Annotated in this window: 50 protein-coding genes (2 of these 50 only partly in view); 34 read left to right on the forward strand and 16 right to left on the reverse strand. The window is 75.1% G+C overall.

Going from position 1 to position 56,928, the window contains the following annotated elements; all coding sequences use genetic code 11:
- From GA0070622_RS11265 to GA0070622_RS11295, 7 genes are all read right to left on the reverse strand, one after another.
- Nucleotides 1–577: the 5' portion of a monooxygenase gene (locus tag GA0070622_RS11265; protein WP_091573253.1), read on the reverse strand. It extends 155 nt beyond the left edge of the window; the window shows 577 of its 732 coding nt (coding positions 1–577); its start codon is at nucleotides 575–577; its stop codon lies off the left edge, out of view.
- Nucleotides 574–1,062, reverse strand: a complete 489-nt coding sequence (locus GA0070622_RS11270; RefSeq protein WP_091577184.1) for a YbaK/EbsC family protein — start codon at nucleotides 1,060–1,062, stop codon at nucleotides 574–576. Before GA0070622_RS11270 ends, GA0070622_RS11265 begins: the two co-directional genes overlap by 4 nt.
- Nucleotides 1,063–1,128: 66 nt before the next feature.
- Entirely contained in the window at nucleotides 1,129–1,719 is a 591-nt protein-coding gene (locus GA0070622_RS11275; protein ID WP_091573254.1) for a DinB family protein, read from the reverse strand.
- A gap of 37 nt (nucleotides 1,720–1,756) precedes the next feature.
- Nucleotides 1,757–2,470, reverse strand: coding sequence for a TetR/AcrR family transcriptional regulator (locus GA0070622_RS11280; protein ID WP_245666185.1), 714 nt, complete (start codon nucleotides 2,468–2,470; stop codon nucleotides 1,757–1,759).
- 41 nt (nucleotides 2,471–2,511) lie between these two features.
- Nucleotides 2,512–3,366, reverse strand: coding sequence for an FAD:protein FMN transferase (locus GA0070622_RS11285; protein ID WP_091573255.1), 855 nt, complete (start codon nucleotides 3,364–3,366; stop codon nucleotides 2,512–2,514).
- Nucleotides 3,363–3,851 (reverse strand): FMN-binding protein, encoded by a 489-nt coding sequence (locus tag GA0070622_RS11290; RefSeq protein WP_091573256.1) that lies wholly within the window; start codon nucleotides 3,849–3,851, stop codon nucleotides 3,363–3,365. The genes GA0070622_RS11285 and GA0070622_RS11290 overlap by 4 nt, the downstream gene beginning before the upstream one ends.
- A gap of 20 nt (nucleotides 3,852–3,871) precedes the next feature.
- Nucleotides 3,872–5,269 (reverse strand): ferredoxin reductase family protein, encoded by a 1,398-nt coding sequence (locus tag GA0070622_RS11295; protein WP_245666186.1) that lies wholly within the window; start codon nucleotides 5,267–5,269, stop codon nucleotides 3,872–3,874.
- Between the two features lie 524 nt (nucleotides 5,270–5,793).
- Between GA0070622_RS11295 and GA0070622_RS11300 the strand changes: the two genes are divergently transcribed.
- The 9 genes from GA0070622_RS11300 (at nucleotide 5,794) to GA0070622_RS11340 (ending at nucleotide 17,001) form a co-directional block, all read left to right on the forward strand.
- Complete coding sequence (locus GA0070622_RS11300) at nucleotides 5,794–6,297, forward strand: SAV_6107 family HEPN domain-containing protein (protein WP_091573257.1); 504 nt, start codon at nucleotides 5,794–5,796, stop codon at nucleotides 6,295–6,297.
- Nucleotides 6,298–6,435: 138 nt separating this feature from the next.
- The gene (locus GA0070622_RS11305; protein WP_091573258.1) at nucleotides 6,436–7,179 is read left to right on the forward strand and encodes a hypothetical protein; all 744 of its coding nucleotides are present in this window, start codon (nucleotides 6,436–6,438) and stop codon (nucleotides 7,177–7,179) included.
- Complete coding sequence (locus tag GA0070622_RS11310) at nucleotides 7,176–9,293, forward strand: Y-family DNA polymerase (RefSeq protein WP_091573259.1); 2,118 nt, start codon at nucleotides 7,176–7,178, stop codon at nucleotides 9,291–9,293. Before GA0070622_RS11305 ends, GA0070622_RS11310 begins: the two co-directional genes overlap by 4 nt.
- Before the next feature lie 261 nt (nucleotides 9,294–9,554).
- Nucleotides 9,555–12,920, forward strand: coding sequence for an error-prone DNA polymerase (locus GA0070622_RS11315; protein ID WP_091573260.1), 3,366 nt, complete (start codon nucleotides 9,555–9,557; stop codon nucleotides 12,918–12,920).
- Between the two features lie 99 nt (nucleotides 12,921–13,019).
- Entirely contained in the window at nucleotides 13,020–13,199 is a 180-nt protein-coding gene (locus GA0070622_RS11320) for a hypothetical protein (RefSeq protein WP_091573261.1), read from the forward strand.
- Between the two features lie 91 nt (nucleotides 13,200–13,290).
- The gene (locus GA0070622_RS11325; RefSeq protein WP_091573262.1) at nucleotides 13,291–14,040 is read left to right on the forward strand and encodes a methyltransferase domain-containing protein; all 750 of its coding nucleotides are present in this window, start codon (nucleotides 13,291–13,293) and stop codon (nucleotides 14,038–14,040) included.
- Nucleotides 14,037–15,188, forward strand: a complete 1,152-nt coding sequence (locus GA0070622_RS11330; RefSeq protein ID WP_091573263.1) for an alkaline phosphatase family protein — start codon at nucleotides 14,037–14,039, stop codon at nucleotides 15,186–15,188. Before GA0070622_RS11325 ends, GA0070622_RS11330 begins: the two co-directional genes overlap by 4 nt.
- A 39-nt stretch (nucleotides 15,189–15,227) precedes the next feature.
- Entirely contained in the window at nucleotides 15,228–16,487 is a 1,260-nt protein-coding gene (locus GA0070622_RS11335; protein WP_091573264.1) for a DNA polymerase IV, read from the forward strand.
- Nucleotides 16,488–16,602: 115 nt separating this feature from the next.
- Nucleotides 16,603–17,001, forward strand: a complete 399-nt coding sequence (locus GA0070622_RS11340; protein WP_091573265.1) for a DUF3040 domain-containing protein — start codon at nucleotides 16,603–16,605, stop codon at nucleotides 16,999–17,001.
- 917 nt (nucleotides 17,002–17,918) lie between these two features.
- Here the strand turns inward: GA0070622_RS11340 and GA0070622_RS11350 are convergent.
- Genes GA0070622_RS11350 through GA0070622_RS11360 form a run of 3 tightly spaced genes read right to left on the reverse strand, consistent with a single transcriptional unit; the run spans nucleotide 17,919 to nucleotide 22,753 of the window.
- Entirely contained in the window at nucleotides 17,919–20,381 is a 2,463-nt protein-coding gene (locus GA0070622_RS11350; protein WP_091573266.1) for a transglutaminase TgpA family protein, read from the reverse strand.
- 16 nt (nucleotides 20,382–20,397) lie between these two features.
- Complete coding sequence (locus GA0070622_RS11355) at nucleotides 20,398–21,696, reverse strand: DUF58 domain-containing protein (protein WP_091573267.1); 1,299 nt, start codon at nucleotides 21,694–21,696, stop codon at nucleotides 20,398–20,400.
- A 1-nt stretch (nucleotide 21,697) separates the two neighbouring features.
- Nucleotides 21,698–22,753, reverse strand: coding sequence for an AAA family ATPase (locus tag GA0070622_RS11360; RefSeq protein WP_091573268.1), 1,056 nt, complete (start codon nucleotides 22,751–22,753; stop codon nucleotides 21,698–21,700).
- A 349-nt stretch (nucleotides 22,754–23,102) separates the two neighbouring features.
- Between GA0070622_RS11360 and leuS the strand changes: the two genes are divergently transcribed.
- Nucleotides 23,103–25,943, forward strand: a complete 2,841-nt coding sequence (gene leuS, locus GA0070622_RS11365) for a leucine--tRNA ligase (protein WP_091573269.1) — start codon at nucleotides 23,103–23,105, stop codon at nucleotides 25,941–25,943.
- A 42-nt stretch (nucleotides 25,944–25,985) separates the two neighbouring features.
- Here leuS and GA0070622_RS11370 read toward each other — a convergent pair whose 3' ends face one another.
- Nucleotides 25,986–26,777 (reverse strand): ABC transporter permease, encoded by a 792-nt coding sequence (locus GA0070622_RS11370; protein WP_218012429.1) that lies wholly within the window; start codon nucleotides 26,775–26,777, stop codon nucleotides 25,986–25,988.
- Nucleotides 26,777–27,682 carry an ABC transporter ATP-binding protein gene (locus GA0070622_RS11375; RefSeq protein ID WP_091573271.1) on the reverse strand — a complete coding sequence of 302 codons (906 nt, stop codon included), beginning with the start codon at nucleotides 27,680–27,682 and terminating at the stop codon, nucleotides 26,777–26,779. The genes GA0070622_RS11370 and GA0070622_RS11375 overlap by 1 nt, the downstream gene beginning before the upstream one ends.
- 132 nt (nucleotides 27,683–27,814) lie before the next feature.
- Here GA0070622_RS11375 and GA0070622_RS11380 point away from each other — a divergent pair, with 132 nt between their 5' ends.
- On the forward strand, nucleotides 27,815–29,008 hold the full coding sequence (locus GA0070622_RS11380) for a sensor histidine kinase (RefSeq protein WP_091573272.1): 1,194 nt from the start codon (nucleotides 27,815–27,817) through the stop codon (nucleotides 29,006–29,008).
- Nucleotides 29,005–29,661 carry a response regulator gene (locus GA0070622_RS11385; RefSeq protein WP_091573273.1) on the forward strand — a complete coding sequence of 219 codons (657 nt, stop codon included), beginning with the start codon at nucleotides 29,005–29,007 and terminating at the stop codon, nucleotides 29,659–29,661. The genes GA0070622_RS11380 and GA0070622_RS11385 overlap by 4 nt, the downstream gene beginning before the upstream one ends.
- 779 nt (nucleotides 29,662–30,440) lie before the next feature.
- Here the strand turns inward: GA0070622_RS11385 and GA0070622_RS11395 are convergent.
- Genes GA0070622_RS11395 through GA0070622_RS11410 form a run of 4 tightly spaced genes read right to left on the reverse strand, consistent with a single transcriptional unit; the run spans nucleotide 30,441 to nucleotide 33,876 of the window.
- Entirely contained in the window at nucleotides 30,441–31,202 is a 762-nt protein-coding gene (locus tag GA0070622_RS11395; RefSeq protein ID WP_091573274.1) for a phosphotransferase, read from the reverse strand.
- A 1-nt stretch (nucleotide 31,203) separates the two neighbouring features.
- The gene (locus GA0070622_RS11400) at nucleotides 31,204–31,920 is read right to left on the reverse strand and encodes a TVP38/TMEM64 family protein (protein ID WP_091573275.1); all 717 of its coding nucleotides are present in this window, start codon (nucleotides 31,918–31,920) and stop codon (nucleotides 31,204–31,206) included.
- On the reverse strand, nucleotides 31,917–32,639 hold the full coding sequence (locus GA0070622_RS11405) for a type 1 glutamine amidotransferase (protein WP_091573276.1): 723 nt from the start codon (nucleotides 32,637–32,639) through the stop codon (nucleotides 31,917–31,919). The genes GA0070622_RS11400 and GA0070622_RS11405 overlap by 4 nt, the downstream gene beginning before the upstream one ends.
- Nucleotides 32,629–33,876 carry a MurT ligase domain-containing protein gene (locus GA0070622_RS11410; RefSeq protein WP_091577191.1) on the reverse strand — a complete coding sequence of 416 codons (1,248 nt, stop codon included), beginning with the start codon at nucleotides 33,874–33,876 and terminating at the stop codon, nucleotides 32,629–32,631. The genes GA0070622_RS11405 and GA0070622_RS11410 overlap by 11 nt, the downstream gene beginning before the upstream one ends.
- Before the next feature lie 356 nt (nucleotides 33,877–34,232).
- On the opposite strand from GA0070622_RS11410, the gene mraZ reads away from it, so the two are divergent.
- The 22 genes from mraZ to GA0070622_RS11520 form a co-directional block, all read left to right on the forward strand.
- Nucleotides 34,233–34,664, forward strand: coding sequence for a division/cell wall cluster transcriptional repressor MraZ (gene mraZ / locus GA0070622_RS11415; RefSeq protein ID WP_073831045.1), 432 nt, complete (start codon nucleotides 34,233–34,235; stop codon nucleotides 34,662–34,664).
- A gap of 204 nt (nucleotides 34,665–34,868) precedes the next feature.
- Nucleotides 34,869–35,978: a 16S rRNA (cytosine(1402)-N(4))-methyltransferase RsmH gene (gene rsmH, locus GA0070622_RS11420; RefSeq protein ID WP_091577194.1), complete on the forward strand. Its 1,110-nt coding sequence runs from the start codon at nucleotides 34,869–34,871 to the stop codon at nucleotides 35,976–35,978.
- Complete coding sequence (gene ftsL / locus GA0070622_RS11425; protein WP_091573277.1) at nucleotides 35,975–36,559, forward strand: cell division protein FtsL; 585 nt, start codon at nucleotides 35,975–35,977, stop codon at nucleotides 36,557–36,559. The genes rsmH and ftsL overlap by 4 nt, the downstream gene beginning before the upstream one ends.
- A 3-nt stretch (nucleotides 36,560–36,562) precedes the next feature.
- A complete protein-coding gene (locus GA0070622_RS11430; RefSeq protein ID WP_091573278.1) occupies nucleotides 36,563–38,773 on the forward strand; it encodes a peptidoglycan D,D-transpeptidase FtsI family protein in 2,211 nt (736 codons plus the stop codon).
- Between the two features lie 52 nt (nucleotides 38,774–38,825).
- A complete protein-coding gene (locus tag GA0070622_RS11435) occupies nucleotides 38,826–40,388 on the forward strand; it encodes a UDP-N-acetylmuramoyl-L-alanyl-D-glutamate--2,6-diaminopimelate ligase (RefSeq protein WP_176710447.1) in 1,563 nt (520 codons plus the stop codon).
- Nucleotides 40,385–41,794, forward strand: a complete 1,410-nt coding sequence (locus tag GA0070622_RS11440) for a UDP-N-acetylmuramoyl-tripeptide--D-alanyl-D-alanine ligase (RefSeq protein WP_091573280.1) — start codon at nucleotides 40,385–40,387, stop codon at nucleotides 41,792–41,794. Before GA0070622_RS11435 ends, GA0070622_RS11440 begins: the two co-directional genes overlap by 4 nt.
- Nucleotides 41,791–42,921: a phospho-N-acetylmuramoyl-pentapeptide-transferase gene (mraY, locus tag GA0070622_RS11445; RefSeq protein WP_091573281.1), complete on the forward strand. Its 1,131-nt coding sequence runs from the start codon at nucleotides 41,791–41,793 to the stop codon at nucleotides 42,919–42,921. Before GA0070622_RS11440 ends, mraY begins: the two co-directional genes overlap by 4 nt.
- A gap of 237 nt (nucleotides 42,922–43,158) precedes the next feature.
- Nucleotides 43,159–44,574 carry an FtsW/RodA/SpoVE family cell cycle protein gene (locus GA0070622_RS11450; RefSeq protein WP_172968085.1) on the forward strand — a complete coding sequence of 472 codons (1,416 nt, stop codon included), beginning with the start codon at nucleotides 43,159–43,161 and terminating at the stop codon, nucleotides 44,572–44,574.
- Nucleotides 44,574–45,680: an undecaprenyldiphospho-muramoylpentapeptide beta-N-acetylglucosaminyltransferase gene (murG, locus tag GA0070622_RS11455; protein ID WP_091573282.1), complete on the forward strand. Its 1,107-nt coding sequence runs from the start codon at nucleotides 44,574–44,576 to the stop codon at nucleotides 45,678–45,680. Before GA0070622_RS11450 ends, murG begins: the two co-directional genes overlap by 1 nt.
- Nucleotides 45,681–45,711: 31 nt before the next feature.
- Complete coding sequence (gene murC / locus GA0070622_RS11460) at nucleotides 45,712–47,193, forward strand: UDP-N-acetylmuramate--L-alanine ligase (RefSeq protein ID WP_091573283.1); 1,482 nt, start codon at nucleotides 45,712–45,714, stop codon at nucleotides 47,191–47,193.
- Nucleotides 47,190–48,008, forward strand: a complete 819-nt coding sequence (locus GA0070622_RS11465) for a cell division protein FtsQ/DivIB (protein WP_091573284.1) — start codon at nucleotides 47,190–47,192, stop codon at nucleotides 48,006–48,008. Before murC ends, GA0070622_RS11465 begins: the two co-directional genes overlap by 4 nt.
- 245 nt (nucleotides 48,009–48,253) lie before the next feature.
- A complete protein-coding gene (gene ftsZ, locus GA0070622_RS11470; protein ID WP_091573285.1) occupies nucleotides 48,254–49,369 on the forward strand; it encodes a cell division protein FtsZ in 1,116 nt (371 codons plus the stop codon).
- Between the two features lie 9 nt (nucleotides 49,370–49,378).
- Nucleotides 49,379–50,125: a YggS family pyridoxal phosphate-dependent enzyme gene (locus GA0070622_RS11475; RefSeq protein WP_091573286.1), complete on the forward strand. Its 747-nt coding sequence runs from the start codon at nucleotides 49,379–49,381 to the stop codon at nucleotides 50,123–50,125.
- A 193-nt stretch (nucleotides 50,126–50,318) separates the two neighbouring features.
- Nucleotides 50,319–51,017: a cell division protein SepF gene (locus tag GA0070622_RS11480; RefSeq protein WP_091573287.1), complete on the forward strand. Its 699-nt coding sequence runs from the start codon at nucleotides 50,319–50,321 to the stop codon at nucleotides 51,015–51,017.
- A gap of 28 nt (nucleotides 51,018–51,045) precedes the next feature.
- Nucleotides 51,046–51,351, forward strand: a complete 306-nt coding sequence (locus GA0070622_RS11485; RefSeq protein WP_091059628.1) for a YggT family protein — start codon at nucleotides 51,046–51,048, stop codon at nucleotides 51,349–51,351.
- A gap of 41 nt (nucleotides 51,352–51,392) precedes the next feature.
- Nucleotides 51,393–52,199: a DivIVA domain-containing protein gene (locus GA0070622_RS11490; RefSeq protein WP_091573288.1), complete on the forward strand. Its 807-nt coding sequence runs from the start codon at nucleotides 51,393–51,395 to the stop codon at nucleotides 52,197–52,199.
- A gap of 72 nt (nucleotides 52,200–52,271) precedes the next feature.
- Entirely contained in the window at nucleotides 52,272–52,919 is a 648-nt protein-coding gene (locus GA0070622_RS11495) for a hypothetical protein (protein WP_091573289.1), read from the forward strand.
- Nucleotides 52,920–52,921: 2 nt separating this feature from the next.
- The gene (locus GA0070622_RS11500) at nucleotides 52,922–53,230 is read left to right on the forward strand and encodes a DUF167 domain-containing protein (RefSeq protein WP_091573290.1); all 309 of its coding nucleotides are present in this window, start codon (nucleotides 52,922–52,924) and stop codon (nucleotides 53,228–53,230) included.
- A 22-nt stretch (nucleotides 53,231–53,252) separates the two neighbouring features.
- Entirely contained in the window at nucleotides 53,253–54,758 is a 1,506-nt protein-coding gene (locus GA0070622_RS11505; RefSeq protein ID WP_091573291.1) for a potassium/proton antiporter, read from the forward strand.
- Between the two features lie 223 nt (nucleotides 54,759–54,981).
- Nucleotides 54,982–55,401 carry a TraR/DksA family transcriptional regulator gene (locus tag GA0070622_RS11510; protein ID WP_091573292.1) on the forward strand — a complete coding sequence of 140 codons (420 nt, stop codon included), beginning with the start codon at nucleotides 54,982–54,984 and terminating at the stop codon, nucleotides 55,399–55,401.
- 67 nt (nucleotides 55,402–55,468) lie between these two features.
- Nucleotides 55,469–56,074 (forward strand): signal peptidase II, encoded by a 606-nt coding sequence (lspA, locus tag GA0070622_RS11515; protein ID WP_091577199.1) that lies wholly within the window; start codon nucleotides 55,469–55,471, stop codon nucleotides 56,072–56,074.
- Nucleotides 56,071–56,928 carry the 5' portion of an RluA family pseudouridine synthase gene (locus tag GA0070622_RS11520; RefSeq protein ID WP_091573293.1) on the forward strand. The gene runs 87 nt beyond the window's last position, so the window shows 858 of its 945 coding nt (coding positions 1–858); the start codon lies at nucleotides 56,071–56,073; its stop codon lies beyond the right edge, outside the window. The genes lspA and GA0070622_RS11520 overlap by 4 nt, the downstream gene beginning before the upstream one ends.

The raw sequence follows: 56,928 nt of genomic DNA on the forward strand, positions 1-56,928 counted from the left end.
CGGGGGAACGGTACGCGAACGCGACCAGGTCCGCCGGGTCGCGCCACACGCTCACCGTGCCCTGCCAGCCCAGCGGCGCCTCGCCCACGCCGAACCGGGCGAGCAGCCCCGGCGCGGCGTGCAGCGCGCCGGCGACCGGCGGGATCGCCCGCCAGAACGTGGCCGCCCGCCGGGCCCGCAGCCGGGCCCGGGTCAGCGCCAGCACCGGCCCGGTGACCCGGCCGCCGGCCGGCGCGCCGAACGGCTCCCGGCCGGACCACTGGCCCCGGCTGGTCAGCGGGCGCAGCTCCACCCGCACCGCGGCGCCCGCGATCCGGGCCCAGGACCGGGCGACCGGGGAGGAGTCGAAGCCTGCCGCGTCGGCGGGGGAGTCCCACACCACCAGCGCGGCCCAGCGGGTCAGGTCGGCGTCGCCCGGCCCGAAGCCGGTGCCGGTCCCGGTGCCGAGCAGCTTGGCGAAGCGGACGCCGGGCAGCCGGCGCAACCGGGCCGGGTGGGTGGCCATCCGGGCCAGCGCCCCGGGCACGGACCGGCGGGGGACGCGCCACACGTGCAGCGTGACGAGGTCGGGGTTCACGCCACCTCGGCCGGGGTGCCGGCGGTGATCCGCAGCAGTTCCGCGTACGTGGTGGGGAACACCGCCTGGGGCACGCCGCCGGCCGCCCAGACCTCGTCGTATCCGGCCAGGGCCGTGTCGACCAGGGTGCGCAACGGTCCGGGGTGGCCGACCGGGGCGACCCCGCCGATCACCTGGCCGGTGTGCCGCCGGACGAAGTCGGGGCTGGCCCGGCGCAGGTGGGTCACGCCCAGCGTGGCGGCCAGCCCGGCGGTGTCGACCCGGTGCGCGCCGGAGGTGAGCACCAGCAGCGGCGCGTCGTCCGCGTCGAAGATCAGCGAGTTGGCGATGGCGCCGACGGCGACGCCGAGCGCGTCGGCCGCCGCGGCGGCGGTGTGCACCGCCTCCGGCAGCAGGCGGACGCGGCTCGGACCGCCGGAGCCGTCCCGCGCTCCCGCGTCGTCGAGCGCCCGCTGCACCGCCTGCACGTTCGGGTGTGGCTGCATGCCGGCCATTCTCCCCGCCGCGCCCGCCCGGCGCGCAGCCACCCACGCCGCGTCCCGCCGGCCCGGCTACCGGAACCGGTCGGCGAGCCCGGTCAGCTTGGCGACGTACGCGGGCCAGTCGTGGTCCCGGGGGAGGCTGGTGTTCCCCTGCTGCCATCCGATCGCCCCGTCGTGCTGTTCGCGCAGGATGTCGGCCTGCCCCGCGTGGCGGGCGAGGTCGTAGACCACGCGCACGACGATCTCGTGCAGGGTCACGTCCGGGGCGTCCGGCCCCCACCACGGCACCCGTCCCGGGGCGTCGAGCGGCAGCTCGGCGATCGTCTCGTCGGCGAAGGCCCCGACGCGCCGGTAGAGGTCGATCAGCCCGTCCTTCGTCTCGTCCTCCCGGGCGTACCAGTCCGCCTGGGGGTCCTTCTCCTGCGCGGCCAGGGAGACCAGTTCCTCGGGCGTCGGGAACTCGCGGCCGAAGGTGGGCCCGAAGTAGCCGGCCTCGACGTTGAGGCAGTGCTTGATGATGCCCAGCAGGCTGGTGCCGGTCGGGGTACGGGGCAGCCGGGCGTCGCGTTCGCCCAACCCGTCGAGCTTCCAGATCAGGTCGTCGCGGCACGCCTGGAGGTAGTGGCGCAGCGCCGTCTTCGGGTCGTTCCTGTCAGCCATGCGCGTCAGTCTGCCGCCGCCGGACGAACCGGTGGGGTCACGGCGGGTCGCCGCCGGTGGCGCGGGTGGCGATGAACGCGGCGATGCCGTCGAGGATGCGGGCCAGGCCGAAGTCGAGGGTGTCGTGGTCGGCCGGGCCGTCCGGGCCGGGGCGCAGTGCGGCGTCCAGCGCCGGGTAGCGGTCCCCGCGGCCCCGCACCAGCGCGCCGAACGCCGCCTCCCGGCCGGACCCTGGCGGCAGGCCGGCCAGGTTGCGGGCGTGCCCGACCAGCAGCGTCGCCACGTCCAGCCGCTCGGTCGCGGTGAGCCCCGTCCCGGCGAGCGCGGCGACGACCCGCTCCACCCAGGACAGTTCGTGCGGTCCGGGCAGCCGGGCGCCCACGGCCGCCGCCTGCGCCCACGGGTGCCGGCGGAACCGCTCGACCAGCCGCCGGGTCCAGTCGTCGAGCTGACCGCGCCAGTCGGCCCCGGCCGGTGCCGGCGGGGGTTCGCCCAGCGCCGCGTCCAGCATCAGCGCGACCAGCTCGGCCCGTCCGGGCACGTAGCGGTAGAGCGCCATCTTGGTGACGTCGAGCGACTCGGCGACCCGCTGCATGGTGAGCCCGTCCAGCCCGTCCGCGTCGGCGACGGCGATGCCGGCGCGGGCCACGGCGGCCGGCGAGAGGGTGGGGCGGGGGCCCCGCCGAGGGCCGGCGGGCGCGCCCCAGAGCAGCTCGAACAGCCGTTTCTTGTCGACCTCGCCGGCCCGCACGGATGGCCCTCCCACCTCGCCGGGCGGCGTCGGTCCGCCCGCTACGCCGACGATACGGCCACCTGCGCTCCGGACCCGGCCCGGCCCGCGCCGGACCGGGCCGGGAAACGGGAACCGGGCCAGCCCGGCGTGGTCCGGACCCGCCCGGCGACGTCCACCACCAGCGCGGCGTACCCGTCCAGGGTGGCCAGCCAGTCCGGGGCGTCCGGGCCGCGGGCGACCGCCGCGGTCGCGTACACGTCGGCCCAGAGCAGGTCGGGGCCGACCACGGTGACCGACCGGACGGCCCCGGCCGGTCGCCCGGCGCGGGGGTCGGTGATGTGCGTGCCGCGCCGGGCGGTGCCCGAGGTGGCCACCGCGCCGTCGGCCCGCTCGACCACGTCGAGCATCCGGTCCGGCCGGTCGGGGTCCTCGACGCCGACCCGCCAGGGCGGCCAGCCCGGCGTGGCCCGCAGCAGCACGTCACCGCCCGCGTTGAGGCACAGGTCGTGCCCCGCCAGGTCGGTCAGGTGCCGCGCGGCGCGCGCCACCGCCCAGCCCTTGACCAGCCCGGACGGGTCGAAGCCCACGCCGCCGAGGGGCAGCGGCAGGCGACGGGCGTCGAACCACCCGCCGGTACGCGCGCGGGCGGTCTCGCAGAGCGCGGCCACCTCGCGCAGCAGCGGGTGCGTGGTGGTGGCCGGGTCGGGCGGCGCGCCGCCGAGGCGACCCAGCTCGCTGTCCGGCCGGTACGTGCTGAACACCGCGTCGGCCCGGCGCAGCTCGGCGAAGACCCGGGCCACCCGCTCCGCCACCGCCTCGGTGCGCACCGCCGGACCGCGCAGGTGGACGCTGACCGGCAGCCCCATCACCTGCTCCACCCAGGCGCGCCGGTCCGGCCCGGCCGGCGTGGTCACCGCAGGTGCGCCGCGTCGATGGCGGACTGGAGCGACTCCCGGTAGCCGTCGCTGGTGACGGTGGCCCCGGAGACGGTGTCGATCCGCGCGCTCTGCGCCGCCAGGGCCTCCTGCCGCAGGATCGGCACCGCGTAGTCGTTGATCTCCTGGTCCCGGTGGTTGCCGTCGGGCACCTGGACGGCGGCCACGTCGGTGATCTTCCCGCCGGAGACGGTGATCCGCACCTGCACCGGCCCCCACCGGGTCTGCGCCACCGATCCGGTGGCGGTGCCGCTGCCGGTCGTGCCGCTGCCGTCGGTCGCGGCGCCGTCGGACGGGGCCGGGCCGGTGGCGCCGCCGTCCGTGCCGCTGAACGCGCCGCCGGCCGGGTCGCCGCCGGCGACCGCGCTCGTCTCCCCGCCCGCCCCCATGGTGCTGGTCCGGTAGCTGAACAACAGCACCAGCGCGGCCACGGTGGACAGCAACCAGATGGTGATCCGTCGCACGGATCCTCCCTTCGCGCCCGTCACCAGGCGAAGCGTTCGTGATGGACGTGCGCGTCGGGCACCCCGGCCGCGCGGGTCGCGACCCGGACGGCGTCGACCCAGCTGTCCGGCCCGCAGAGGAAGACGTCGTGTCCGGCCACGTCGGGGGAGAGCCGGCGCAGCGCCTCGGCGTCGGAGAGCCCCTCGGCGTACGCCGGCAGCCAGGACGGCCGCGCCGCCCGGGGTCCGACCAGGTGGTGCACCACCAGCCCGCGTTCGGTGACGAGCCGGTCCAGCTCGGCGGAGAAGACCAGGTCCTCCGGGGTACGCGCGCGGTGGACGAGCACCGCCTCGCCGGGCGTGTACGGCAGCTCCCAGAGCAGCGCCAGCAGCGGGGTGAGCCCGACACCGCAGGCCAGCAGCGTGATCCCGCCGCCCCGCCAGTGCTGTCCGGTGAGCCGCCCGTACGGCCCCTCGACCAGCACCCGGGTGCCGGGGCGCAGGGCGGCCACCCGGGCGCTGCCGTCGCCCAGGTCCTTGACCGTGATCCGGAGCAGGTCCCCCCGCGGCGGCGCGGACAGCGAGTACGGGTGGGCGCGGGACCAGCCGGGGCCGTCCAGGAACCGCCAGAGCAGGAACTGGCCGGCCCGTACCGGCAGCCGGTGCAGGTCCCGCCCGCGCAGCCAGACCGAGGTGACCCCGGGTGCCTCGGCGACCACCGCGGCCACCTCGATCCGGTGGCGCAGCGAGCGCCACGCGGGCAGGCCGAGCCGCCAGATCAGCACGCTGGCCAGCGCCAGCAGGTAGACCGTCCACCAGTAGGCGCGGGCGAGCGGCGAGGCGAGGAAGTCGGCGCCGGTCCAGAGCTGGTGCGGCAGCGCCAGCGCGACGCCCAGGTAGGCGTAGAGGTGCAGCAGGTGCCAGGACTCGTAACGCAGCCGCCGCCGGGCCGCGCGGACCGAGGTCACCACCACCAGCGCCAGCAGCGACAGCGCCGCGGTGGCCAGCAGCATCCCGGGGTACGTGACGACGAGGTCCCAGGTCTCGGCGAGCACCCCCCGGCGGGCGGTGCCGGCGTATCCGAGCACGGTCAGCAGCACGTGCGTCAGCAGCAGGTGGAACGAGGCGAATCCGGCGAGCCGGTGCCAGCGGGCGATCCGGTCCTGGCCGAAGCGGCGTTCCAGCAGCGGCACCCGGGCCATCAGCACCACCTGGACCAGCATCAGGTCGGCGCTGACCAGGCCGGCGAGCCGGCCGAGCGAGGTGAGCCCGGTGGCGGCGCCGGCCAGCAGCTCCTGCACGCCACGGTCGGCGGTCCAGAGGGCGGTGACGACGAGCAGGCTGAGCGCCGCGAGGGCGCCGGCGACGTCGGCCCACCAGGCGGGGGCGGTCGGCGGCGGGCGGCGCGGGGCCCGCCGGCCGGCCACGGCGGCGGTCACCGGAGGGTCTTCTCGGTACGGCTGACGCTCATGGGGTAAACCCTGGGCCGGCGAGTTCCGGTTCTCCTTTGCCGCTGCTGTGCCCCGGCTGGGAATCCGACGGGGTGCCGGCGTGTCCCTGGCGCGTCACACGTTGCGTTTTCGTCGGTGGGGAGGTGTACTGTCAGGGTAGTTAGAACGAGTGTTCGATTCCGACCCCCGGGTCGGACACCTCGTTCCACGGCTCCGGAGACGGTGTTTCGCGGCACCGGCCTCCGGAAGGTGCGGCTCCGCGGGCCGCACCGGGCCTCGGACAGTCGCGAGTCCGAGCCCGACAGGCAGGTCGTCGCCCGCCGCCCACGACCCCCGGGCGGCGGGCGACGGACCCGCCGGTACGCCGGCCGGGTGTGGGTGTGGGGAAGCGTCCACACCCGGCCGGCCGCCACCTGAGGTGCGTCTTCCTCCGCACCGACCGCTCCGGGCGACCGGGCGACGGCTCCTCGTCGCGCGACCGCCCGCCCCGGCCACACGCGGAGGAGAGACCCATGCCGACCAGTCCGGCCCAGGCGCCCACGGTGCCCGCGCACGTGTTGCCGCACCGCACCCCCGCCCAGTTGCTCGTGGTGGCGCGCGAAGGGCTGGCCGAGGCCGCCCGCACCCGCCCCGACGGCCTCCGCTACGCCGCCGCCCACCTCGCGGCGCTGCGCGCCGCCGCCGCCGTGCTCGCCGCCCGGGCCCGCCCCGCGCCCACCCGGCGCAACCGGATCACCAGCGTCTGGGTGCTGCTCGCCACCGTCGCCCCCGAACTGGACGAGTGGGCCGCCTACTTCGCCGCCGGCGCGAGCAAGCGGGCCGCCGCCGAGGCGGGCATCCCCCGCGTGGTCACCGCCCGGGAGGCCGACGACCTGCTCCGTTCCGCCGAGCAGTTCGTGACCGTGGTGGAGACCGCACTCGGGCTGGCCCACCAACCGACGCTCGACGGCCTGCACCGGCCCCTGCGGCTCGGCGGTCCCGACGCCCCGGCGCGATCCGGCGCGGCCGCCGCCTGACGTGGCGCCCGGCCGCCGTCGGCGGGACCCCGGGCGGCCGGGCGCCGCTCCCACGGCACACGCGTGCCGCGCAGCACACGATCCACAGCACCATCCACGGGCGGGGCCCGTGGCGAAACACGACGGGGGGTTGGTCCGATGGCGGGCCGCATGGTGGTCGGTTCCGCCGCCCTGGCCGAGCTGGTCCGGCCGGCGAGCGCGCCCGACCCGGCCGGCGGCCACCGGGTGCTCCCCGTCCGGGCCGAGTTGACCGGGCTGCTGCCCAACCGGGGCCTGCGTCGTGGCAGCACCGTCGCGATCGGCGCCGGCCAGCCCCGGCACAGCGGCGCCACCTCGCTGATCCTCGCCCTGCTCGCCGAGGCGTCCCGGGCCGGCTCGTGGTGCGCCGTGGTCGGCGTACCCACCTTCGGGGCCGGTGCGGCGGCGGAGGCCGGGATCGCCCTGGACCGGCTCGCGCTGGTGCCGCACCCCGGCCCGGAGTGGCCCACCGTCGTCGCCGCGCTCATCGACGGGGTCGACGTGGTGGTCACCGCCGTGCCGACCACGGTCGCCGCCTCGGTCGCCACCCGGTTGGCCGCCCGGGCCCGGCAGCGCGGCAGCGTCCTGGTGCCGTACGGGCGGTGGGACGGCGCGGACGTGACGCTCCAGGTGGTCCGTGGGGTCTGGCAGGGGCTCGGGCCCGGCCGGGGGCGGCTGCGCCGCCGCGAGGTGACCGTCTCGGCCCGCGGCCGGGGAGCGGCCGCCCGGCCCAAGGAGATCAAGGTGTGGCTGCCCGGCGACGAGCTGACCCGGGTGATCCCCCGCGCGTCCGGGGCCGGCGTCCCGTCCGTCACCGCCCCGACCCGTCGGCTGCGCGTGGTGGCCCCCGCGGTGGGCCGGTGAGCACCGCCCCGCCGCGGGCCCTGCTGCTCTGGTGCCCGGACTGGCCCGTCCTCGCCGCCGAGATCGTCGACGGCGTGCCGGCCACCGACCCGGTCGTGGTGCTGCACGCCAACCGGGTGGTCGCCTGCTCCGAGCGGGCCCGGGCCGAGGGGATCCGGCGCGGGCTGCGCCGGCGGGAGGCCCAGGGGCGCTGCCCGCAGCTCACCGTGGTCGACCACGACCCCGGCCGGGACGCGCGGGCGTTCGAACCGGTGGTGGCCGCCGTCGAGGAGGTGGTCGCCGGGGTCGAGGTGATCCGCCCCGGCGCGTGTGTCACGGCCGCCCGAGGGCCGAGCCGCTACCTCGGCGGCGAGGAGGCGGCGGCCGAGCGGATCGTCGAGCACGTCGCCCAGAGCTGTGCGGTGGAGAGCCAGGTCGGCATCGCCGACGGGGTCTTCGCGGCCGGGCTGGCCGCCCGGGAGGGGCGCATCCTGCCCCCCGGCGGCACCCCGGAGTTCCTGGCCGGCCGGCCGGTCGAGGCGCTGGGCCGGCCCGCCCTGGCCGACCTGCTGCGCCGGCTCGGCGTCCGTACCCTCGGCGACTTCGCGGCGCTGCCCGCGGGGGACGTGCTGGCCCGGTTCGGCTTCGACGGGGCGCTGGCGCACCGGCTCGCCGCCGGCCGGGACGACCGGCCGCTCGCGGTCCGGCAGCCGCCCGTCGACCTGACCGTCACCGCCGACCACGACGAGCCGATCGAGCGGGTCGACGCCGCCGCGTTCGCCGCCCGCACGCTGGCCGAGCGGCTGCACGAGCGGCTCGCCGCGTACGGCCTGGCCTGCACCCGGCTCGGCATCGAGGCGGTCACCGCGCACGGCCAGGAACTGCACCGGGTCTGGCGACACGACGGCCTGCTGACCGCCGCGGCCATCGCCGACCGGGTCCGGTGGCAGCTCGACGGCTGGCTCTCCGGCAGCAACGGCCGGGGCGGGGCCCGGCCGGCCCGCCCGACCGCCGGCATCATCCGGTTGCGGCTGGTGCCGGACGGCGTGCTCGCCCAGGCCGGCCTGCAACCCGGGCTGTGGGGGGAGACCGGCGCGGAGCGGGAGCGGGCGCACCGCGCACTGAGCCGGGTGCAGGGCATCCTCGGCCCCGAGGCGGTGGTCACCGCCGTCCTCGGCGGCGGGCGCTCCCCGGCCGAGCAGGTGCGTCTGGTGCCGTGGGGCGACGAACGGGCGCCCGCCCGCCCCGGCCCCCCGCCCCTGCCGACCCTTCCGTCGTCGGGCGTCGCGTCGTCGGCCCTTCCGTCGTCGGGCGTCGCGTCGTCGGCTCTTCCGTCGTCGGGCGTCGCGTCGTCGGCTCTTCCGTCGTCGGGCGTCGCGTCGTCGGCTCTTCCGTCGTCGGGCGTCGCGTCGTCGGCTCTTCCGTCGTCGGGCGTCGCGTCGTCGGCTCTTCCGTCGTCGGGCGTCGCGTCGTCGGCTCTTCCGTCGTCGGGCGTCGCGTCGTCGGCTCTTCCGTCGTCGGGCGTCGCGTCGTCGGCTCTTCCGTCGTCGGGCGTCGCGTCGTCGGCTCTTCCGTCGTCGGGCGTCGCGTCGTCGGCTCTTCCGTCGTCGGGCGTCGCGTCGTCGGCTCTTCCGTCGTCGGGCGCCGCGTCGTCGGGGGTCGCGTCGTCGGGCGTCGGGGCGTCGGGTCCGGCCGCTGTTCCGGCCGTGCGGTCCGGTGCGGCTGCCGCGCCGGTCCCGTCCGGTGGCCCGGGCGCGGCGGCGAGGCGGGCCGGTGGCCGGGCCGGCCGGGGTCGGGCGGTGCCCGAGCCACCGTGGCCGGGGCGGATCCCGCCACCGTCACCGGCCGTGGTGCTGCCCACCCCGGTGTCGGCCGAGGTGCACGACGCGTCCGGCCAGCCGGTCGTGGTGAGCGCCCGGCTGGCGGTCAGCGCGCCGCCGGCCCGGTTGACCGTGGGCACCGGCCGGCCGTCCGACATCTCCGGATGGGTCGGCCCGTGGCCGGTGGACGAGCGCTGGTGGGCGCCGGCCGAGGCGCGTCGTCGCGCCCGGTTCCAGGTCTGCCTGGCCGACGGCACCGCCCTGCTGCTCGCGGTCGAGGGCGGGCAGTGGCTGGTGGAGGCGATCTATGACTGAGCGGTGGGTCTCCGTCCCGAGCCGGGCTCCTGTCGGCGTGCGGTGCCCGGCCGGCCGAGCCGCCACACGATCTGATCGCGGGGCGGTCCCGGGCATCCCGCAGCACTCCCACCGGCTGTTTCCTTCCGCTTTCCGGGATACGCGTTCCAGCTGTCAGGAAGAAGGGAGATCTTGGAAGGAAAACGCCCCTCCAGGGGCCGTTTTCTACCAAGATCTCGGCCGGTTGGTGATCTCGGTGCTCGCCGAGCCAGGGGGCGCGGGATGAGCTTCCACAACCCGAAGATGCCCTGGTCGAAGTTGGAGCAGGTGCTCTCCGGGCGGGGCGGGGACGAGCCGGGCCGGGGCGAGCGGCACCTGCACGTGGTGGACCCGCTCGCGGTCGACGCCGACGGCGGCGACTCCCCGGCCTGGAGCCGCAAGCGCCAGGAATACCAACCGCCGGAGCTGGACCGCCCGGACGGCGTCGTCCCCTACGCGGAGCTGCACGCGCACTCCAACTTCAGCTTCCTCGACGGGGCCAGCCACCCGGAGGAACTGGCCGAGGAGGCGGCCCGGCTGGGGCTCACCGCGCTCGCCGTCACCGACCACGACGGCTTCTACGGCGTGGTGCGCTTCGCCGAGGCGGCCCGCGCGCTGCGGCTGCCGACGATCTTCGGGGCGGAGCTGTCCCTCGGGCTGCCCGGCCCGCAGAACGGCGAACCCGACCCGCTCGGCCGGCACCTGCTGGTGCTCGCGCACGGCCACGAGGGGTACGCCCGCCTGGCCGCCACCATCTCCCGGGCCCAGCTGCGCGGCGGGGAGAAGGGCCGCCCGGTCTACGGCGAGCTGGAGGAGATCGCCGCCGAGCTGCGCGACCACGTGCTCGTGCTCACCGGCTGCCGCAAGGGGCACGTGCCGGCCGCGCTGCTCACCGAGGGCGTCGACGCGGCTGCCCGGGAACTGGACCGGCTCACCGCGCTGTTCGGCGCGGAGACGGTGGCGGTGGAGCTGACCGACCACGGCCACCCGGTCGACGCCGACCGCAACGACGCGCTCGCCGAGCTGGCCGCCGCGGCCGGGCTGCCCACCGTCGCCACCAACAACGTGCACTACGCCACCCCGGGCCGGCGGCGGCTGGCCACCACCGTGGCGGCGGTCCGGGCCCGGCGCAGCCTCGACGAGATCGACGGCTGGCTGCCCGCCGCGGCCACCGCCCACCTGCGCAGCGGCGCGGAGATGGCGGCGCGGTTCGCCGCGTACCCCGGGGCGGTGGCGCGGGCCGCGGAGTTCGGCGCGGAACTCGCCTTCGACCTGCACCTGGTCGCGCCGCAGCTGCCGGCGTACCCGGTGCCGGCCGGGCACACCGAGATGAGCTGGCTGCGCCGGCTGACCATGGACGGCGCCCGCGAGCGGTACGGCCCGTCCGAGGCGCACCCGGAGGCGTACGCGCAGCTGGAGCACGAGCTGCGGATGATCTCCGACCTCGGCTTCCCCGGCTACTTCCTGGTGGTCTACGACATCGTCGCGTTCTGCCGCGCGCAGGACATCTACTGCCAGGGCCGGGGGTCGGCGGCCAACTCGGCGGTCTGCTACGCGCTGCGCATCACCAACGTCGACGCGGTCCGGCACCGGCTGCTGTTCGAACGCTTCCTCGCCCCGGAGCGCGACGGCCCGCCCGACATCGACGTGGACATCGAGTCCGACCGGCGGGAGGAGGTGATCCAGCACGTCTACGCCCGCTACGGCCGGGAGCACACCGCCCAGGTCGCCAACGTCATCTCCTACCGGCCCCGGTCGGCGGTGCGGGACGTGGCCAAGGCGTTCGGCTTCTCGCCCGGGCAGCAGGACGCCTGGAGCAAGCAGATCGACAGGTGGGGTTCGGTCGCCGCGGTCGACGTGGCGGACATCCCGGAGCAGGTGGTCGCGTACGCCAACGAGTTGCAGACCTTCCCCCGGCACCTGGGCATCCACTCCGGCGGCATGGTGATCTGCGACCGGCCGGTGATCGAGGTCTGCCCGGTGGAGTGGGGCCGGATGCCCGGGCGCAGCGTGCTCCAGTGGGACAAGGACGACTGCGCGGCCGTCGGCCTGGTCAAGTTCGACCTGCTCGGCCTCGGCATGCTCTCCGCGCTGCACTACGGCTACGACATGATCGGGATGAGCCTCGACCTCGGCGACATGACGCTGGACGACCCCGAGGTCTACGACATGCTCTGCCGGGCCGACTCGGTCGGGGTGTTCCAGGTGGAGAGCCGGGCCCAGATGGCCACGCTGCCCCGGCTCAAGCCGCGCGAGTTCTACGACCTCGTGGTGGAGGTGGCGCTGATCCGTCCCGGCCCGATCCAGGGCGGCTCGGTGCACCCGTACATCCGGCGCAAGAACGGCCAGGAGCCGGTCACGTACGCGCACCCGCTGATGCGCAACGCGCTGGAGAAGACGCTCGGCGTGCCGCTGTTCCAGGAGCAGCTCATGCAGCTCGCCATCGACCTGGCCGGGTTCGACGCGGCCGGCGCCGACCAGCTGCGCCGGGCCATGGGGGCGAAACGCTCGGTGGAGCGGATGGCACAGATCGCCGACCGGCTCTACGCCGGGATGGCCGAGCGGGGCATCACCGGCGAGCTGGCCGACGACGTCTACCGCAAGCTCACCGCGTTCGCCAGCTACGGCTTCCCGGAGAGCCACGCGATGAGCTTCGCCTACCTGGTCTACGCCAGCTCGTGGCTCAAGCGCTACCACCCGGGCCCGTTCCTGGCCGCGCTGCTCAACGCCCAGCCGATGGGCTTCTACTCGCCGCAGACGCTCACCGACGACGCCCGCCGGCACGGCGTGGAGGTGCGCCGGCCGGACATCAACGCCAGCGGCGCCAAGGCGGTGCTGGAGTCCACGCCGGAGACCCGGTGGGGCAGCGTGCCGGGCGAGCCGCCGCACGCCTGGGGGCTGGGCGGTCCGGCGGTCCGGCTCGGGCTGGGCAGCGTCCGTACCCTCGGCGACGACGTGGCCGAGCGGATCGAGGCGGAGCGGGCGGCGCACGGGCCGTACCGGGACATGCCGGACCTGGCCCGCCGCGTCGGTCTCACCGCCGCGCAGCTGGAGGCGCTGGCCACCGCGGACGCCTTCGCCTGTTTCGGGCTGACCCGGCGGCAGGCCCTCTGGGCCGCCGGCGCGGCGGCCCAGGACCGGCCCGGTCGGCTGCCCGGCACGGTGACCGGCGCGGACCCGCCCACGCTGCCCGGCATGGCGGACGTGGACCGGCTGGTCGCCGACGTGTGGGCCACCGGCCTGTCCCCGGAGAGCCACCCGGCCCGGTTCATCCGGGACCGGCTCGACGCGCTGGGCGCGGTGCCGATCGCCCGGCTCGGTCAGGTGCCGCCCGGGCAGCGGATCCGGGTCGGCGGGATCGTCACCCACCGGCAGCGGCCGGCGACCGCCGGCGGGGTCACGTTCCTCAACCTGGAGGACGAGACCGGCATGCTCAACGTCACGTGTTCGCCGGGGCTCTGGCAGCGCTACCGTCGAATCGCCCGCACCAGCGGCGCGCTGGTGGTGCGGGGCCGGTTGCAGCGGCACGAGGGCGTCACGAACCTCACCGCGGACCGGCTGGACGCGATCGAGCCGCCCGTCACGCCGGCGTCCCGGGATTTCCGCTGAGTGGAGTGATCCACATTACGGTTTCCCGGAGCCCGAGGCGGGAGACTCCCGGACACGGGTTGGGCAGAGTGGCCCACCCGGGTATGGGGGATGAACCAGATGACCTTTCACAGCACGTACCCCGGTGGCGTGGCCAACGCCCGACGGACCCGCCTCGGCACCGGATGGGCGCCCACCCACGAGGTCGAGCCGCGGGAATACCAGGTGACCGAGGGTCCGGTGGCCAACGCCCAGCGCTCCCGCGCCGAGGAGGATCCGGCCGGCGGCGGCGAGTCCTGACCCGCGGGCGGGGGGTGACCGGCCGCGACGGCCGTGGCTGGCCTTGATGGCCATGGCCGCACGGCCCTCACTGCGTTCGGTGCGTTTGGCCATGGCTAGGCTCGGCGACGTGGAGCAGACCCGAACCCTCACCCCCCGCACCGCCGTGATCTGGGCCGTGCTCCGGGCCGAGCTGGACCGGCGGGCCGGCGAGCGGCTCTCGGTGCTCGACGTCGGCGGCGGGACCGGCGGCTTCGCCGTCCCCCTGGCCGAGGCCGGCCACCGGGTCACCGTGGTCGACGCCAGTCCCGACGCGCTCGCCGCGCTGACCCGCCGGGCCGCCGAGGCCGGGGTCGCCGACCGGGTACGCGCGCGGCAGGGCGACGCGGACGCGCTCGCCGGGGTGGTCGAGCCCGCCTCCGTGGACCTGGTGCTCTGCCACTCCGTCCTCGAGGTGGTCGACGATCCGGAACCGGTGACGACGGCGCTGGTCGCCGCGCTCCGACCGGGCGGAGCGGCCAGCGTACTGGTCGCCGGGCGGGCCGCCGCCGTGCTCGGCCGGGCGATGAACGGGCAGCTGGACAGCGCCGCCGCGCTCGCCGCCGACCCGCAGGGCACCGCCGGCGGTCGGGACAGCCTGCGCCGCCGCTACGACGCCGACGGCGCGGCCGCGCTGCTCACCGCCGCCGGGCTCGTCGTCGAGGAGATCCACGGCGTACGCGTCCTCGCCGACCTGCTGCCGGCCGCCGTGGCGGACGGTCAGCCGGCCGCCCTGGTGGAGTTGGAACGGTCCCTGGCCGGTCGGTCGCCGTACCGGGACCTGGCCGCCCAACTGCACGTCTTCGCCCGCCGCCCGGCATGACCGGCCCTCTCGACCGGGTCGCGCCCCGCTACGGTGGCGGCAGCCTGGCCGACGTGCTGCCCAGTGCGCTCACGCTGCTCGGCGTGCCCGGCGCGGTCGACCTGCTCGACCTGACACCCCGGCTCGCAGGGGTACGCCGGATCGCCGTGCTGCTGGTCGACGGGCTGGGCTGGCACCAGATCCCCACCGCCGCCCCGTACGCGCCCACGCTGGCCGGACTGGCCGCCACCACCGGCGTGCCGCTCACCTCCGGTTTCCCCTCCACCACTCCGACCAGCCTGGTCAGCCTCGGCACCGGCACCCCGTCCGGCGCGCACGGGGTGCTCGGCTTCACCGTCCGGGTGCCTGGCACGGACCGGGTGCTCACCCACGTCGACTGGTCCGCCGACCCCGATCCGGCCCGCTGGCAGCCGGTCCTCACCTGGTACGAGCGGGCCCGGGCCGCCGGGGTGGCGGTCACCGTGGTCAGCCGACCCGAGTTCGCCGGCAGCGGCCTCACCCTGGCCGCGAACCGGGGCGGCGACTACCGGGGCGCGACCGGGGTCGACGCGCTCGCCGCGCGGATGCTGACCGCGCTGGCCGCCGGCGCCGGGCCCACCCTGGTCTCCGGCTACCACCCCGACCTGGACCGGCACGGGCACCTGAGCGGCATCGACTCCGCGCCGTGGCGGAGGGCGGCGGCCGAGGTGGACGCGCTGCTGGCCCGCCTGGTGGACGGGTTGCCGCCGGATGCCGCGCTGCTGGTCACCGCCGACCACGGCCAGCTCGACATTCCCGCCGGGCACCGGATCGACCTGGACACCGACCCCCGGCTGCGGGCCGGGGTGCGGGTGGTCGCCGGCGAGCCCCGGGTCCGCTACCTGCACGTCGAGCCGGGCGCCGAGGCGGACGTGGTGGCCACCTGGACCGGGGTGCTGGGCGGGGCGGCCGACGTGCTGACCCGGGCGGAGGCGGTGGCCACCGGCTGGTTCGGGCCGGTGCCCGAGGCGCACCTGGGCCGGATCGGCGACGTGGTGGTGGTCTGCCGGGACACGTACGCGGTGGTCGCCACCCGCTCCGAGCCTCCGGTGGTGTCGCGGCTGGTGGCGTACCACGGCGCGGACACCGCCGCGGAGATGACCGTCCCGCTGCTGGTGGTCCGGGGCTGACCGGCGACCCTGTCGGACCGGCGGGTTAGCCTGCGGGGCATGGGCCGCAGCCAGTCGTTGCCCCGGGGCGGGGATCCGCGCTTCGGGCCGGACGCCGACGACACCGGCTGCGCGATCCTGCACGTCGACATGGACGCGTTCTTCGCCTCGGTGGAGGTGCGCCGGAGCCCCGAGCTGCGCGGCCGGCCGGTGGTGGTGGGTGGCGTCGGCCCGCGCGGGGTGGTCAGCTCCGCCAGCTACGAGGCCCGCCGCTACGGCGTCCGCAGCGCCATGCCCACCGCCCGGGCCCGGGCGCTCTGCCCGCACGCGGTCTACCTGCCGCCCGATTTCACCGCCTACTCGACGGCGTCCCGCGCCGTGATGCGGATCTTCCGCGACGTCACGCCGCTGGTCGAGCCGCTCTCGCTGGACGAGGCGTTCCTCGACGTGACCGGCGCCCGGCGGCTGTTCGGTCCGCCGGCCGCCATCGCCGGCCTGATCCGCCGCCGGGTCGCCGAGGAGCAGCACCTGACCTGCTCGGTCGGCGTGGCGTCGAGCAAGTTCGTGGCCAAGCTCGGCTCCACCCGGGCCAAGCCGGACGGGCTGCTCGTGGTGCCCGACGCCCAGGTGCTGGAGTTTCTGCACCCGCTGCCGGTGTCCGCGCTGTGGGGCGTGGGGGAGCGCTCGGCCGAGGCACTGCACCGGCTCGGCCTGCGCACCGTGCGCGACCTGGCCGAGGCGCCGGCCGGTCTGCTGCGTCGGGCGGTGGGTGAGGCGTCCGCCGCCCACCTGCACGAGCTGGCCTGGGGGCGGGACCCGCGCCGGGTCTCCCCGGAGCAGGTGGAGAAGTCGATCGGCGCCGAGGTCACGTTCGACACCGACGTCACCGACCCGACGGAGATCCGGCGATCCCTGCTCGCCCTCGCCGACAAGGCCGGCGCCCGGCTGCGCGCGGCCGGCCAGGTGGGCCGCACGGTGTCGCTGAAGGTCCGGTTCGCCGACTTCCGCACGATCAGCCGCTCCCGCACCCTCGCCGTGCCCACCGACACCGCCCGGGAGATGTTCGACACGGCCTGGGCGCTCTGGGGTGCCCTCGCCCCGGGTGAACCGGTCCGACTGGTCGGTGTCCGGATGGAGGGGCTCGCCCCGGCCGAGGAGACGCCGCAGCAGCTCACGCTGGGCGCGCCGGAGCGGGGCTGGCGGGAGGCGGAGGCGGCGGCCGACGCGGCGGCCGCCCGATTCGGGCGGTCCGTCATAGGTCCGGCCAGTCTTCTCGGCAGGCGGGATCCACGACGAGTCGAAAAACCGACCCGGCCGTAGGTCGTCCCGCTTTCCGACGCGCGAGGGCCCTCGTAGACTTGCGGGTAAGCAGCCGGTTGGCTGCCACGGTCTGTCGGCCCGCCCGGGCCGACCAACGTGACCGGGGAGGAGTGCCGTGCCGCTCTCGGAGCACGAGCAGCGGCTGTTCGAGCAGATCGAGCGGTCGCTTGCCGAGGACCCCAAGTTCGCCTCGGCCGTGCGCGCCAGCGACCCGCGTTTCCACGCGCGGCGTCGCGTGCTCGTCGCTGCCGGCGTGGTCGTCGCTGGTCTGGCCCTGTTGATCTACGGTGCCGTGATCAAGATTCCCGCGGTGGCCGTGGCGGGTTTCGTCGTCATGCTGGCCTCGTTGATCTTCGCGGCGCAGTCGCACCGCAGATCCCAGTCACCCGACCTGCACGTGGTGGGTGGCACGACGAGCCGGCGTCGTCCCCGTGGCCGCAGCGCCGGTCGCCGGGGCTCCTTCCTCGACCGGATGGAGGACCGCTGGCGGCAGCGCCCGGAGGGCCACCGCTGACCGCGCCCCGCCCCTGAACCGGGGCGGGCCGCAGCGCCGACTCGTCGACCCGTCGACGAGCGCGCTCCCCTCACCATGGCCGCGATCCGGGCCGCGCCCGCGCCTGCTTGCCGGCAGGCGCCGTGGCCGCTTCGGTTCTGGTACCGCGACTGCTGGCACCGCGACTGCTGGCACCGCGACTGCTGGCACCGCGACTGCTGGCACCGCGACTGCTAGCACCGTGCTTGTCCGCGCCGCGCTCGCACTGCCGCGCCGCGCTCGCACTGCCGCGTCGTGCCCGCCGGTCCTCCTCGGGGCCGACCCCGCACCCCTGATCGCCGCGCCGGTCTTCCCCGCTGTGTCCGTCACTGTCAGTCCAACCGGTTGACCGTCGCTGCCGGCCCATCCGGTACGTGCTCCACGTCCCTCCCAGCCCCCGCCGTCCCCGTGACCGCGCCCCCGCATCCTCGCTCGCGAGATCGATCTTCCACCTCGCGAGAATCACGCCGATCTTGGTACGGGAGCGCCCCTCCAGGGGCCGTTTCGTACCAAGATCGTGCGGCGGTGCGGCGGTGCGGCGGTGCGGCGGTGCGGCGGTGCGGCGGTGCGGCGGTGCGGCGGTGCGGCGGTGCGGCGGTGCGGCGGTGCGGCGGTGCGGCGGTGCGGCGGTGCGGCGGTGCGGCGGTGCGGCGGTGGCGATCAAGGAGTTTGTGCCGGGAGAAGGGGTGTGCGCCGACGCAAACTCCTTGGTCAACCGGGGTGCGGCGGGGCGGGGTGCGGCGGGGCGGGGTGCGGCGGGGCGGGGTGCGGCGGGGCGGGGTGCGGTGAGGAGGGCGCGTGGTGAGGCGGGCTGATGGGTGCGGCCCGCCGGCGGGGGAGCGCCGGCGGGCCGGGTGGGGTAGAGGGTCGGGGTGGGTGGGGTAGAGGGTCGGGGTGGGTCAGCGGGCCGGGCGGCCCGCCAACAGGCGGCGCGGGCTCCAGCGCAGCATCCGCTGCCGCGCCCGCCCGGTCGTGGTCACCAGTCGGGCCGACCGCTCGGCCGCGGCGGTCCGCCACCGCGCCAACACCGACGGCGGCAGCAACGCGGCCAGCAGCCTCGTCCGCCGGTCCGCGCGGGCCGCCAGGGCCCCCCGGACGCTGCGCAGCGCCGGGTGCAGCTCGGCGCCGCCGAGCGGGTCCCGGGCGTAGCGCGCCCGCTCCTCGGCCCGGCCCAGCAGCCGTACCCCGGTCGCCGCGCCGGCGTCCTCGGCCAGCGCCTCCCGGCTCAACCGCTCGGCGGTCGCCCGCGGAGTCTCCGTACGGTCCACCCGGACGTGGAAGTCGACGAGCGTGTCCAGCAGTTCGTCCCACGCGGCGTGCGCGTCGGCGCGGACCGCGTCGGCGTCCGCCCCGACCACGATCTCGCGCGGGCCGCCCCGCTGCCCGGGCACGGTCACCGCGGTGGCCGTCGGCGCGGCTGTCCGGACCCGCCGTCGGCGCAGCGTGGAGCGGCGCAGGGCCGGCACGGCGAGCAGGGCCAGCAGGGCGAGCGCCCCGGCCAGCCACCACGGCCAGACCGGGTTCTGCTGGGCCCGCCCACCGTCGCCGAGCGCCAGGCCCTGGTCGACGTCCCGCTCCTCCCGCTCCGGCTGCTGTGGCCCGGCCGACGGGTCGGTGGCACCCGGCGCGGCGGTGGTGCCGGCCGAGGGGGAGATCTCCTCCGGGGCGTCGGTGTCCGGCGCCCAGGACGAGCGGACCGAGCCGGTGACGGCGGCGGCCGGCGTGGCGTCGAACGGCACCCAGCCGATCCCACCGAAGTAGACCTCGGTCCAGGCGTGCAGGTTGCGGTTGGTCAGGACGTAGGTGCCGCCGTCGGCCCGGCCGCCGTTGGTGAACCCGACCGCGACCCGGGCCGGTACGCCGGCCGCCCGGACCAGCCAGGCCATGGCCGCGGCGTACTGCTGGCAGTAGCCGACCTTGGTGGCCAGGAAGTCGGTGATGTCCTCCCCGCTGCTGCCGTTGCGGGTCGACAGGGAGTAGGAGAAGCCGTTCTCCACGGAGAAGTACTCGTAGATCGCCCGAACCTTGTCGTAGTCGTTCTGCCGGCCGCTGACCAGCTTCCGGACCAGGTCCTCGACGGCGGCGACCGACGGCCGGGAGGTCTGCTGCCGCATCACCGCGCTCTCCGCCGGCGGGGTCGGCGCGGCGCGCAGCGCCGACGGGCTGAACGTCGACCGGACGTACTCGAAGGAGTAGCGCTTGCCGCGGGCGTTCTCCCGGTTGGAGAAGACGATCTGCTGGTTCGGGTCGTAGAGCCAGTTGCCACTCAGGTCGTCGGTGTCGACCGGCTCGGCGTAGACCGGCATGAGCGGCATGTTCAGGCTCTTCGTCACCTCGACGGTGGCCCGGTAGCGCCGCTGCTCGACCCCGCGGGGAGCGCGGTCGCCCGGGTCGGGCAGGGCGCGGGTGACCGGCCCGCCCGACGGCACCCGGGCCTGGAAGCCGCTCGGTCGCAACTCGTCCACCACGCCCAGACGCAGGTAGAACGGGCTCGGCTCGTTGGTGCTGACCTTGACCAGCTCGACCTCCTCGCTCTGGTTGAGCTGGCCGCTGAGCGCGGCGAACAGGTCGATCCGGCCGGGACCGCCACCCTGCCCGGGGCGCCCGGTGCCGTCGCCCGGGCCGGCACCGACGTTGTTCATCAGCCCGCCGGTCATCCCGGGCACGGCCAGGGGCAGCGCGACCGCCACGGCCACACCGACCACCGCGAGCCGTCGGCCGGCCGCCGCCAGCGGCGAGGCCTCCCAGACGTCGACGTCGCGCCCCTCGCCGGTGAACCGGCGACCGAACCGGCGGACCCGGTCGACGTTGTCGGTGACCAGCAGCCACAGGTAGCCGCAGGCGCCCACCACGAACGGGGTCGCGGGGACGCTGTCCAGGTAGACCGCGACCGGCACCGAGTAGATGGCCAGCATCGGCAGCCCGGCCAGCGCCGGGCGGCGCAGCCCGACCGCGAGCACGTCCACCACCACGGCCACCGCGCCGATGCCGAGCACGGCGAGGAAGAGCAGCGAGTCGACGTCGGGAACCTTGACGCCGTAGGTGCGCATGTCCTGCAGTGACGCCTGGAGCAGGTCACCGAAGTGGCCGAACGTGGCCGGGGTCGGCACGAACGCCAACGCCTCGGTGCCGCCCGGGAAGACCCAGGTCAGCCCCAGGGTCAGACCGGCCAGCATGGCCAGCAGCTGCCCCCACAGCGGAGCCCGGCCCAGCCGGCTCAGCGCCGCCGCGCCGGCCACCACGGCGACCACGATCGCGGCCTGGATCAACCAGGTCCAACGCTCGAAGATCGCCGACAGCGGGGCCGACGCCAGCAGGGTCGCCGCCGCGGCGACGAAGCCGATGTTGCGGTGCGGGGTCACAGGACCACCCTTCCGGTTATCGCATGCCTCCGGCGACCGTCTCGGCCAGCGCCGCCCGCAGGGCGAAGCCCTGGGAGCCACGGCCGGCCTGCGGCCACAGCACCGGCAGCCGGTTGCCGTGCTCCACGCCGATCACCCGCCAGCCGCTCTGCAGCAGGGCGAGCGCGGCGCTGCCGTGCGCCCGCTCCGCCTCGGCCCGCGCCTTCGCCGGCAGGTTCAGCCAGGTGTTGCTGTCGAGCAGGAACGCCACGCAGGTGGCGCCGTTGCCACGCAGCCCGGCCAGCAGCTCCGCCTCGGCGGCGCCGAGCGTGCCCAGCAGGGCGATGATCAGACCTCCGTCGGCCCGCTGCCGGACCTGCTGCACCAGCGTGGTGATCTCGCCCCGCCGGTCCAGGTGCACCTCGGCGAGGTGGTCGAGGAGCAGGCCCTCGCCGCCGGCCTCGGTGGCGCCGACGTCGACGCCGTTGCCGGTGACCAGGCGCAGCTTGTAGCCGGCCTGCCGCAGGTGCATGGTGATGCTGGCGGCCGCCGAGACCGCCCACTCGAAGCTGGCCGTCGGGCCCTCGCCGCGGTGGCCGGCGGCCCGGGTGTCCAGCACCACGGTCGCCCGACTCTCCCAGGGCTGCTCCTCGCGCCGCACCATCAGCTCGCCGGTGCGGGCGGTCGACTTCCAGTGCACCCGGCGCAGGTCGTCGCCCATCCGGTACTCCCGGGTGGCGGCGTCGTCCTCGCCGTGCACCGCCACCGAGCGGGCCCGGCTGTCGCCGCTGCCGGCGTACTCGCCGGGCAGCCGCACCGAGGGCAGCGGGGTGACCTGCGGGATCACGGTGAGGTGGTCGGTGCTGGGGAAGGACCGGGTCAGCTCGCACAGGCCGAACGGGTCGGTCAGCCGGATCACCAGCGGACCCACCTCGTAGCGGCCGCGCACGTCAGCGCGGACCGTGTACGCCACCGAGCTGGCCTGGTGCGCGCCGAGCCGCTCCAGCACCACCCGGGGCCGGCTGCCCAACGCGTAGGGCAGCCGGTCCTCCAGCAGCAGCGTGCCGGTGGGCAGCCGGGACAGGTTCTGCAGCCGCAGCACCACCCGGGAGCTGGCCCCGACCGGCGCCCGGTGCGGTTCGAGCGAGCGGTTGCAGGCCAGCTTGTAGCGGCTGCGCCCGACGTAGGCCGCCGCGAGCAGCGGCAGGACGGCGAGCAGCACGGCCACCCGGAGCAGATCCTTCTCGCCGAGGATGCCCGCGGAGATCGCGGCGGCGACCGCGGCCGCCAGGAAGGAGCGGCCGCGGGTGGTCAGCCCGCGCAGCCCGTCGCGCACGTCACGGCCTCCGCGGCTCGTACGGCCCGCGGCCGTTGCCACCGCCGCCGGGCCGGGTGTCGTACGGGGAACGCTGCCGGTCGTGCGGCAACGGCAGGCGGTGCACCAGCTCGGCGACGATCGCGTCGGTGGTGCGCCGGGCCAGCTGCGCGTCCGCGGTCGGGATGATCCGGTGCGCCAGCACCGGCACCGCGAGCACCTGCAGGTCGTCCGGCAGGACGTAGTCGCGGCCCTCCAGGGCGGCCACCGCGCGGGCGGTGCGCAGCAGTTGCAGGGTGGCCCGCGGGGACGCGCCCAGGCGCAGGTCGGGCGCCTCGCGGGTGGCGGTGACCAGGTCGATCGCGTACTGCTTGACGGCGTCGGCGACGTGCACCTGCCGGACGTGGCCGATCAGTCGGCGCACGGTCGCCGCGTCGGAGACCGGGCGCAGCCCCTGCAACGGGTCGGTGGCGCCGTGCCCGTCGAGCATGGCCAGCTCGGCGCGCGGGTCCGGGTAGCCCATCGCGATCCGGGCGGTGAACCGGTCCCGCTGCGCCTCCGGCAGCGGGTAGGTCCCCTCCATCTCGATCGGGTTCTGCGTCGCGATCACCATGAACGGCGTCTGCAGCTGGTAGGTCACCCCGTCGACCGTGACCTGCCGCTCCTCCATGCACTCGAGCAGGGCCGACTGGGTCTTCGGGGAGGCCCGGTTGATCTCGTCGCCGACCACCAGGTTGGCGAAGACCGCGCCCGGGCGGAACTCGAAGTCGTGGGTCTCCTGGTTGTAGACGCTGACGCCGGTGACGTCGCTGGGCAGGAGGTCGGGGGTGAACTGGATCCGGCGGACCGAGCAGTCGATGGAACGGGCCATCGCCTTGGCGAGCTTGGTCTTGCCGACGCCGGGCACGTCCTCGATGAGCAGGTGGCCCTCGGCCAGCAGCACCGCCAGGGCGAGCCGGACGGTGGCCGTCTTGCCCTCGATGACCTGCTCGATGTTGGACACGACGGCCTCGCTGGCGGCACGGAACTCGTCGTGCGGCAGCAGACCGCCCACCTCGTCCCAGGTCTGTTGTGTCACGGGCCTCCTCCTCGTCGCCTGGACGGCAGCTCTGTATAGAGCACCTGGACCCGCCGTTGGGTTCGCGACGCCGAGCCTCGTTTGCCGCAGAAATCTCACTGGCCTCTCAGGCTAACCATGTTTGTCGTTATCGCCGACCCCCGCAGGTGGTCGGTCGGTTACGCCCCGAATATTCGCCGGACGGGGGACGGGGGTACACTGCCGGACATGGCCGGAGTCTTCCTGCTTCTTACCGAGCCGTGCTGATGCGCTGACGCGCGACAGCACGGCCGCCCCTCCTGCGCGAGGGGCTTTTTTGTGCCCGCAGCGCAGCTCCCACACCCGACCTGACCCGCGCCGAGGAGACGCCATGAGTGAGGCAGCCGCACCGGCCACCGACATTCCCCCGTTCCGCTACACGGCCGCCCTGGCCGACGAGATCGAGACCCGCTGGCAGGACACCTGGGCGCGGGAGGGCACCTTCCACGCGCCGAACCCGGTCGGCTCGCTGGCCGACCCGGGCCACCCCCGCGCGGGCGCCGAGAAGCTGTACGTGCTGGACATGTTCCCCTACCCGTCGGGCGCCGGCCTGCACGTGGGTCACCCCCTGGGCTACATCGGCACCGACTGCTACGCCCGCTACCAGCGGATGACCGGGCGCAACGTGCTGCACGCGATGGGCTTCGACGCGTTCGGCCTGCCCGCCGAGCAGTACGCGGTGCAGACCGGCACCCACCCCCGGACCACCACCGAGGCGAACATCGAGCGGTACAAGGCGCAGCTGCGCCGGCTGGGGCTGGGTCACGACGAGCGGCGCTCGGTCGCGACCATCGACACCGACTTCTACCGCTGGACGCAGTGGATCTTCCTGCAGGTCTTCAACTCCTGGTACGACACGGAGGCGAGGAGGGCCCGCCCGATCGCCGAGCTGATCGCCGAGTTCGAGGGCGGCACCCGCCCCACCCCCGACGGCCGCCCGTGGACCGAGCTGACCGTGGCCGAGCGCCGCCGGGTCGTCGACGACCACCGGCTGGCCTACGTCTCGGAGGCGCCGGTGAACTGGTGCCCGGGGCTGGGCACCGTGCTGGCCAACGAGGAGGTCACCGCCGACGGTCGCTCCGAGCGCGGCAACTTCCCGGTCTTCAAGCGCAACCTGAAGCAGTGGATGATGCGGATCACCGCGTACGGGGACCGGCTGCTGGAGGACCTGGACACGCTGGACTGGCCCGAGCCGATCAAGCTGCAGCAGCGCAACTGGATCGGCCGCTCGACCGGCGCGCACATCGACTTCCCGACCGACGCCGCCCCGGTGCGGGTGTTCACGACCCGGCCGGACACCGTCTTCGGCGCCACCTACATGGTGCTGGCCCCCGAGCACGAGCTGGTCGACGTGCTGGCGCCGGCCGCCTGGCCGGAGGGCACCCGGGACGCCTGGACCGGTGGGCACGGCAGCCCGCGCGAGGCCGTCGAGGCGTACCGGAAGGCCGCCGCGGCCAAGACGGACGTGGAGCGGCAGTCGGACAGCAAGGAGAAGACCGGCGTCTTCGTCGGCGCGTACGCGACCAACCCGGCCACCGGCGGGCGGGTCCCGATCTTCATCGCCGACTACGTGCTGGCCGGCTACGGCACCGGCGCGATCATGGCGGTGCCGGCCCAGGACGAGCGGGACTGGGACTTCGCCGAGGTCTTCGAGCTGCCCATCGTGCGGACCGTGCAGCCGCCGGAGGGCTTCGCCGGCAAGGCGTGGACCGGTGACGGCCCGGCGGTCAACAGCGCCGCGCCGGAGCGCGGCATCGACCTGAACGGCCTGGGCGTGGCCGAGGCCAAGGCGCGGATCATCGAGTGGCTGGAGGCCAACGGGCACGGCGCCGGCGCGGTCACCTGGCGGCTGCGCGACTGGCTGTTCTCCCGGCAGCGCTACTGGGGCGAGCCGTTCCCGATCGTGTACGACGAGACCGGGGCGCCGATCGCGCTGCCCGAGTCGATGCTGCCGGTCGAGCTGCCCGAGGTCGACGACTTCTCGCCGAAGACGTTCGACCCGGAGGACGCGGCGAGCAACCCGGAGACCCCGCTGTCGCGGCGGCGCGACTGGGTGGAGGTGGAGCTGGACCTGGGCGACGGGCCGAAGCGCTACACCCGCGAGACGAACGTGATGCCGCAGTGGGCCGGCTCCTGCTGGTACGAGCTGCGCTACCTGGACCCCACCGACACGCGACGGTTCGCCGAGCCGGAGAACGAGGCGTACTGGATGGGGCCGCGCGGCGCGGGCGACTGCGGGGGCACCGACCTGTACGTCGGCGGCGCCGAGCACGCCGTGCTGCACCTGCTGTACGCGCGCTTCTGGCACAAGGTGCTGTACGACCTGGGCCACGTCTCGTCGTTCGAGCCGTTCCGCCGCCTGTTCAACCAGGGCATGATCCAGGCGTACGCGTTCACCGACCCGCGGGGCGCCTACGTGCCCGCCGAGGAGGTCGTCGAGGTCGACGGCCGGTGGTTCCACGGCGAGACCGAGGTCCGGCGCGAGTACGGCAAGATGGGCAAGTCGCTGAAGAACGTCGTCACCCCGGACGACATGTGCGCGGCGTACGGCGCGGACACGTTCCGGGTGTACGAGATGTCGATGGGCCCGCTGGAGGTGTCCCGCCCGTGGGAGACCCGGGCCGTGGTCGGCTCGTACCGGTTCCTGCAGCGGGTCTGGCGCACGGTCGTCGACGAGGAAACCGGCGCGCTGCGGGTCGCCGACGCGCCGGCCGACGAGGCGACCCGGCGGCTGCTGCACAAGGTGGTCGACGGGGTCCGCGGCGACATGGACGGGATCCGGTTCAACACCGCGATCGCCAAGCTGATCGAGCTGACCAACGGACTGACCCGGCTGGAGCGGACGCCGCGCGAGGTGGCCGAGCCGCTGGTGCTGATGGTCGCCCCGTTCGCCCCGCACCTGGCCGAGGAGCTGTGGCGCAAGCTGGGCCACGACACCTCGCTGGCGTACGCGGACTTCCCGGTCGCCGACCCGGCCCTGCTGGTGGCCGACTCGGTCACCTACCCGGTGCAGGTCAACGGCAAGGTCCGGGGCCGGGTCGAGGTGCCCGCCGACGCGACCGAGGACACCGTCCGCGCCGCCGCGCTGGAGGCGGTCGCCGGATCGCTGGCCGGCAAGGAGCCGCGCAAGGTGATCGTGGTGAAGGGCCGGATGGTCTCGGTCGTCATCTGAACCGGCTCGTGGGCGCGCCCGGTGCGGCGCGCCCACGGCGGATCAGGGCTCGCGGCGGTGCACGACCACGGCGGCGAGCAGCGCGGCGGCCACCGGCCAGGCGGCGTACACCGCCCATGACCCGGGCACGGTCGCCACGTGCAGGTTCGGCAGCACGTACGGGTTCCCGACCAGGCGTTCCCAGGCCGACACCGGCAGCGCGTTGTGGATCGCCGCGGTCCACCGCCGGTCGATGTCGAAGGCCAGCGGGGCGAGCAGCAGCAGCGTCGTGGTGACCACGATCGCCGGGGCGGTGTGCCGCACCAGGGCGCCGACGCCGAGCCCGAGGAGCGCGCAGACCGGCAGCAGCAGCGTCGAGGCGACGACGGCACGCAACGCCCCCGGGTCGCCGATCGACGCGCCCGCGTCGCGGTCGGCGAGGATCGTCTGGGACACCCAGAAGGAGGCGGAGGCGGCCACCGCACCGACCGCCAGCATGACGGCGGCGAGCACCGTGACCTTGGCGGCGACCACGGCCCGCCGGTCCGGCACGGCGAGGAACGTGGTGCGGATCTGCCCGCTGGCGTACTCGCCGGCGATCATGACCGCGCCGACCGCGCCGGCCGCGAGCACGACGAACAGCCAGCCCTCCTCGGGGAAGGCGTCGTGGATCGGGTCGAAGGCGGCCCGCCGATCGGCCGGGTAGTCCGGCCAGTTGTGGTGGTCGCCCAGCGCGGCCCGGGCGCTGAACAGCACCGCCGAGACCGCGATCAGGGCCAGCGCCCCGTAGGTGGAGCGCAGCGACCACAGCTTGATCCATTCGGCGGCGAGCAGGTCACGGAAACGAGCGCGCATCATCGGCCTCCGGCGGCGTAGTCGAGTCGGTCTGCGGTGAGCGCCATGAACGCCTCCTCCAGCGAGGCGGCGCCGGCGTGCAGCCCGTGCACCACGACACCGGCCCGGAAAGCCAGCTCACCGACCCGCCCGGCGGGCAGGCCGGTGACCGTCAGGCCGTCGCCGTCGCGGGTGACCACCCCGCCGGCCGCCGCGAGCGCGGCGCCGAGCGCGGCCGGATCTGGCGTACGCACGACGACCCGGTCGTGGGCGGTGCGGGCGGCGAACGCGGCGAGGCTCTCGTCGACGAGCAGTTCGCCGCGCCCGATGACCACGAGGTGGTCGGCGGTCTGTTCCACCTCGCTCATCAGGTGACTGGAGACCAGCACGGTCCGGCCCTCGGCGGCGAGCCGGCGGAACAGGCCGCGCACCCAGCGCACCCCCTCCGGGTCGAGGCCGTTGAAGGGCTCGTCGAACATCAGCACCGGCGGGTCGCCGAGCAACGCGGCGGCGATGCCGAGGCGCTGCCGCATGCCGAGGGAGAAGCCGCCGATCCGGCGTCGGGCCACCTCGGCCAGGCCGACCTGCTCCAGCACCTCGCCCACCCGGGCCCGGGGGAGCCCGTTGCTGCGGGCCAGCGCCGCCAGGTGCGCCCGGGCGCTGCGCCCGCCGTGCACGTCGCCGGCGTCCAGCAGCGCGCCCGCGTACCGCAGCCCGCGTGGTCGGCCGGCGAACGGCCGCCCGTCCACCAGGGCGGCGCCGCCGGTCGGCCGGTGCAGGCCGAGGACGAGTCGGAGCGTGGTGGACTTGCCGGCGCCGTTCGGGCCGAGGAATCCGGTGACGTGTCCGGACCGGACGGTGAGGGTCAGTCGATTGACGGCGGTCGTCCCGCCGTACCGCTTGGTGAGGTCCCTGAGCTCGATCATGGCCTCGACGCTCCCGCGTCCCGCCCGCCGGGTCGTCGTGCCGGGGACCACACCCGGCCCCGCGACACCCGCCCCCGGGCGTACGCCCGCCGGCCGATGACCGGGACACCGGCCGCTGACTACGGTGGGTCCATGGAGGCGGTCGTCCCGCGTCCGCGCGTCGTGGCCCGACGGGTGCGGACGGTCCTGATCTGGTCCGCGGTGGCGTTGCTGCCGGTGGCGCTGCTGCTCGCGGCCACCTCCGGCGCGGGCGGACCGGTGCTGGTCGTGCCCACCCCCGACCACAGCGTGCCGGTGCTCCCGTTGCGCTACCTCGCGCCGGTCCTGGTGGTGCTGCTCCCCGCCGGCCTGCTGCGTCGCCGGCCGCTGCTCGCCCTCGGCCTCATGCTCGCCGGCGCGTCGCTGGTCACCGCCACCACCAACGCGTGGGAGCAGGGCTACCTGAACGGCCTCTGGTACCTCCAGTTCCTCGTCGTGGACGTGATGCTCGGCGTGGTCGCGGCCCGCGCACCGCGTCGGGTGTCGGTGCCCGCGGCGGTCATGGTGCTCCTGGTGCAGGTGGCCGCCGCCTTCGTGAACCCGGCCGCCGACGCGGTGGACCGGGCCACGCTCTCCGTCCCGGCGGTCCTGGCCGCCTGGGTGGCCGGCAACTCGGTGCTGGCCCGTCGCGCGTACGCCGAGCAGATGCGGGCCCACGCGGCCACCGAGGCGGTCGCGGCCGAACGACTCCGCATCGCGCGGGAGCTGCACGACGTGGTGGCACACAGCATCGGCGTGATCGCCATCCAGGCGGGCGTGGGCGCCCGGGTCATCGACACCCAACCCGCGCAGGCGCGGGCCGCGCTCACCACCATCGAGACGACCAGCCGGGAGACGCTGGCCGGGCTCCGCCGTACCCTCGGCGCGCTGCGCCGCCCCGACGACCCTGCGGCGTCGCTGGACCCCACCCCCGGACTGTCCGACCTGGACCGGCTGGTCGCGGCCGCGGCCGACGCCGGGGTACGGGTGACGCTCGCCGTCGACGGCGAGCCGGGGCCGTTGCCCGCCGAGGTGGAACTGGCCGCGTACCGGATCGTGCAGGAGGCGCTGACCAACGTGGTACGCCACGCGCGGGTCGACCGGTGCCGGGTGACCGTGCGGCACGCGCCGGACGGGGTACGCGTCGAGGTGGTCGACGACGGGCGGGGCGGCCCGGTCGGCGGCGACGGGCACGGGATCGTCGGCATGCGGGAGCGGGCCGCGCTGCTCGGTGGCCGGTGTGCCGCCGGGCCACGACCGGAGGGCGGCTTCCGGGTCGCCGCGGTGCTGCCGGTGGGTCCGGCATGACGATCCGGGTGCTCCTCGTCGACGACCAGCCGCTGGTGCGGGCCGGCCTGCGGGTGCTCATGGCCGACGCGCCGGACCTGGTGGTGGTCGGCGAGGCGGGCACCGGCGCGGAGGCGGTCCGGTCGGCGCGGGAGCTGGCGCCCGACGTGGTGCTGATGGACCTGCGGATGCCCGGCACCGACGGGATCGCGGCCACCCGGGACATCGTCGCCTCCGGTGGAGCCACCCGGGTCCTCGTGCTCACCACCTTCGACGACGACGAGCACGTGCACGCGGCGCTGCGCGCCGGCGCGAGCGGCTTCCTGGTCAAGGACATGGCCCTGGAGGAGATCCTGGGCGCGGTGCGGGTGGTGGCGGCCGGCGACGCGTTGATCGCGCCGGGGGTGACCCGGCGGCTCATCGCCGAGTTCGCCCGCCAACCCGCCCCGGCGCCCCGCCGCCGTGCCCTGCCCGGCGTCACCGACCGGGAGCGGGAGGTGCTCGGCCTGGTCGCGCGCGGGCTGTCCAACGCGGAGATCGCGGCGGAGCTGGTGATCAGCCCGGGCACCGCCAAGGCGCACGTGGCCCGGCTCTTCACCAAGCTGGCCGCCCGGGACCGGGTGCATCTGGTGATCGCCGCCTACGAGGCCGGCCTGGTCGTCCCACCCCGCTGACCGGATCCCGCCGGGTGGCGCGAGCGCCCACGCGGTTGCCGTCGCTCCGGGCGGCCGAGCGGACGCGGGACGTCGGTGGTGCCCGCCGGCCGGGCGCCGACCGCGCCGGGTGGGTGAGCTGCTCGCCTCGGCGCGTCCGGTGACCTGCACCGGCCGACCGGCAGTCCGGCGGTCCGGCGGTCCGGCCGTCCGGCGGTCCGGCGGTCCGGCCGTCCGGCGGTCCGGCCGTCGGTGGGGCGGCCGGGCGGCGCCGTCGGGGTGGACCGGGTGCTGGCCGGCTACCTGGACAGTCGTCGGTTCGGGACAGGCCCTGACGTAGTCGGCGACGTGTTCGCCGGTGAGCGTCGACCGGGCGGCCACCAGATGCTGTCACGGTGCCTTTCGAGCTGATGTCGTCAACGACTCACGCGTTCCCGGAGTGGGCGGGCACCGGTGCCCCGAGTCGTTTCTGATATCAGCTCGAAAGGCGTTGCGGAGGTGACGGGCCGGCTACCGGTGGCCGGTGCCCGGCTACTGGTGCCCGGTGCCCGGTGCCCGCTGCCCGGTGCCCGCTGCCCGGTGCCCGGTGCCCGGTGCCCCGTGGCCGGGGGCCGGCGCCCCGTGGCCGGGGGCCGACACGGCAGGGCCGGCGCCTGGTTGCGGCGTCTGGTGGCCGGCGTCTGGTGGCCGGCGTCCGGTGGCCGGGGGTCGGCGTGGCCGGGGGTCGGCGTGGCCGGGGCCGGCCAGCTACCGGAAGCCGGGGAGCGGTGCCGGGCCGCTGGCCCGCCGTGCCGGGGCACTCACCCCGTGAAGAGCGCGGCCTCGACCGTCGGCCGGTGCCGGCGCAGCCAGTCGTGCCAGCCGCGTACCGTCTCGACCACGCCGGCGGCGCGCAGCCGGCGCATGGCGGGCTCGCCCCGGTCGGCGCCGGCGGCGATGCCGCGCCAGGTGCCCTCGACCTGGTCGAGCAGGACACCGACCAGTTCGTCGCGGGGGAGCAGCCGGCCGGCCGGCCCCTCGTAGGCGTCGCAGAGCAGTCGGCAGCGGCGGCCCAGCTCGGCCGGGTCGGCGTCGCCGCCCAGGGTGGCCCAGTGCCAGCCGGCGAACGCCACGTCCTCGATCCGCCGCCCCGGCGCGGCCAGGTCCCAGTCCAGCAGCGCCACCGGCACCGGACCGTCCGGGCCGTCCCGGTACACCGTGTTCTTCGGCGACAGGTCCCGGTGGCAGACCGTCTCCGCGCCGGCGGCCAGGTCGGTGCCGGCGCAGGCGTCGTGCAGCGACCGGACCAGCCCGGCGAGCCGGGTCAGCGCGGCGTCGGTGAAGAATGCCGGGTCCTCCCGGTCGCGCCACGGCACCCGGCCCTCGACGTGGGACAGCACCTGCCGGCCCCGCTCGTCCACCCCGAGGTACGCGGGCGCGACCCCGGGCGCGGTGGCCGCCAGGTGGCGCAGCAGCGCGGCGACGAACGCGGCGTCGGCCGGTGGGGTCCGGCGGACCGTGTCACCGACGCGGACCACCTCGGCGACGAAGCCGCCGGGCAGGATCTCGCCGGAGCCGGTCACGTCAGCTCGGGCCGATCCGGCGCTGCCGTTCGGCCCGCCACCACCGATGGATGATCAGCACGCTGGCGATCAGGCCGAGACTGGCCGGCGCGGCCGCGTACCAGTTGATCGAACCGGGACTGCTCACCGCCGCGCCGATCGCGGCGTAGCCGATGGCGGTGGGGGCGGAGGCGATCACGCTGCCGGCGAGGAACGGCAGGATCCGGGCCGCCGTCGTGCCGTAGCCGTAGCTGACCAGCCCGAAGCCGGCGATCGGCAGCAGTCGGACGGTGATCACCCCGAACACGCTCTGCCGGGCGAACCAACCGTCGAGGCGGGCCAGCCGGCCGCGGACCCGCTCGGCGACGAAGTCGCGGCCCAGCAGCCGGCCGACGGTGAAACCGAGCGCCGCCGCGAGCAGCGCCGCGCCGAGCGCGTACGCGGGGCCCTGCACCGGACCGAAGATCGCGCCCGCGGCCAGCGTCACGAACGTGCGGGGCACCAGCGCCACCAGCAGCAGCGCACCGCCGACCACGGCCGCCACCGGACCGTAGCCGCCGAGCGCGTCGGCGAGCCGGGGCAGCTCGGCCGGGTCCGGCCGGGGCACCAGCAGCAGCGTCACGCCGAACCCGGCGAGCAGCATCAGGAGCAGCCCGAACCGGCGCGCCGACGGTTGCCGCAGCAACCCGACGAGCCGGCGGGCCACCGGTCGCCGCCCCGGCCGGGCGGCGCCGGTCATGCCCGGGCGGCGGCGGCCACCGCGGTGCGGCGCTCGGACCGGAGCCGGTCGGCCCAGGTGTCGTCGAGCGGGGGGAGCTGGTGGATGCCGGTGGCCCAGCGCAGCAGCAGGTCGGCCAGGTCGGGGTTGCGGGCCAGCGCCGGACCGTGCGAGTAGGTGCCGAGCAGCTTGCCCCGCCACGCGCCCTCGGTGGTGCCGTCGTTGCCGACGCCGGCCGTGACCCGGGCCAGCGGTGACACGCCCGGGCCGAGGTGGGTGCGCCCGCCGTGGTTCTCGAACCCGGACAGGTGCGGGATGCCCAGCCGCGGGTCGACCTCGCCGGCCAGCTCGCCGACCGCCCGCGTCGGCCCCCGGTCGGAGGAGAGGTCGAGCAGCTCCAGGCCGGCGCACCTGGTGCCCTTGGCGAAGAAGGAGGTGCCGAGGAGCTGGTAGCCGGCGCAGACCCCGAACACCACCGAGCCCTGGGCCACCGCGCGGTGCAGGCCGCCGTCGGCGATCAGACGCTGGGCGCCCAGCGCCTGCGGGCCGTCCTCGCCGCCGCCGATCAGGTAGATGTCGGCGGTGGCGGGCAGCCGCTGGTCGGAGCGGACCTCCAGCACCTCGACCGGCATGCCGCGCAGCTGGGCCCGGCGGGCCAGGATCAGCGCGTTGCCACGGTCGCCGTAGGTGGACAGCAGGTCGGGATAGATCCAGACGATGCGCAGGCTCTCAGTTGACACGGTCCAGCTCCGCTCGGATGTCCTGGAAGGCGGTGTAGTTGGCGATGACCTCCAGCCGGCCCGGCGGCACCGCGCGGACCGCCTCGTCGAACGTGCGCACGTGCCGGAACGGCACGCCGTTGACGTCGAGTCGCACCGCCAGGTCGTACGCCCGGTCGCCGGTGATCAGCACCTGGCGGCCGGCCAGGGGTGAGAAGTCGACGTCGAAGAGCCACGACGTGTCCAGCCCGTCGGGGTCGCGCGCGTTGATGGAGAGCAGTGTCGGCGCGACGTCGGCCATGTCGAACGCCTCCAGCCAGCTCGCCGGGTTCTTGGCCAGCAGCAGTCGGATGTTGCGCCCGTCCCGGTCGACCTGGGCGTAGCGGCCGGCCACCGAGGTGACCGAGCCGAGCCGGGAGACCGCGTCCACCGGGCGTACGCCGAACTCGGCGGCGACCGCCAGGGCGGTGGCCGCGTTGCCGAGGTTGACCTTGCCGGGGAGCTGGAGCTGGATCTTGTGCCAGGCGCCGGTGGGGTCGAGCACGCCGTCGTCCTCGACGGTCCACTGCGGCTCGGGGCGGCGCAGCGGGCAGCCGGTGCACCACCACTGCTCGCCGGAGCGCTGGATGGTGGAGCCGCACTCGGGGCAGACCCACGAGTCGTCGTGCCACCGCTGGCCGGCGCTGAACCAGGTGACGTGCGGCGGCACGTGCCCCTGCGCCGGGTCGGCCGGCGGGCAGGCGGCCCAGACCACCATCGGGTCGTCGGCGTTGGCGACCACCCGGACGTCGGGGTGCCGGACCAGGGCGGCGCGCCAGAGCTGCGCCATCATGGCGACCTCCTTGGCCCGGTCGAGCTGGTCGCGGGAGAGGTTGAGCAGCGCCACCACGTGCGGCTCGGTGGCCTCCAGCACCTGGGCGAGGTAGTGCTCGTCCACCTCCAGCACCGCGTAGGGCGTGCTGCCGGCCTTGGCCAGCGCCGAGGTGTGGCCGGTGGGCATGTTGGCGCCGAAGGAGTTGGTGGCGACCCGGCCCAGCACGCCGACCGCGGCGGTGGTGAGCCGGGTGGTGGTGGTCTTGCCGTTGGTGCCGGACACGAGCGCGATCGCGCGCCCGGTCGAGAGGTGGGCGAGCAGGTCGGGGTCGATCTTGAGGCCGATCCAGCCGCCGATCACCGAGCCGTCGCCCCGGCCCGCGGCCCGCGACAGCGCCGCGGCGGTGCGCGACACGGAGCTGGCCACCTTTGCCCGCAAGGGCATCTTCGCGTCCGTCACCCGAGCGAGGTTACCGGACCACGGCCCCCGCCAGATCGCCGCCGACGGTGAACCGTTCGGCCGGGGACCGCGCGGCGGACGGTCGGGCCGCGCTCGCCCGGACGGCGGCGGTCGATGTCGGGTAGCGGACCGCGCCGAGGGGGCCGCCACCCCCTCCACTCCGCCCCACCCGCATTGACGTGCGGTTTTGCGCGCGGACACGCCACGCCGGACGGGCGATTCTGGTTGCAGGTGGAGGGAAGTGGAGTAGAGTGGGGCGCGATGGTGAGGCCGGGAGGGCCACACCGGCCCGGGGGGTCAGCGGCGCCGCGAACGCCGCTCAGGGCGAGGGGGTTGGGCCGATGTTCCTCGGCACCCACACTCCGCGCCTGGACGACAAAGGCCGGTTGATCCTGCCGGCGAAGTTCCGGGACGAGCTGGCGGGGGGTGTCGTGATCACCAAAGGGCAGGAGCGTTGCCTCTACGTCTTCCCGATGCCCGAGTTCCAGCGGATCGCGGACCAGTTGCGCGCGCAGCCGATGACCAGCAAGGCGGCCCGGGCCTACAGCCGGGTCTTCTTCGCCAGCGCGCACGACGAGGTGCCCGACAAGCAGGGGCGGGTCACCATTCCCGGTCACCTTCGGTCGTACGCGGCCCTCGACCGGGACCTGGTCGTGATCGGGGCGAGCACCCGGGTGGAGATCTGGGACAGGGCGGCCTGGGAGGCCTACCTCGCGGAGAGCGAAGACGACTTCGCCGACATCGAGGAGGGGGTGCTGCCCGGCGGTCTGTAGGGCGTGACGGCGCCCGACGTACTGCGAGATCTCCAGCCGCTTTCGAGTTCCTGGCACCCCTTCCCCGGTGCCAGGCGCACGATCCGACACGGAGGGCCGCGGCCTCCGGCGGGCGGGAGCGGATGGGGATCTGGCGGTATGGCGAGGCGTCGTGGCGACGACGGACACGTGACGGAAACGGTTGACGAACGGGTGGGGGTCGAGATGGGGGAGCTACGCGGCACGCACGTGCCGGTGCTGCTCGAGCGGTGTCTCGAGCTGTTGGCCCCCGCGCTGGGCCGCCCCGGCCGGACCGTGCACGTCGACGCCACGCTCGGCCTGGCCGGGCACGCCGAGGCGGTGCTCACGGCGCACCCGGAGACGGTGCTGATCGGCCTGGACCGGGACACCGAGGCACTCGCCCACGCGCGGGTCCGCCTGGCCCGGTTCGCCGACCGGATCCACCTGGAGCACGCCGTCTACGACGAGCTGCCCGAGGTGCTCGACCGGCTCGGCTACCCGGCGATCGACGGGGTGCTGTTCGACCTCGGCGTCTCGTCGTTGCAACTGGACGCGCCCGACCGCGGGTTCGCGTACGCGCAGGACGCGCCGCTGGACATGCGGATGGACCAGACCCGGGGGGTGACCGCCGAGGAGGTGGTCAACACCTACTCCCACCCGGATCTGGCCCGGCTGCTGCGGGTGTACGGCGAGGAGAAGTTCGCCGGGAAGATCGCCTCGGCGATCATCCGGGAACGGGAGCGCACCCGGATCACCTCCTCGGCCCGGCTGGCCGAGCTGGTCCGGGACGCCATTCCGGCACCGGCCCGACGAACCGGCGGACACCCGGCAAAGAGAACGTTTCAGGCTTTACGGATCGAGGTAAACAGAGAACTGGCAGCGCTGGAGACGGCGCTGCCGGCCGCTCTGGACAAGCTCACCGTGGGCGGCCGCATGGTGGTCCTGTCCTACCACTCGCTGGAGGACCGGCTCACCAAGCAGGCGCTCGCCGACCGGGTCCGCAGCAAGGGCCCGGTCGACCTCCCGGTCGAACTGCCCGGGTCGGGCCCGACGTTCCGGCTGCTGAGCCGGGGCGCCGAGCTTCCCGGGGAGGACGAGGTGGCCGCGAACCCGCGGGCCGCCTCGGTGCGGCTGCGGGCCGCGGAACGGCTCGATCCGGAGGCGACCCGGCAGGGGCGTACCGACCGCGAACGGTACCGCCGCCGGGCGAAGGCGATGCACCAACCGGGGGCGGGGTCACCGGGGTCCGGAACGGACCCGCGGTCGACCCCGGGGGACGGGAACGGGACGGACGAAGAGGGGGAGGGGACATGAACGTCGAGAAGCGCGACGGCCGGGGCGCCGTCGGGCAGCGCGCACCGCGGTCGGGGGGCCGGACCACGGCGCAGCGCACCACGCGGGACACGACGGCGGTGACCGACCGCCGGGAGGGGACTCGCGCCCGGGGGGCGCGCGAGTTCCCGACCCAGGGCAGCGCCGCGCTGCGGCCGGCCGAACGCACCCGGACCACCGGCGCGACGACCCCGCGGCTGCGGGTCGCCCCGCCGCCGCCGATCCGGGTGCCGCGGGCGCCGTTCGTCGGGCTGATCCTGGTGCTCGTGGTCGGCGGTGTGCTCGGCATCCTGGCGATCAACACCAAGATCAACGAGAACGCCTTCCGGCTGGAGAAGCTCCAGCAGCAGCAGGCGAAGCTCGACGTGGACGAGCAGCAGCTGAACAAGGAGATCGCCGAGCAGAAGGATCCCGGCAACCTGACCGCCAACGCCCGCAAGCTGGGCCTGGTCGAGTCGGAGGACCCGGCCTACATCCGGCTGCCGGACGGGAAGACGATCGGCGTCCCGCACCCCGCCGAGGGTGCCCCGTCGGTCACCAGCCAGCAGGGCAACGGAGGCTGAGCAGTGCCACCGAGGTCGGAGGAACCGCGCCGGGACGCCACGGGCTCCCGGCGCGGCTCGTCGCGGGGGGCCGAGCCACGGGAGCCGGGCGTCGGGGGCATCTCCGACGCCCGGGCCTACACGCCGCGCGGGCGCACCATCCGGGAGGGCGGCGCCGAGCAGCGTCGTACCCCCCGCAGCAGCCGGTCCGGCGACCCGTTCCGGCCGGCGTTGCAGGTGCTCGACGGCGGTCGGGCCGGGCGGGCCGGCCGCCGGGAGCCGGCGCCGGCGGGCGAGCCGGCCCGCGCCGGCCGCCGCACCACCACGCCGGGCGGCCGCGCCGGCGTGGTCCGGACCGTCGCGGACCGCTCCGCCCGCGAACCGTTCGACGACGAGGACGAGGGCCCGCCGCCACGGCGCCGGCCCGGTCCGCGCCGCCCGGCGGCCCGCCGGCCGGTGCGCAAGCCGCGCCGCCCGCCCCGGCTGGGCGACGCGGGCCGTCGGCTGCGGCTCGGCACCGTGCTGGCGCTGACGCTGTTCGCCAGCATCGGCGTCCGGCTGGTCTACCTGCAGACCGTGGACACCCCGGCGTACGCCGACGGCGGCCTGCCCAACCGGCTCGCCGTGGTCGAGCTGCCGGCGCCGCGCGGGGCCATCCTCGACCGGGCCGGCGAGCCGTTGGCGCACAGCGTCGAGGCCCGGTACGTCTTCGCCGACCCGACCCGGGTGAAGGACCGGTTCGCCACCGCGCGGCTGCTCTCCCCGCTGCTCGGCGTGCCGGCCTCGGAACTGGCCGACAAGATGCGCAAGCGCACCCTGCCCGGCACCGACACCCCGTCGCAGTTCGTCTACCTGGCGCGCGGTGTCGAGATCGGCCGGGCCAAGCAGATCATGGCGCTGGACCTGGCCGGCATCAACGTGCACCGGGACGAGCGGCGCGAGGTGCCCGGCGACGACCTGGCCGCCAACCTGATCGGCTTCGTCAGTCAGGACATGAACGGGCTGGAGGGGCTGGAGGCGAAGTACGACGACGTGCTGCGCGGGCAGGCCGGCAAGCGCACCTACGAGGTGGGCCTGGGCGACCTGGCCGCGCCGATCCCGGGCGGCTACAGCCGCACCACCCAGCCGAAGCCGGGCAGCTCCCTGCGGCTCACCATCGACCGGGACCTGCAGTTCATGACCCAGCGGATCCTGGCGAAGCAGATGGCCCAGGCCAAGGGCAGCGTCGGCGCGGCCGTGATCATCGACGTCCCGACCGGTGAGGTGCTGGCCCAGGCCAGCCAGCCCACCTACAACGCGGCCGACCCGGGCAAGGTCGACTCGCCGTCGGACCGGGACGACGCCGCCACCACGTTCGTGGTGGACCCCGGTTCGATCCACAAGGCGATCACGTTCGGCGCGGCGCTCCAGGAGGGCGTGATCACGCCGAACACCACGCTCCCCGTGCCGAACGTCATCGTCCGGGGTGGAGTGCCCTTCCAGGACACCCACAAGGCGAACGGCCGAACCATGAGCATTCCGGGCATGCTCGCCTTCTCGTCCAACGTCGGCACCATCGAGATCGCCGAGAAGCTGGGCAAGGACCGGCTGATCGACTACCAGAAGCGGTTCGGGCTGGGCCAGGCGACCGGTGAGGGCCTGCCGGGCGAGGCGCCCGGCCGGCTGCTCCCGGCCGACCAGTGGAGCGGCTCGGCGTGGGGGTCGGTGCCGATCGGGCACAGCGTGGACGCGACGCCGCTGCAGATGGCCGCCGCGTACAACGCGATCGCCAACAACGGGACGTACGTGCAGCCGCACCTGATCAAGGAGACGGTCGGGCCGGACGGCCGGCGGACCCCGGGCGCCGCCCCGACCACCCGCTCGGTGCTCAGCCCGGCGAACGCGGCCGACCTGCGGCGGATGATGGAGGCGGTCACCACGGTCGACGGCCCGGACGGGTCGGCCACCGGCCTGGCCGCCGCGGTGCCGGGCTACCGGGTGGCCGGCAAGACCGGCACCGGCCTGCGCTACGACAACGGCAAGAAGCAGCCCGGCGAGGTCGGGTCGTTCATCGGCATGGCCCCGGCGGAGAACCCGCGCTACGTGGTGGCGGTCTTCGTCTGGAGCCCCGGCGGCGGGGGCGGCGCGGTCGCCGCGCCGGCGTTCCGGGAGATGATGGGCTACACGCTCCGGCACTACCGGGTGCCGCCGTCGCTGACCGACAAGTCCCCGAAGTTCGAGGTCTTTCCGCGCTGAGCCGGCACGGCGGGACATCATCGGTGAGTGGCGACGAACCACCGGGGCGGCTGTGCGGTCGGAACCGGACGACCGGGTAGGGTCTGACGCCGTGCCCGGCAATCCACGTCCCGCCACCGTGCGTCCCGTCCGGCTCGGCGACCTCGCCGCCCGACTGGCGCTGACGCCGCCGGAGGCCGCCGCCGAGCCGGCCGTCACCGGCGTCACCCACGCCAGCCAGGAGGTCCGTCCCGGCGACCTGTACGCCGCCCTGCCCGGCGCCCGCCGGCACGGCGCGGAGTTCGCCGCCGCCGCGGCCGCTGCCGGCGCGGTGGCCGTGCTGACCGACCCGGCCGGCGTGGCGCTGGCCGCCGACGCCGGGCTGCCCGTGCTGGTCGTCGACGACCCCCGGGCCGCGCTCGGTGAGGTCGCCGCCATGGTCTACGGCGACCCGACCGCCGGGCTGACCGTGATCGGGGTGACCGGCACCGCCGGCAAGACCTCCACCAGCTACCTGATCGAGTCCGGCCTGCGCGCCGCCGGGCACACCACCGGCCTGATCGGCACCGTGGAGACCCGCCTCGGTGACCTGGTGGTGGACAGCGTCCGGACCACCCCGGAGGCCACCGACCTGCACGCCATGCTCGCGGTGGCCCGCGAGCGGGGGGTGGACGCGGTGGTCATGGAGGTGTCCAGCCACGCGCTCGCCATGGGCCGGGTCGGCGGGGTCCGGTTCGACGTCGGCGGCTACACCAACTTCGGCTCCGACCACCTGGACTTCCACGCCGACGAGGCGGACTACTTCGCCGCCAAGGCCCGCCTCTTCGACGGGCGCTGCCGGGTGGAGGTGCTCAACCACGACGACCCGGCGCTGCGACCGCTGCACAAGCCGGAGACCGTGACCTACTCGGCGGCCGGCGACCCGACCGCCACCTGGTGGGCCGACGGGATCGACGGGGAGGGCTACGCCCAGCGCTTCACGCTGCACGGCCCGGACGGGCTGACCCTGCCCACCGCCGTGGCGCTGCCCGGCCGGCACAACGTGGCCAACGCGCTGCTGGCCGTCGCCACCCTGGTCGCCGCCGGCGTCGACCCGGCTGTCGCGGCGCGCGGCGTGGCCGCCTGCGGCGGCGTGCCCGGCCGGCTGGAGCTGGTCAGCGGCGACGCGCCGGTACGCGGGGTGGTCGACTACGCGCACAAGGCGAACGCCATCGAGGCGGTGCTGACCGCGCTGCGCGGCCTGACCGACGGCCGGCTGGTCTGCGTGCTGGGCGCCGGCGGCGACCGGGACCGGGGCAAGCGCCCGGTGATGGGCGAGGTGGCCGCCCGGGGCGCCGACGTGGTGCTGGTGACCGACGACAACCCGCGTACCGAGGACCCGGCCCTGATCCGCTCCGAGGTGCTGGCCGGCGCGTACGCCGCCGCCGCACCGGCCCGGATCATCGAGGTGCCCGGCCGGCGGGCGGCGATCGAGGAGGCGGTCCGGGTGGCCGAACCGGGTGACGTGGTGGCGGTGCTGGGCAAGGGCCAGGAGCGTGGCCAGGAGATCGGCGGCGAGGTGCTGCCGTTCGACGACCGGGTGGAGCTGGCGGCGGCGCTGCGCGCCCGCTTCGGTGACCTGGTGGGTCGGCGATGATCCCGCTGACGCTGGCCGAGGTGGCCGCCGCGGTCGACGGTCGACTGACCGGCGCCGACCCGGAGGCCCGGGTCACCGGGACGGTGGAGTTCGACTCCCGCAAGGTGGCGCCGGGCGGGCTCTTCGTCGCCTTCCCCGGCGAGCGGGTCGACGGCCACGACTACGCCGCCGGCGCGGTGGAGGCCGGCGCGGTGGCCGTGCTCGGCACCCGGGAGGTGCCCGGCGTGCCGATGGTGCTGGTCGACGACGCGCTCGACGCGATGGGCCGGCTGGCCCGCGCCGTGGTCGACCGGCTGCCCGAACTGACCGTGATCGGGCTGACCGGCTCCTCCGGCAAGACCACCACCAAGGATCTGATCGCCCAGCTGGCGGTCCGGCTCGGCCCGACCGTGGCGCCGCCCGGATCGTTCAACAACGAGCTGGGGCACCCGTACACCGCGTTGCAGGCCACGCCGGAGACGCGCTACCTGGTGATGGAGAAGGGCGCCCGGGGGGTGGGCCACGTCCGTTACCTGTGCGACGTGGTGCCGCCGCGGATCTCGGTGGTGCTCAACGTGGGGGTGGCGCACCTCGGCGAGTTCGGCTCGGTGGAGGCCATCGCGCTGGCCAAGGGGGAACTGGTCGAGGCGCTGCCCGCCGACGGGCTGGCCGTGCTGAACGCCGACGACCCCCGGGTCGACGCGATGGCGTCGCGGACGCCGGCCCGGGTGGTCCGCTACGGCGAGTCCGCGCACGCCGACGTGCGCGCCGTGGACGTGACGCTGGACGGCCGGGGACGGCCCTCGTACACGCTGGTCACCCCGGAGGGCAGCGCCCCGGTGCGGCTCGGGTTGACCGGCCGGCACCAGGTGTCCAACTCCCTCGCGGCCGCGGCGGTCGGCCGGGAGCTGGGCCTGCCGCTGCCCGACCTGGCGGCGGCGCTGAACGAGCTGGGTCTGGTCTCCACCCGGCGGATGGACGTCGTCGAACGCTCCGACGGCGTGACGCTGATCGACGACTCGTACAACGCCAACCCGGCCTCGACCGGCGTGGCGCTGCGCGCCTTGGCCAGCATGCGCGGCGAGGGGCGTACCGTCGCGGTGCTCGGCTACATGGCCGAGCTGGGCGACTTCGAACGGGAGGGACATCAGCAGGTCGGCCGGCTCGCGGCCGAGCTGGGAGTGGACCGGCTGCTCGTGGTGGGCGAGCCGGCGGCGCCGATCCACGAGGGCGCGACAGCGGTAGGCAACTGGGGAGGAGAGTCGGTGCTGCTCACCGATCAGGCGGCGGCCGTCGAGGTGCTGCGGAGCGAGCTGCGTCCGGGCGACGTGGTGCTGGTGAAGGGCTCCCGGTACCGGACCTGGGAGGTGGCCGACGCGCTGCGCGCGGACGCCGCTGCGGACGGGACGGAGGGCGGCGCCGCATGAGGGCGGTCATCGTCGCCATCGGGGTCGCGTTCCTGATCTCGCTGTTCTGCACCCCGATCGCGATCAAGGTGTTCGCCCGGCTGAAGGCCGGCCAGCCGATCCGATCGAACCTCGGACTCGCCAGCAACGAGGGCAAGAAGGGCACGCCGACCATGGGCGGCGTGGTCTTCATCCTGGCCACGGTGATCGCGTACGTCGCCGGGCACCTGGCCCTGACCACGCTGCCGGACGCGCAGATCGCGCAGGTCGAGCCGACCATCACGGCGCTGGTGCTGCTGGGGCTGATGGTGTTCTCCGGCGCGGTCGGCTTCATCGACGACTTCCTGAAGGTCCGCAAGCGGCACAGCGGCGGCCTCAACAAGCGGGGCAAGCTGGCCGGGCAGATCCTGGTCGGCGCGGTCTTCGGCGCGGTGGCGGTCTACTTCCCGTCGAGCATGACCGACGCCGGCGGCAACGCGACCAACACCGAGACGGTGGGCAGCACCACGCTGAGCTTCATCCGGGACATCCCGGCGCTGGAGATCGGCAAGATCGGCGCGGTGATCGTCATCATCATGGTGGTGATGGCGGCGACCAACGGCGTCAACCTCACCGACGGCCTGGACGGCCTGGCCACCGGCGCCTCGGTGATGGTCCTCGCCGCGTACGCGTTGATCGCGTTCTGGCAGTACCGGCACTGGTGTGCGGACCCGAACTACCCGGCCGGGGAATACTGCTACACCGTGCGCGACCCGCTGGAGATCGCGCTGATCGCCGGCGCGGCGGCCGGGGCCTGCGTCGGCTTCCTCTGGTGGAACACCTCGCCGGCCCGCATCTTCATGGGTGACACCGGTGCGCTCGGGCTGGGTGGCCTGATCGCCGGCATGGCGATGTCCACCCGGACCGTCCTGCTGCTGCCGATCCTGGGCGGCCTGTTCGTGATCATCACGATGTCGGTGGTCATCCAGATCATCTCGTTCCGCACCACCGGCAAGCGGGTGTTCCGGATGTCGCCGCTGCAGCACCACTTCGAGTTGGCCGGCTGGAGCGAGGTCAACATCGTGGTCCGGTTTTGGATCATCGCCGGGATCGGCGTGGCCATCGCGCTGGGCCTGTTCTACAGCGAGTTCCTCGCCGCGGTCAGCTAGGTGTAAGGAAGGGCCCCTTCTTAACAGACGTCTGTTAAGAAGGGGCCCTTCCTTCAGTTCCGACACGCCGACCGGGCGGTTGCGCCACGGGCGGGCGGGTCGAGCCGCCATGATGGGCGGGTGGGGGAGGGACGAGACATCCAGGCCAGCAGCGACCCGCCGACCCGCCGCGCGCCCGCGGCCACGCCGCCGGCCGATCCACCGGCCGTCGCGGCGGGCTGGGATCCGGCCGGCGGCCTGGCCGCGTTGCGCGGCCTGCTGGCCCGCCCGCTCGCCTCCTACTACCTGCTGCTGTCCAGCACCGGCCTGCTGCTGCTGATCGGCCTCACCATGGTCTTCTCCGCGACCAGCGTGAAGGACTTCGCCGAGGGTGGCGACGCGTCGGCGTCGCTGACCAAGCAGGCCGTCTTCGCGGTGATCGGCATCGGCGCGTTCTGGGCCTGTCAGCGGCTGCCCGCACGCACGTTCCGGGCGGTGAGCCGCCCGGCTCTCGGCGTGGCGGTGGCGCTGATGCTGCTGCTCAACCTGCTCGTCGCGCTGGAATCGCTGTTCGGGGTGGCGTCCATCGGGCCGTTGAAGGCCGAACTCCTGTCGCTCTCCCTCGGCCCGATCTCGCTGCAACCGGTCGAGGTGGCGAAGTTCGCGCTGGTGCTGTGGGCGGCGCACGTGCTGGCCCGCAAGGGCGCCGCGCTGGGCTGGTGGCGGGAACTGGCCACGCCGCTGTTCCCGGTGGTCGGTCTGCTGTTCGTGCTGGTCGGCTTCAACGACCTGGGCAGCATGCTCTGCCTGCTGGCGCTCGTGGTCGGGCTGCTGTGGGCGGCCGGCGTGCGGGGCCGGGTCTTCGCCGCGCTCTCCGCGATCGGGCTGGCCGGCATCGGCCTGCTGGTGGCCGCCGCCTCGCTCGGCGCGGGCTCGGGCTCGCGGGACGCCGACAACTACCGGCTCGGCCGGCTCACCATGTGGCTCGACCCGCCGTCCCCGAAGACCTGCTTCGAGCAGGAGCTGGACTACTGCTACCAGCTCGTGCAGGCCCGCTACGCGATCGGCAACGGCGGCTGGTTCGGCGTCGGCCTGGGCCAGAGCTCACTGAAGTGGAACTACCTGCCCGAGGCGCACAACGACTTCATCTTCGCCATCGTCGCCGAGGAGCTGGGCGTGGTGGGCTGCACCGTGATCCTGGCGCTGTTCGCCGTGCTCGCGTACACCGGGATGCGGATCGCCCGCCGGGTCGAGGACCCGTTCCGCCGGCTCGCCGCCGCCGGCGTGACCGCCTGGCTGGTCGGCCAGGCCGTGATCAACATCGGCGGCGTGACCGGCCTGCTGCCGCTGACCGGCGTACCCCTGCCGTTCATCTCCGACGGCGGCAGCGCCCTGGTGGTGACGTTGGCTGCGATCGGCATGCTCGCCTCCTTCGCCCGCGCCGAGCCGGACGCGGCCCGCGCCCTGCATGCCCGTCCACCGGCCCGATGGGTCCGACTAGTGTGGGCCCCGTTGCCGCCGCTTCCCGGCCGGCGCCGTCGACCGGCGCCGCCCCCGGCGGACCGTGGGTCCGTGCCCCGGTCCCGGCAGCGACGGCAGGACGACCAGGCCGCGCCGCGCGGCGCCCGGCCCGACCGGGCGCGCGCCGGCTCGGCGAGCGAGAGGAGACGCTGATGGGTCCGCTGCGTTCGGTGGTGCTCTGCGGAGGGGGTACGGGCGGGCACATCTACCCGCTGCTCGCCTTCGCCGACTGCCTGCGCCGACACGACCCGAGCGTCCGGATCACGTGTCTGGGCACACCCAAGGGCCTGGAGAACGAGCTGATCCCGCCGGCCGGCTACGACCTGCGCCAGATCCCGGCCTACCAACTGCCCCGGTCGGTCAACATGAGCCTGGTGCGCACGCCGGACCGGATGTGGAAGGCGGCCCGCGCGGCGGGCAAGGTGATCGACGAGGTCCAGGCCGACGTGGTGATCGGCTTCGGCGGATACGTCTCGGTGCCCGGCTACCTGGCCGCGTGGCGCCGCGACCTGCCGATCGTCATCCACGAGGTCAACGTGCCGCCGGGTGTGGCGAACCGGCTCGGCATGAAGTTCACCAAGAACGTCGCGGTGGGCTTCCCGCACCAGCCGGCCCAGGCCGAGGCCCTGCGCGACGCCCGGGTGGTCGGCGTACCGCTGCGCCGTGGGATCGCCGGGCTGGACCGGGCCGCCCTGCGCGACGCCGCCCGCGCCCACTTCGGGCTCCGCCCCGACCTGCCGGTGCTCTTCGTGGCCGGTGGCTCGCAGGGCGCCCGTTCGATCAACCTGGCGGTGTCCGGCGCGGCGAAGGAGCTGGCCCGCAACGGCGTGCAGGTGCTGCACGTGATCGGCGCCCGCAACGAGCCGGTCTCCGTCCCCACCGACCTGCCGGTGCCGTACGTGACGCTGCCCTACCTGTCCGAGATGGAGCTGGGCTACGCGGCGGCCGACCTGATGCTGGGTCGGGGCGGCGCGATGACCTGCGCCGAGGTCGCCGCGATCGGCCTGCCCACGATCTACGTGCCCTACCCGCACAGCAACCAGGAGCAGAAGCGCAACGCGCTGCCCGTGGTGGAGGCCGGCGGCGGTCTGCTGGTCGACGACGCCGAGGTGACCCCGGCCTGGGTGGAGCGCACGGTGATCCCGCTGATCCGGGACCCGCAGCGGCTCTGGACGATGAGCCACGCCGCGGCCGCGTACGGCCGGCGTGACGGGGACGTGGCGTTGCTGAACTTCGTCTACGAGGCGGTGGGCCGGTAATGGGCCGCGCCGCGACGGGAAGGTACCTCTCATGAACACCGCGCAGTTCACGCCCGCCGGCACGACGACCGCGGAGGACCTGGGCCGGATCCACCTGATCGGGGTGGGCGGGGTCGGGATGGCCGGCCTGGCCCGGCTCTTCCTCACCCGGGGCCTGCCGGTCTCCGGCAGCGAGCTGCGGGAGTGGCCGTCCCTGGCCGGCCTGCGGGCGCTGGGCGGGACGATCCACTCCACGCACGAGGCGGCCAACCTGGACGGGGTGGACACGGTCGTCTACTCCTCGGCGATCCCGCAGGACCACCTGGAGATGGTCGAGGCGCGCCGGCGGGGCCTGCGGGTGCTGCACCGCTCCGAGGCGCTGGCGGCGGCGATGACCGGCCGGCGCACGGTGGCGGTCGCCGGCACGCACGGCAAGACCTCCACCACGTCGATGGTCACCATGGTGCTCCAGCAGGCCGGCGCCGACCCGTCCTTCGTCATCGGCGGGGAGATCTCCGAGGTCGGCTCCGGCGCGCACCACGGCACCGGCGAGCACTTCGTGGTCGAGGCGGACGAGAGCGACCGTTCCTTCCTCATCTACCGCCCGTACGTGTCGATCATCACGAACATCGAGGCGGACCACCTCAACACGTACGGCGACCTGGCCAACCTGGAGGCCGCGTTCGCGGAGTTCGCCCGCCTCACCGACCCGGACGGGTTCGTCGTCACCTGCGCCGACGACGCGGGCGGCCGGCGGCTGGCCGAGACGCTGCGGGCGGAGGGGCGTCGGGTGTGGACGTACGGCGAGTCCGCCGACGCCGACCTGCGGATGAGCGACGTCACCTCCTCCGCCCAGGGGGTGCGCTACCTGGCCGAGGTCGAGGGCCGGTCGCTGGGCGAGATCCGGCTGCCGATGCCGGGGCGGCACATGGCGCTCAACAGCGCCGCCGCGGTGCTCGCGGCGTACCTGCTGGAGTTGCCGGTGGCGGCGGCGGAGGCCGCGCTCGGCGCGTTCCCCGGCGTGCGGCGGCGGTTCGAGCGCAAGGGCGTCGCGGACGGCGTGCTGGTCTACGACGAGTACGCCTACCACCCGACCTCGATGACGCTGGCCCTGCAGACGCTGCGCGAGGTGGCCGGCGACGGACGGCTGATCGTGGTGTTCCAGCCCTATCGGCTCTATCGCACCCGGGACCTGCAGGCGGAGATCGCCGCCGCCCTGGGCATCGCCGACGAGCTGGTGCTGCTGGAGGTGTTCGGCCCGGGCGAGATGCGCCGGCCCGGCGAGGGCTCGGCCGCGTTGATCGAGGCGGTGCCGCTGCCGGCCGGGCACAAGGTGTTCGTCGAGGCGTGGGACGACGTGCCGGCCGAGGTGGCCCGGCGGGCCCGCACCGGAGACGTGGTGGTGACCATGGGCGCGCCGCCGATCTCGCTGATGGGCGACCAGTTGCTGGACGCGTTGCTGGCGCGCACCGGAGGCGCCGCGGCGCTGGGCGCCGGCGTCGACCCGGACGGCGCGGCGGCCACCGCCGGATGAGCCCGGGGCCGGCCCGCGGCCGCACCTCCGGTCAGGACGGCGGGTCGGGGCGGCGCAGCCCGGTCCGGCGCTGGCAGCTGGTGCGCGCCGGCGCGGACGCGGTGCCGCCGTCCACCCGTCGCTTCATGGCCCGGGCCCGGCAGCGGCGGATGCGGGCGGCGCTGCCCTGGGCGGTCGCCGCCGCGGTGGCGGCCGTCGCCGGGCTGGTCGCCTGGACGGTGCTCGGCACCGGCCTGTTCGGCGTGCGCGACGTCCGGGTGGTCGGCGCCCGCACGGTCACGCCGGTGGAGATCCGGGACGCCGCGGCGGTGCCGGACAACGCGCCGCTGGCCCGGGTGGACCTGGCCGCGACCGCGCGCCGGGTGGGCGCGCTGCCGCCGGTGGCGCGGGCCACGGTGGAGCGGGACTGGCCGGGGACGCTGGTGATCCGGGTCGAGGAGCGGGTGCCGGTGGCGGCGGTGCCGCAGGGCGAGCGGTTCGCGGTGGTCGACAACTCCGGTGTGGTCTTCCAGCACCTGGACCAGGCGCCGGCGGGGCTGCCGCTGGTCCGGGTCGCGCGCCCGGGCCCGGACGACCCCGGCACCCGGGCCGGGCTGGCGGTGCTGGCCGCGCTCGGTCCGAAGCTGCGCGCGGAGCTGGTCGCGGTCGACGTGGCCGGGCTGGCCCGGATCACGTTGCTGCTGCGCGGCGACCGCGAGGTGTTCTGGGGGGACGCCTCGCGCGGCCCGGAGAAGTCCACGGTGGCCACCGCGTTGCTGGGGCGCCGGGCCGACCGGATCGACGTCAGCGCCCCGGACGTGGTCACGTTCCAGTAGCCCCGGTGCGGCGAGCGGCTCTTGTGTCCCGGGTCGCTCGGTCGGCGACACGCCGGAAGGGTCCTTGGCTCCTGGCGCGGCGGCGCATACGTTGCCCCGAAGAGATCAGTGGTTGACATAGCCCTAAGCCTCTAGTAGAGGGTGAGGGTTCAGCCGTCGGAGAGTTCAGGGCAGATGCTCCGCCGCTGGTCCGGCCAAGCCGTGTGGGGTCGGCCCATGCCAATCTCGAAGGGAAAGGACCGGAGATGACACCTCCGCACAACTACCTGGCGGTCATCAAGGTCGTCGGCATCGGGGGTGGCGGCGTGAACGCCGTCAACCGGATGATCGAGGTTGGGCTCAAGGGCGTCGAGTTCATCGCGATCAACACCGATGCGCAGGCGCTGCTGATGAGCGACGCCGACGTGAAGCTCGACGTGGGCCGGGAGCTGACCCGGGGGCTGGGTGCCGGCGCCAACCCGGACGTCGGCAAGAACGCCGCCGAGGACCACCGGGACGAGATCGAGGAGGTGCTCAAGGGCGCCGACATGGTCTTCGTGACCTGCGGCGAGGGCGGCGGCACCGGCACCGGCGGCGCGCCGGTGGTGGCGAACATCGCCCGCAAGCTCGGCGCGCTCACCATCGGCGTGGTCACCCGGCCGTTCTCGTTCGAGGGCAAGCGCCGCCAGGTGCAGGCCGAGGCGGGGATCGAGGAGCTGCGCAACCAGTGCGACACGCTCATCGTCATCCCGAACGACCGGCTGCTGGCCCTCGGCGACCGCAACATCTCCATGATGGACGCGTTCCGCACCGCGGACCAGGTGCTGCTCTCCGGTGTCCAGGGCATCACCGACCTGATCACCACGCCGGGTCTGATCAACCTGGACTTCGCCGACGTGAAGAGCGTGATGAGCGGCGCCGGCAGCGCGCTCATGGGCATCGGCAGCGCCCGGGGCGAGAACCGCGCCGTGGAGGCGGCCGAGGCGGCCATCTCCAGCCCGCTGCTGGAGCAGAGCATGGACGGCGCGCGGGGCGTGCTGCTCTCCATCGCCGGCGGCTCGGACCTCGGCCTGTTCGAGATCAACGACGCGGCGCAGCTGGTCACCGACGCGGCCCACCCGGACGCGAACATCATCTTCGGCGCGGTCATCGACGACGCGCTCGGCGACGAGGTGCGGGTGACCGTGATCGCGGCCGGCTTCGACGGGGGCGCTCCGGCGTACAAGGCGGTCGAGCCGCCGCGCAAGAGCAACCAGAACCCGCCGGCGCAGTCGAACGCGCCGGTGAGCCCGCCGGCCACCATGCCGGCCCCGCAGCAGCCGTCGCGCCGGGTGCTCTTCGACGATGTCGACGTGCCCGATTTCCTCAAGAACGGGTCCTGAGCCGCCCCGATGACGGAGTCACCCCTGACGGTGCGGCCGGAGCGTCGCACCGAGCTCGCGGCCGGGCTGGCCCGGGTCCGGTCCCGGATCGCGGACGCCTGCGCGGCGGCCGGCCGGTCCCCGGACTCGGTCACCCTGGTCGCGGTCACCAAGACGTACCCGGCGGTCGACGTGCTCGCGCTGGCCGAGCTGGGGGTGCGCGACGTGGGGGAGAACCGGGACCAGGAGGCGGCGCCGAAGGCGGCGGCGGTGGCCGCCGCCGGGGCCGCGCCGCGCTGGCACTTCATCGGCCAGCTGCAACGCAACAAGGCCCGGTCGGTGGTCCGGTACGCCGACGTGGTCCAGTCGGTCGACAGCGTCCGGCTGGCCGCCGCGCTCGGCACCGCCGCGACCGCCGCCCGGGACCGGCCGTTGGACGTGTTGGTGCAGGTGAGCATCGACGGCGACGCGGCCCGGGGCGGGGCGCTGCCGGGCCTGGCCGACCCCGATCGGGGGCTCGACCCGGTGGCCGCGGCGGTGGCCGGCGCGGACGGGCTGCGGCTGGCCGGTCTGATGGCGGTGGCCCCGCTGGGCTGGGAGCCGGACCGGGCGTTCGCCCGGCTGGCCGAGGTGGCGGCGCGGCTGCGCGGCGACCATCCGGGCGCCACGGTGCTGTCGGCGGGGATGAGCGGCGACCTGGAGAGCGCTGTCGCGCACGGCGCGACACATGTCCGCGTCGGCAGCGCGTTGCTCGGAATGCGCCCCACGCTGGGGTAGCCTGACCACGACGGAAGCAAATTACATCAGTGTTGTTCAGGACGGCGTTCCCGTAGCCGGGGGCCGTGGCGGGCGGGCCGCGAACCGCACGTCAGGGGATTGCCGATCCGGTCCGGTGGGCATGATCGTCCACTCGTGATCAAGCGACACGGCACGGGGGCGCGTGCCGCACGGCGGACGGAAGGGCGCGGGGATGGGTGCACTGCGCAAGGCGGGGGTCTGGCTCGGTCTCGTCGAGGAGGACGACGAGCGGGCGTACGAGGACGGTGGCTACGACAAGGGTGGCTACCGGGACTCGTCGCGCTACCGGTCGAGCCGGTACGCCGAGGAGTTCGCCGACGAGGACGACGACGAGGCCGACGAGCCGCCGACGACCCGGAGCCGGGTCGGCGAGCGGGGTCGGCTGAGCGAGCGCACCGGCCGCGCCGTCGACGCCGACCGGTCCGAGGTCGAGCGCCCGGAGCGGACCGAGCGGACCGAGCGCTCCAGCGTCCGGTCGATCACCCGCTCCTCCGACGGCTCCGGCGCGCTGAGCTACCACACCCGGGACAACCTCGCCCTCGCGCCGCAGGCCCAGCCGCGCGAGCGGGTGGTGGCTCCGGAGGAGGAGCAGCGCTACCAGATCACCACCCTGCACCCGACGACGTACCGCGAGGCGCGGACCATCGGCGAGCACTTCCGGGACGGGGTGCCGGTGATCATCAACCTCACCGAGATGGACGAGGCGGACGCCCGCCGGCTGGTGGACTTCGCCGCCGGGCTCGCGTTCGGCCTGCGCGGTACGATCGAGCGCGTGACCAACCGGGTGTTCCTGCTCTCACCGGCCAACGTCCAGGTCACCGCGGAGGACAAGGCCAAGATCGCTGAGGGCGGCTTTTTCAGCCTGAGCTAGCCCGCACGACCGAGGGACGTCGCCTGCCGTGTTGTCGATCCTGTTCCAGGTGCTCTACCTGCTGCTGTACTTCTTCCTGCTCGTCCTTCTTGCCCGATTTGTTCTCGGCGCGGTGCTGGCCTACGGTCGCCGCTGGCAGCCGGGGCGCGGCGCATCGGCGGGACTGGAAGTCGTGTGGAGCGTCACTGATCCGCCCCTGCGAGCGTTGAGGCGTGTGATCCCACCACTGCGAATTGGTACCGTGAGCATCGACCTGGCCTCCCTTGTGCTCCTGGTTATCCTGTTCGTGCTGATGGAGTTCGTGTTACAGCGCCTGATCGTGGCGTTCGCCTGACCAGAGCGCTTTCGCGGCCGCAACTGACCCGAGGAGTTTCGATGCCGCTGACCCCGGCCGACGTCCACAACGTCGCCTTCAAAAAGCCGCCGATCGGCAAGCGGGGGTATGACGAGGAGGAGGTCGACGCCTTCCTGGACGAGGTCGAGCGTGAGCTGGCCCGTCTGATCGAGGAGAACAACGAGCTGCGCGCCCAGGTGGAGCGCGGCGGTCGGGGTGGCGCGCCCGCCGGCCCCGGCGGCGACGCCCGCCTCGCGGCGGAGCTCAACGACGTCAAGGCCCAGCTCGACCGGGTGCAGCGCGACAAGGCGGCCGCCGAGCAGGCGGCCCGGGCGATGCAGGCCGAGCTGGAGCAGGTCCGCACGCAGGGCGGCCCGGCAGGGGTGACCGGGGACGGCGAGCAGCAGGCGCTGCGCGTGCTGATGATGGCCCAGCGCACCGCGGACGACCACGTCTCCGACGCCCGGCGCGAGGCCGACAGCCTGCTCTCCGAGGCCCGGTCCAAGGCCGAGGAGGTCACCCGCGAGGCGCGGGCCAAGGCCGACGCCCTGGAGCGGGACGCCCGCCAGCGGCACCAGGAGGCCATGGGCGGCCTGGACGCCAAGCGGACCGCGCTGCAGAAGCACATCGAGGAGCTCAAGCAGTTCGAGCGGGAGTACCGCACCCGTCTCAAGGCCTACCTGGAGAGCCAGCTGCGTGACCTGGACGGTCGCGGGCAGGGCCTCGAGGTCGAGATGAACCGCGCCGAGGGCACCCGTGCCGCCGGCGGCAGCAACGGTCTCGCCACGGCCGGCCTCGCCGGCTCGTACGGCGGCGGCCGCGCCGGCTCGCTCGAGTCCGGCCGCTGATCCCGCGTCGGTGGCCGTCCCCGGGACGGCCACCGACCGCCCAGACCGACACGACGCGGCCGGGGGTGAGCTGTGATAGCCGCGAGCGTCCTGCTCATCCTCGTCGCGGTCGTGCTGCTGGTGGTGGGCCTGGCCGGTGGGTCGAGCCCGCTGCTGATCGTGTCGATCGCGGCCAGCCTGCTGTCCGCCGTCGCCTTCGTCGCGTTCGCCCGCCAGGCGGCCGCCGCGAGGGCCACGGCGGGTCGGGAAGCCGGCCCGCGCACCCGGACCGCGCGCTCCGCCCCGTCCCCGGACGAGCCGGTGAGCCCGGTCCCGCACCACACGTCGACGGTCGGCGCCGGCGGATCCGGGTGGCGGCAACCGCCCGGGTCGCCGGTGGCCGAGCCGTACGACCCGCCGGCCGACGCCTGGGCGCCCCCGGTGCCCCGCGCCGCCGGCCGCGCCGAGGTGACACCGACCTCGCCCGCGCCGGGCGACCTGTCCGAGGGTGAGCCCCCGGCCGAACACCTCACCGCCGGCGAACTGGCCCGGCTGGTGCGGCTGCCGGAGGAGGTCCGGGTCGTCGACGGCCACCCGCGCTTCCACCTGACCGACTGCCCGCACCTGGTGGGCCGGGCGGACGAACCACTGCCGGTCGCCGAGGCCGTCGAGCTCGGCTTCACCCCGTGCGCCCACTGCGCCGCGGGCACCACGTTGCTGGCCGACGCCCGGCCGTACTGACCATGACGATCGCGGACACCCCGCTCACCGTCGCGGTGCGCGTGAAGCCCGGCGCGTCCCGGGCCCGGGTGGGCGGTCGCCACGACGGGCCGCACGGTCCCGCGCTCGTCGTCGCCGTGCACGCGCCGGCGGTCGACGGCCGGGCCACCGAGGCGGTCCGGCGGGCGCTGGCGGACGCGCTGGGCGTCCGGCCCGCCGCGGTGTCGCTGCGGTCCGGCGCGACCAGCCGGGACAAGATCTTCCTGGTGGCGCACCCGCCCGACGGGTTGCCCGAGGTGCTGCGTCGGCTGCGCGACGGCAGCGCCGGGTGAGGAACCGTCGGGCCGGTCGGCGATGACCCCGGGGCTGAACCTCGCGCTGCTGGTGGGCGCGGCCGTGCTGCTGGTCGCGGTGGGCGCGGTGCGCTTCTCCACCCGCCTCGGCGTGCCCAGCCTGCTGGTCTACCTGGCGCTGGGCGTGCTGATCGGCGAGGCGGGCCTGGGCATCGAATTCGACGACGTCGAGCTGACCCGGGTGCTCGGGTTCTGCGCGCTCATCGTGATCATCGCCGAGGGCGGGCTGAGCGCCCGGTGGAGCACGCTGCGCCCGGTGCTCGGCCTGGCCTCGGCGTTGTCCACGGTCGGCGTGGTGGTCAGCATCGTGGTGGTCGGCGTGGTGGTGCACCTGCTGCTGGACCTGGACTGGCGGCTGGCCCTGCTCTACGGCGCGGTGCTGTCGTCCACCGACGCGGCGGCGGTCTTCGCCACCCTGCGCCGGCTGCGCCTGCCACCGCGACTGGTGGCCACGCTGGAGGCCGAGTCCGGGATGAACGACGCCCCGGTGGTCCTGCTGGTGCTGCTGCTGTCGCGGGCCGGGGCCGAGGCGGCCCACCCCTGGTGGTACGAGGCGCTGGTGCTCGGCTACGAGCTGGGGGCGGGCGCGGCGGTCGGGGTGGGCGCCGGCCTGGCCGGGCGGTACGCGTTGCGGCGCGCCGCGCTGCCCTCGTCCGGGCTCTACCCGATCGCGGTGGTCGGCTTCACGGTGCTGGCGTACGCGGCCGGCTCGGTGCTGCACGCCTCCGGCTTCCTGGCCGTCTACGTGGCCGGGGTGCTGCTCGGCAACTCCCGGCTGCCGCACCGGCAGGCGATCCTCGGCTTCGCCGACGGGCTGGCCTGGCTGGCCCAGATCGGCCTGTTCGTGCTGCTCGGTCTGCTGGTGTCGCCGAGCCGGCTGGACGCCGCGGTGCTGCCGGCGGTGATCACCGGGCTGGCCCTGCTGCTGCTCGCCCGGCCGCTGTCGGTGGCGGTGTCCGCGCTGCCGTTCCGGGTGAACCTGCGCGAGCAGCTCTTCCTGTCCTGGGCCGGCCTGCGCGGGGCGGTGCCGATCGTGCTGGCCACCATCCCGCTCTCGCTGCGGGTGCCCGGCGCGGACCGGCTCTTCGACGCGGTGTTCGTGCTGGTGGTGATCTTCACGCTGCTCCAGGCCGGGACGCTGGCCCGGGCGGCCCGCCGGTTGGGCGTGACCGCGCCCGCGGAGGCGAGCGAGATCCTGCTGGAGACCGCGCCGCTGGAGCGGATGCGGGCCGACCTGCTCCAGCTGGAGGTGCCGGCCGGCTCCCGGCTGGCCGGGGTGCACGTGGACGAGCTGCGGCTGCCGGTGGGCGCCGCGGTCACGCTGGTGCTGCGGGACGGGGTCGGCTTCGTGCCCGGTCCGGACACCCGGCTGAAGGTGGCGGACAGCCTGCTCATCGTCGCCACCGCCGGGGTGCGGGACGCCACCGAGCGGCGGTTGCGGGCGGTCAGTCGACGGGGCCGGTTGGCCCGCTGGTTTGGCGAGTACGGGGAGGACCGGACCGGCTGATCTGCTAGCGTTCCTTTTGCCCCGGTTAGTGGCATTCCGGGGCGGAAAAGCGGAGCGACGGTGCGGCACGTTGTCGGACGCCTGTACGTTCCGTATTCTTGCCAACCTCCGGAGTGCGCGGCGCGGTCGCCGTGCGCCCGTCTGTTCGTGGGGGACGCCGGCGCCGGTGACCCCTGCCCACGTACCGCTGAGCGCCGCGCCCACGCGGCTGAGGGAGCTGACGATGGCGAAGCCAGCCGAGACCAGGACCGCCGGCCGCAAGCCGGTGGCGAAGGCCACCCGCAGCGCGGCGGAGACCGAGAAGATCCGGGCCGCCCTGGCGGCACGGCGGGACGAGCTCAACACCGAGTACGATCAGACGCTGAGCGAGATCACCGAGCTGCAGCGCGACCGGCTGACCGACTCGGCCGGGGACGACCAGGCCGACACCGGCACCAAGACGTTCGAGCGCGAGCAGGAGATCTCACTCGCCAACAGCATCAAGGAGCGGATCACGCAGGTCGAGCGCGCGCTGGAGCGGCTCGACGAGGGTGGCTACGGCTGGTGCGAGCGGTGCGGCAACCCGATCCCGGTGGAGCGGCTCGCCGCGTTCCCGTCGGCCACCCTCTGCGTGAGCTGCAAGCAGCTGGAGGAGCGGCGCTGACGTCCGCTCCCCGGCGGCCGTACGGCAGACGGTGACCGCCACCGTCGCGAGCGTCGATGGGGAGCAGATGACCGCAGCACCGCCCGCCGGTTCCGGCACCACCGAGACAGGCGCCGGCGCGCCCCGCCGAAAGGCGGTCGGCCTGCTGCTCGGCGTGTCCCTGGTCTCGCTCCTGGCGGACCTCGGCACGAAGCAGCTCGCGCTCAGCGAGCTGCCCGGCCGGGAGGAGCCGGTGTCGGTGCTCGGCGGCGCCGTCTACTTCACCCTCACCCGCAACAGCGGCGCGGCCTGGAGCATCGGCTCCGACCACACCTGGGTCTTCCCGCTGATCACGTTCGGCGTGATCGGCTGGATCGCCTGGATGGCGCTGCGGCTGCGCTCGCTGCCCTGGGCGGTGTCGCTGGGTCTGGTGCTGGGCGGCGCGCTGGGCAACCTGGCCGACCGGATCTTCCGCGCGCCGGGGCACTTCGTCGGCCACGTGGTCGACATGATCAGCGTGTTCGGCCCGTACGGTGAGTTCTTCCCGGTGTTCAACCTGGCCGACAGCTCGCTGTTCTGCGGCGTGGTGCTGGCGGTCTTCCTGGAGCTGACCGGCCGGCAGCGCGACGGCTCCCGGGCCGCCGCGAAACCCGCCACCGAGGACGCCCCGGCCGACCAGAAGGAGCGCGCGTGACCGCCGCGTTCGCCACCGGCGGCGACCACCGGTCCCTGCCCGTCCCGGACGGGCTCGACGGCATGCGGCTGGACCAGGCCGTGTCCCGACTGTTCGGGCTGTCCCGCACCGCCGCGGCGGCGCTGGTGGACGCCGGGGACGCGCTGGTCGACGGCGCGGTCCGGGCCAACTCGCACAAGGTCCGGGCCGGCTCCTGGCTGGAGGTCACGCTGCCCGCGCCGGCCGCGCCGCCGACCGTGGTGCCGCAGGCCGTGCCCGGGCTGACCGTCGTCTACGCCGACGACGACATCGTGGTGGTGGACAAGCCGGTCGGGGTGGCCGCCCACCCGAGCCCCGGCTGGACCGGCCCGACCGTGATCGGCGGGCTCGCCGGCATCGGTCACCGGATCTCCACCAGCGGCGCCGCCGAGCGGCAGGGCGTGGTGCACCGGCTCGACGTGGGCACCACCGGAATCATGACGGTGGCCAAGAGCGAGCTGGCCTACACCGCGTTGAAGCGCGCGTTCAAGGAACGCGAGGTGGAGAAGCGCTACCACGCCGTGGTGCAGGGCCACCCGGACCCGCTGCGCGGCACCATCGACGCGCCGATCGACCGGCACCCCCACCACGACTACCGCTGGGCGGTCGTCTCCGGGGGCAAGCCGAGCATCACCCACTACGACACGCTGGAGGCGTTCCCCTCCGCCAGCCTGCTCGACGTGCGGCTGGAGACCGGGCGTACGCACCAGATCCGGGTGCACTTCTCCAGCATGCGGCACCCCTGCGTCGGTGACCTGACCTACGGCGCCGACCCGACGCTGTCCGCCCGGCTCGGCCTGGCCCGGCAGTGGCTGCACGCCCGCTCGTTGAGCTTC

Origin of the sequence: Micromonospora sediminicola (assembly GCF_900089585.1) — a bacterium.
GTDB classification, from domain to species: domain Bacteria; phylum Actinomycetota; class Actinomycetes; order Mycobacteriales; family Micromonosporaceae; genus Micromonospora; species Micromonospora sediminicola.

Bases quoted from the DNA above. Each gene is read 5' to 3' on its own strand.
- murG (WP_091573282.1), top strand. From the start codon at position 44,574: ATGGGTCCGCTGCGTTCGGTGGTGCTCTGCGGAGGGGGTACGGGCGGG.
- GA0070622_RS11375 (WP_091573271.1), bottom strand. From the start codon at position 27,682: ATGATCGAGCTCAGGGACCTCACCAAGCGGTACGGCGGGACGACCGCC.
- leuS (WP_091573269.1), top strand. From the start codon at position 23,103: ATGAGTGAGGCAGCCGCACCGGCCACCGACATTCCCCCGTTCCGCTAC.
- mraZ (WP_073831045.1), top strand. From the start codon at position 34,233: ATGTTCCTCGGCACCCACACTCCGCGCCTGGACGACAAAGGCCGGTTG.
- GA0070622_RS11505 (WP_091573291.1), top strand. From the start codon at position 53,253: ATGACCCCGGGGCTGAACCTCGCGCTGCTGGTGGGCGCGGCCGTGCTG.
- ftsL (WP_091573277.1), top strand. From the start codon at position 35,975: ATGAACGTCGAGAAGCGCGACGGCCGGGGCGCCGTCGGGCAGCGCGCA.
- lspA (WP_091577199.1), top strand. From the start codon at position 55,469: ATGACCGCAGCACCGCCCGCCGGTTCCGGCACCACCGAGACAGGCGCC.
- GA0070622_RS11400 (WP_091573275.1), bottom strand. From the start codon at position 31,920: ATGACCGGCGCCGCCCGGCCGGGGCGGCGACCGGTGGCCCGCCGGCTC.
- GA0070622_RS11370 (WP_218012429.1), bottom strand. From the start codon at position 26,777: ATGCGCGCTCGTTTCCGTGACCTGCTCGCCGCCGAATGGATCAAGCTG.
- GA0070622_RS11330 (WP_091573263.1), top strand. From the start codon at position 14,037: ATGACCGGCCCTCTCGACCGGGTCGCGCCCCGCTACGGTGGCGGCAGC.
- rsmH (WP_091577194.1), top strand. From the start codon at position 34,869: ATGGGGGAGCTACGCGGCACGCACGTGCCGGTGCTGCTCGAGCGGTGT.
- GA0070622_RS11510 (WP_091573292.1), top strand. From the start codon at position 54,982: ATGGCGAAGCCAGCCGAGACCAGGACCGCCGGCCGCAAGCCGGTGGCG.
- GA0070622_RS11270 (WP_091577184.1), bottom strand. From the start codon at position 1,062: ATGCAGCCACACCCGAACGTGCAGGCGGTGCAGCGGGCGCTCGACGAC.
- GA0070622_RS11335 (WP_091573264.1), top strand. From the start codon at position 15,228: ATGGGCCGCAGCCAGTCGTTGCCCCGGGGCGGGGATCCGCGCTTCGGG.
- GA0070622_RS11320 (WP_091573261.1), top strand. From the start codon at position 13,020: ATGACCTTTCACAGCACGTACCCCGGTGGCGTGGCCAACGCCCGACGG.
- GA0070622_RS11465 (WP_091573284.1), top strand. From the start codon at position 47,190: ATGAGCCCGGGGCCGGCCCGCGGCCGCACCTCCGGTCAGGACGGCGGG.
- GA0070622_RS11475 (WP_091573286.1), top strand. From the start codon at position 49,379: ATGACGGAGTCACCCCTGACGGTGCGGCCGGAGCGTCGCACCGAGCTC.
- ftsZ (WP_091573285.1), top strand. From the start codon at position 48,254: ATGACACCTCCGCACAACTACCTGGCGGTCATCAAGGTCGTCGGCATC.
- GA0070622_RS11480 (WP_091573287.1), top strand. From the start codon at position 50,319: ATGGGTGCACTGCGCAAGGCGGGGGTCTGGCTCGGTCTCGTCGAGGAG.
- GA0070622_RS11500 (WP_091573290.1), top strand. From the start codon at position 52,922: ATGACGATCGCGGACACCCCGCTCACCGTCGCGGTGCGCGTGAAGCCC.
- GA0070622_RS11305 (WP_091573258.1), top strand. From the start codon at position 6,436: ATGGCGGGCCGCATGGTGGTCGGTTCCGCCGCCCTGGCCGAGCTGGTC.
- GA0070622_RS11490 (WP_091573288.1), top strand. From the start codon at position 51,393: ATGCCGCTGACCCCGGCCGACGTCCACAACGTCGCCTTCAAAAAGCCG.
- GA0070622_RS11410 (WP_091577191.1), bottom strand. From the start codon at position 33,876: ATGCCCTTGCGGGCAAAGGTGGCCAGCTCCGTGTCGCGCACCGCCGCG.
- GA0070622_RS11380 (WP_091573272.1), top strand. From the start codon at position 27,815: ATGGAGGCGGTCGTCCCGCGTCCGCGCGTCGTGGCCCGACGGGTGCGG.
- GA0070622_RS11315 (WP_091573260.1), top strand. From the start codon at position 9,555: ATGAGCTTCCACAACCCGAAGATGCCCTGGTCGAAGTTGGAGCAGGTG.
- GA0070622_RS11325 (WP_091573262.1), top strand. From the start codon at position 13,291: ATGGCTAGGCTCGGCGACGTGGAGCAGACCCGAACCCTCACCCCCCGC.
- GA0070622_RS11300 (WP_091573257.1), top strand. From the start codon at position 5,794: ATGCCGACCAGTCCGGCCCAGGCGCCCACGGTGCCCGCGCACGTGTTG.
- GA0070622_RS11440 (WP_091573280.1), top strand. From the start codon at position 40,385: ATGATCCCGCTGACGCTGGCCGAGGTGGCCGCCGCGGTCGACGGTCGA.
- GA0070622_RS11275 (WP_091573254.1), bottom strand. From the start codon at position 1,719: ATGGCTGACAGGAACGACCCGAAGACGGCGCTGCGCCACTACCTCCAG.
- GA0070622_RS11385 (WP_091573273.1), top strand. From the start codon at position 29,005: ATGACGATCCGGGTGCTCCTCGTCGACGACCAGCCGCTGGTGCGGGCC.
- mraY (WP_091573281.1), top strand. From the start codon at position 41,791: ATGAGGGCGGTCATCGTCGCCATCGGGGTCGCGTTCCTGATCTCGCTG.
- murC (WP_091573283.1), top strand. From the start codon at position 45,712: ATGAACACCGCGCAGTTCACGCCCGCCGGCACGACGACCGCGGAGGAC.